Origin of the sequence: Ollibium composti (assembly GCF_004801285.1) — a bacterium.
GTDB classification, from domain to species: domain Bacteria; phylum Pseudomonadota; class Alphaproteobacteria; order Rhizobiales; family Rhizobiaceae; genus Mesorhizobium; species Mesorhizobium composti.
Genome location: NZ_SSNY01000010.1, coordinates 54973 through 110559 on the forward strand (window position 1 = coordinate 54973; position 55587 = coordinate 110559).

Consider the following 55587-nt stretch of genomic DNA (forward strand, 5'->3'; position numbering starts at 1 on the left):
GGCGTCGCGCCGTGCCACAGGCCGCGCCGCTCGGTGAGGTACGGCCCGATCTCGGCCTGATCGGTCAATGCATAGCGATCGCCGACGATGGCCGCGAAGCGGGCGACAAGAGCGGGATCGATGGCGCGGGCAACAGTTTCCATGACGCGGAAACTATGTCGGTGGCAGCGGCTTGTCACGCGGCGCGGCGGCACGGGCGAGACGGTCGTTGATTGCCTCCCCCAGTCCTTCCCATGGGATCGGCTCGACGGCGATGACAGGGGAGCCGCTTCGATCCAGTTCGGCCATAAAGCCGAACAGGTTCGCCGCCGCCTCGCGCAGGTCGCCGGCCGGCGACAGGTTCTTCACCGCCACCGCGTTCCCGGCATCCCGCGCCCACGCCGGCCCGAAAGCCAGCAGCGCCTCGCCCGGCCGCACCGCATCGGCATCCAGGCGCATGGCGGCATTCGGCGCGTAGTGCGACGCCAGCATTCCGGGCGATTGAACGCCCTTTGCGCCGCGTTCCAACCTGGCGCCGGCGACGGCTTCGATCTCATCTGCGGCGATGCCACCCGGCCTCAACAGCAGCAGACGACCGCCATCGACCTTGACGATGGTCGATTCCAGTCCGACTGGGGTTTTTCCTCCGTTGACCACCAGCGGAATCCGGTTGCCGAGATCCGCTTCGACCGCGGCGGCGCAGGTGGCGCTGATCCTGCCGGAGGAATTGGCGCTTGGGGCGGCCAGTGGCCGGCCAAGCCCCGCGATCAGGCCATGCGCGAAGCCGCGCGGCATGCGCAGCGCGACGGTGTCCAGCCCGGCCGTGACCAATGGATGGATGCCGGCGCCGGCCCGCAGCGGCAGGACCAGCGTCAGCGGCCCCGGCCAGAAATGCGCGGCCAGCCGGCGCGAAAGCGGGTCGAACACGCCGATGCGTTCGGCCATGGCGAGATCCGCGACATGGGCGATCAGCGGATTGAAGCGCGGCCGCCCCTTGGCCTCGAAGATGCGCGCCACCGCCGCGCCATTGGTGGCGTCGCCGGCCAACCCGTAGACCGTTTCGGTCGGAATGGCGACCACCTCGCCGGCATCGAGCAGCGTCGTTGCCCGGTCGAGTGCGGCGCCGGCTAAAATCACCTCAGCCATGTGAACCTCTTTGCGCGAGGTGCCTATACCCGCGCTTGCCGGCCAGCAAGACCGGTGCGGCCAAATCGGCGATCTTTAAAATGCGAAGTTCTCGTACAAGCCGCCATCAATCCGTGCCTGCTATGGTGACGGCCATGGTTCGGGCAACGGGGTCCATCATGCACGGTACAATCTTGGTGCTTTCTTTCGCGGCGACGTGCTTCGGCGCGCAGGCTTCCTCCATCGTCACGCTCGGCGGCACGCCGGAAGCCACGCCGTCCATCATTTCGCTCGGCGAGCCTGCCGTGGCCGTCAGCGACGACAAGGTCGCCGCCATACCGGCACCGCAGGTGCCTGAATCTTCCGAGCCGGTGCTTGCGCCCATGGTGATGCGTGGTGGTATCACCGGCGGCGCGTCCGCCAATCCGATTCCGGTTCGTTCGGAACCGGCAGGAGCCAGCGCGAAGCCGGGCGTCCAGACGGACAACCGCTCCGCTCCTTCGGTCGGCCAAAGCTCGCAGGCCGAAATCCCGGAACCGGTCAGCAACGGGCCGCGCCGCAAACCGATCTGACGGCAGCAGTCGGCACACCAATCCGCCGCAATTTCGTCATCGAGCCTCAGCAAGAATGCCCGGCATTCACGCCCAAAGGGCATTCAGGGGGCAATCATGAAAAGACTTGCAGCGGCAACCGCCGTCGGGCTTCTCGTCGCCGGTTTCGCGGCCACGGCCAAGGCCGACGAATTCCTGGGCAGCTACGTCGCCCGCATCTCCGACGAGGACCATTTCGCCAGCGACGGCTACCGGCTGGAGAGCGCCGCGCAGATGGTACGGCAGGACCGCGCCAACTATCACAAGTTCCACCGCCGCGACCGCGACGACGAGCGCGACCGCTGGTTCCGCGGCAACGACGACAGGGCACGGCTGGAACGGATGCTGCAAAGGCCCGGCGCCATGAGCGGCAGCACCAGGAACGCCATCGTCAGGGGCGAGCCGCTGATCCAGGTGGACGTCTATACGCGCTCCGTGCGGGTGACCGTGCTGGAGCGCTGAGGTCCCGCCTCATCGAGGCGTTCGCCACGCAGAAAGCCGGGCGCCTGGCTTCTCGTCCGTTGTTATCCGGCGATCTTGGAGAAATCGGCGACCTGACCGGTCGCCGCCCGGATGCGTTCGAGCAGCGCCAGGCGGTTGGCGCGCACGGCCTGATCCTCGTCGTTCACGAGAACTTTCTCGAAGAATGAATCGACGGGTTCGCGCAACACGCTAAGCGCCAGCATGGCGGCGGAAAAGTCTTCCTTTTGAATCACTTCGCCGGCTTGGCTCTCAGCCTGATTCACCGCCGCAAAAAGCTTCTTCTCGGCATCCTCGCGCAGAAGCGACGGGTCGACGGCCACCGCAACGGCCGTGCCCTTCTTCTCCTCGGCGGCGAGGATGTTGGCGGCGCGCTTGGTGCCGGCGAGCAGGTTGCTGCCGTCCTCGGTGTCGAGGAATTTTCCGAGCGCCTCGACGCGGCGCACGATGGTGAGCAGGTCGTCCGATTGCGGCGTGATGACGGCATCGATCAGGTCGTGCCGCGCGCCCTGGTCGCGGAGATAGACCTTCAGGCGATCATGGAAGAAGGAGAGGAGGTCGCCGGTCAACGGCTTCGCCTTGTCGGTCGCTTCCGCGCGGACACGCTGTTCGTATCCGCCCACGGCATTGTCCAGATCCTCCTCGCCGTCGACATCGCCGGACTTCTGCGCGTCGAGCTTCTTCTGGAAAGCGTCGAGCTGTTTCTCGATGCGCGGCTCGTCGTGCCAGGCCAGAGCCGAGGTGAAAAGCTTCGTCAATTCGAGCTTGTTGCTGCCGGCAAGCGCAAGGCGAATGACGCCCAACGCCGCCCTGCGCAAAGCATACGGGTCCTTGCTGCCCGTCGGTTTCTCGTCGATGGCCCAGAAGCCGGCCAGCGTGTCCAGCTTGTCGGCCAACGCCACGGCGATCGACACCGGATCGCTCGGCACGCGGTCGGACGGGCCTTGCGGCTTGTAGTGTTCTTCAAGTGCCGCCGCCACGGACGGATTTTCGCCTTGCAGCAAAGCGTATTTGCGACCCATGGCGCCTTGCAACTCGGGAAATTCGCCCACCACTTCGGTCTGCAAGTCGGCCTTGGCCAAGGTCGCGGCGCGGTCGGCAAGGTCCGGGTCGGCGCCGACGACGGGCGCCAGTTCGCGCGCCAACCGGCGGATACGCTCCACCCGTTCACCCTGCGTGCCCAGCTTGGCATGGAAGGTGACGTTCAAATGATCGAGGCGTGCCATGCGCTGATCGAGCGGCTTGCCCAAATCCAGATCGAACTTTTCGGCCGACGCCTTCAGCGCGCCGAGGTCCGGCAGGTCCGACTGGTCGGTCTTCCAGAAATACAGAGCGTCCGACAGGCGCGCGCGCACCACCTTGCCGTTGCCGCGCGCGATCTCGGCGCCGCCGTCGCTCGCCTCGATGTTGGCCGTGACGAGGAAACGATTGGAAAGGTTTTCGGCCTCGCCCTGCGGACGGGTGACGAAGCATTTCTGGTTGGCGCGGATGGTCAGCCGGATGACCTCTGCCGGAATGCCAAGGAAATCCTTCTCGAATTCGCCCATCAGCACGACCGGCCATTCGACCAGTCCGGAAACCTCCTCCAGCAGCCCCTCGTCCTCGACGAGGTCGAGGCCGTTGGCGAAAGCAAGATTCTTCGCGTCCGCCAAAATGCTCTGTTTGCGTCGCTCGGCGTCGACGACGACCTTTGCCGCCTCCAGCTTGGCCGCGTAATCGTCGAAGCGCTTGACCGTGATGGCCCCCGGCGCATGGAAACGATGGCCGAAGGTGACGTTGCCGGAGCGGATGCCGTCGATCTCGAAATCGACCACGACAGGCTCCTCCGTCTCCGGCCCGAAGGTACAGACGATGGATTGCAGTGGCCTGACCCAGCGCAGCGCTTCGCCGCCGCGCCCCTCGACACCGCCGTAGGAACGGCCCTTCGGCCCCGAGGCGGCACCCCAGCGCATCGACTTCGGCCAGGGGAAGGCGCGGATGACCGCGCGCACCAACTCGGCAATGATTTCTTCGGCCGCACGGCCCTCCTTGACGATGTGGGCGACATAGAAATCACCCTTCTTCGGGTCGGACTGGATCTCGGCCTCCGCCACCGAAGCCAACCCGGCCTTGCGCAGAAAACCCTGGATAGCCTGCTCGGGCGCCTTCGTCGACGGGCCCTTGATCTCGTCGCGCACATCCTTCGAGCGCGCGGTCAGGCCGCGAACGTCCAGCACCAGCCGGCGCGGCGTCCAATATTCGCGGGCGGCCTCATAGGTCAGGCCGGCATCGACCAGACCGTCGGTGATCATCTTCTTCAGATCGCCGGCAGCCTTCCTCTGCATGCGCGCGGGGATTTCCTCGGAGCGGAGTTCAAGAAGAAGGTCGGGCATGGTGGGCTCTTGGCGAAGGACTGTCGCGGCGCGGCATAGCAACTCAGCTTGCCGCTGTCACCCTTGCGGGTCGGAACGACAAAAATTTCGCAGGCCTGTCGGCTCCGGTCCGGCCCGCGCGTCCTAGGGGCACAACGCACATCGACAGGAACGACGCACTGAAGCGGCGACGCTCAGGCAGGAAACTATTGGGCAAGACGACCATGAAGACCGCCTCGTCAATTCTCCAGACCATCGCCCTCGGCGCCCTGCTCGCAGCCCAGGTGCATGGCGCCATCACCATGCCGGGCGTGCGCCAGGCACTGCGCATCATCGGCAACCAGACGTCGCCCGTCTTCTGCAATTCCGGCAATCAGGTCATGACGGCCGGCTATTCCGGCACAAACGCGGAGTTGCTCGAACCCTGCCCGTGAACCCTTTGAAATTACGCTGCGAAATCGCCCGCCTCGGTCAGCAGGAACGCCTCGCCGCAGGCCTTGGCAAGGTTGCGCACGCGCAGGATATAGCTCTGCCGCTCGGTCACCGAGATGACGCCGCGCGCATCGAGCAGGTTGAAGCAGTGCGAGGCCTTGATGCACTGGTCGTAGGCAGGCAGCACCATGCGGTGCGCACCGCCGTCCTTCGGCGCGCCGGCAGCCAGCAGCGCCAGGCATTCCTTTTCGGCGTCCTCGAAATGGCGGAATAGCCGCGCCGTGTCGGCATACTCGAAGTTATGACGCGAATATTCCTGCTCGGCCTGCAGGAAGACGTCGCCGTAGGTGACCTTGTCGGCGCCCTCGCGGCCGTTGAAGTTCAGGTCATAGACATTGTCGACGCCCTGCACGTACATGGCGAGGCGCTCCAGCCCGTAGGTCAGTTCGCCCGCAACCGGGGCGCATTCGATGCCGCAGACCTGCTGAAAATAGGTGAACTGCGACACTTCCATGCCGTCGCACCAGCATTCCCAGCCGAGCCCCCAGGCGCCCAGCGTCGGGCTTTCCCAGTCGTCCTCGACGAAGCGGATATCGTGCAGGAGCGGGTCGATGCCGATCGCCTCCAGCGAACCGAGATAGAGTTCCTGCAGGTTCGGCGGGTTCGGCTTCAGGATCACCTGATACTGATAATAGTGCTGCAGGCGGTTGGGGTTCTCGCCGTAGCGCCCGTCCTTCGGCCGGCGCGACGGCTGTACGTAGGCGGCGTTCCACGCCTTCGGCCCAAGCGCCCTCAGCGTCGTGGCCGGATGGAAGGTGCCGGCGCCGACTTCCATGTCGTAGGGCTGGAGCACGACGCAACCGTAGTTCGCCCAGTAGTCGTGCAGCGTCAGGATCAGCCCCTGGAACGAGCGGCTGGGATGCATATGGACAGGTACGGCGGTCACGGAAACGGCCTCAAGGCAATGGCTGGGTGCGCCATTCCCTAGAGGGCACGCCGGGAAGCGTCAAGCGAACGTGTCCAAGGCGAAATCTTTGCTGCCGGTTGGCTCATTGCCGCCACTCGAATCGACGGCTAGGGCCAGGACGGTTCTCAACTGGGAAACGCCCGATGTCCGACCGTCTCGTCGTCCGCCCGGTCTCGCAGACCGATTTCGACGATTGGCTGCCGCTTTGGGACGGCTATAACGCCTTCTACGGCCGCGCCGGCGACACCCGGCTGCCGGACGAGATCACGCGAACGACCTGGACGCGCTTCTTCGACGCCTACGAGCCGGTCCATGCGCTGGTGGCGGAAAAGGACGGCAGGCTGGTCGGCCTCGTGCACTACCTCTTCCATCGCAGCACCATATCGATCGCGCCCAACTGCTATCTGCAGGACCTGTTCACCGACGAGACGACACGCGGCCAAGGCGTAGGGCGAGCCCTGATCGAAGCCGTCTACGAACGGGCCTCAGCCGCCGGTGCGCCGCGCGTTTACTGGCTCACGCACGAAACCAATCACACGGCGCAGGCGCTCTACAACAAAGTCGCCGAGCACTCCGGCTTCGTGGTCTATCGGAAGATGTTCTGAGCTGAAGGGCCGTTGGGGCCGTGTCGGGGACAGGTGCCAGCGGAGCCGGTTGGATGTAAGCGCCGGCGCTTGCAGGTTGCCGCCCTACGCGGAGCGGCGCCCGGCCCGGGTCCCGCTGCCTCCGGCAACTCCCGGGCGTTCGTGGCCTTCCATCGTGCCACCGGCACGATGAATTCGCTTCGCGAACCGGCCACTCACCCCTTCGGCGCGGGCGTCGGGGCCGGCTTCGGCTTCTGCATTTCCTGCGCGGTGTTCTTTTCCACCGCCGGCAGGCCCTCGCGCAGCTTCCGTTCGATCGTAGCGAGCACGTCCGGGTCCGGCTTCAGGTCGCGCGCGGTGCGCCACTGATAGGTCGCCTCCAGCTTGCGGCCGACGCGCCAGTAGACGTCGCCCAGATGATCGTTCAGCACCGGGTCCTCCGGCTTCAGCGAAACGGCGCGCTCCATCTCGCGCACGGCGTCGTCGTAGCGGCCGAGCTGATAGTAGGCCCAGCCGAGCGAATCGACGATGTAACCGTCGCTCGGCCTCAGATCGACGGCCTTCTGGATCATCTCAAGGGCTTCCTTAAGGTTGGTGCCCTGATCGACCCAGGAATAGCCGAGATAGTTCAGCACCTGCGGCTGGTCGGGATAGAGCTCCAGCGCCTTGCGGAAGTTCGGCTCGGCCTTCGGCCATTCCTTCAGCCGCTCATAAGCGATGCCGCGCTGATAGAAGATGTTCCAGTTCGCCTTGGTCGGCGTCTTCAGGCGCTCGACCGCCTTGTCATAGAGATTGGCGGCGGAGCGGTAGTCCTCCTTCACCGAATAGACGCCGCCGAGCGCCAGGTAGCCGCGCATGTCGTCGGGATGGGCATCGACGAGCGCCTTGAGATGCGCGACGGCCTCGTCCTTCTGGCCGATATCGGCAAGGTTGAGGCCGAGCTGGAGGTCGGCGACCTCCTTGAGCGGCGAGGTCGCGGGAATGCGGCGGTACAGTTCGATGGCGCGCTTGCCGTCCTTCAACTGCTCGGCAACGGCTGCAAGCTGCATCAGTGCGGCGTCGCTGTCCGGCTTCAGGGCGAGCGCATATTCGAGATAGAGGCGCACGAAGGGCTCGCCGCCGCCGCGGTTGAGCGCGGTGGCAAGGTCGAGCAGGATTTCGGACGCGCCTTCGGCCGGCGAAGCCACCAGCGGCTCAGGCTTGCCGCCCTTGGTGATCTCCTCGCGCAGGGCCACGATCTCGGGCTTGCCGGTAGCGAACCCTTCGGCCTGATCCAGCACGGCGAGTGCCTTGTCCTTGTCGCCCTGGCGCGCCAGGAACGAGACGTAAGCCTCGGCGCAACGCATCCAGGTTTCGGGCGCGGCGCTGCCGGCCGCTGTGTCCTTGATCGTCTCGGCGTAGATTTCGCCCGCCTTGTCCGTCAGGCCGGCGGCGTCAGCGATCAGCGCGCGATGGTAGGATTTAAACAGGTCGAACCATTCCGGCCCGTCGAGCTTTTCGACGAAGGCCATGGCGTCGGCGCCCTGGCCGGCTCCTTCCTTGGCCCAGCCGGTCATGATGCCGGTAATGAGCTTGTCGATATCGGCGGCCACCGACAGCTTCAGCCAGTACTGCGCCTTGTCGTAATCCTTCTTCTTGAACGAATCGACGGCCAGCACCAGCCGCGAGAAGCGCTCGACGTCCGGCACTTCCTTGAGCTTGTCGGCATAGGGCAGCGCCTCTTCGAAACGGCCCTGCGCGACCAGCGTCAGCATCAGGCTCTGCTGCAGCGCCGTATCGTCGGGCGCGAAGGCCAGCGCCTGCTTGTAATAATCGACGGCGCTGTCGAGGTCGTTGTCGGCTTCGGCGACGCGGGCGGCCAGGAATGCGCCCGAAAAGGACGTGATCTGGATCGGCGGGGCCGGCTTGTCCTCGGCCCGGCCCGGCTGGCCGGAGGCCATCAGCACCGCGAGGACTGCAAGGCCCGAGAGCCAGCGAGCGCGTCTATGCCGCATTGTCTTCCTTTCCGACAGGGCGCGGCCCCTGCCATGGCAAGGGCTATTCCAGCGAGCGTTTTTCGGGGCGAAGCATGGCCATTTTGCGGTCACGCCTCGATCACGCCCGATTTTTACAATCCGGACGCCCGATTAACAAAGCGCAAACCACGATGCCGCCGCATCGCTCACGAAACCCGGCTGATGCAGAAATCGATGACGTCGATCAGCGCCGATTTCTGCGGCGTCGCCTCCAGCGGCGCCAGCGCGTCGCGGGCGATCTCGCCGAAATGGCGCGCCCGCCCGATGGTGTCGGCTATCGCCGCGTGCCGCTTCATGAGCCCGATGGCCTGCTCCAGGCCGGTATCGTCGGCCGAATTCTGCTCGATCGCCTTCTTCCAGAAGACACGCTCGCTCGCCGTGCCGCGCCGGTAGGCCAGAATCACCGGCAGCGTCACCTTGCCTTCGCGGAAATCGTCGCCGACGTTCTTACCGAGGTCCTTCGAGGAACCGCCGTAGTCCAGCGCATCGTCGATCAGCTGGAAGGCGAGACCGAGGTTCATGCCGTAGGAGCGCAGCGCCGCGCGATCCGTGCGCGTGGCGCCCGCGATCACTGGCCCGACCTCCGCCGCCGCCGAGAAAAGGGCCGCGGTCTTGGCCTTGATGACGGCGAAATGCTCGTCCTCGGTGGTCTCCAGGTTCTTGGCGGCGGCCAACTGCATGACCTCGCCCTCGGCGATCACCGAAGCGGCGCTCGACAGGATGTCCAGCGCGTCGAGCGAGCCGACGTCGACCATGACGCGGAAGGCCTGACCGAGCAGATAGTCGCCGACCAGCACGCTGGCCTGGTTGCCCCAGATCATGCGGGCCGTCTTCTTGCCACGGCGCATACCGCTTTCGTCCACGACGTCGTCGTGCAGGAGCGTGGCGGTGTGCATGAACTCGACCGCCATGGCGAGCTTGACATGGCCGTCGCCGGAATAGCCGAACATCTGCGCGGCGGCGAGCGTCACCATCGGGCGCAGGCGCTTGCCGCCCGAGGAAATCAGGTGGTTGGCGACCTGCGGGATCATCTCGACGTCCGAACCGGCCTTCGACAGGATCAGTTCGTTGACGCGCGCCATGTCGGCCGCCGTCAGGTCGATCAGGTGCTTGATGGAGGCGGCTTCCCGCTTTCCGTCCTCGAGGTTGACTACGACACCCACTAAAAACTCCGCGTCCCGCTGTTCGCCCGCGTTCTTTCGAACCGCAAGGAGTCTAGGCGGCGCCCGCATGCCCGGCAAGGGGCGAATTGGCGCGGATCACAGGCTGCGACGGCGCCCTTGCCCGAAGCGCCGGCATGGCTACTGTGGCGAGGATCGCAACGTCCGTCCGACCCCGGAGCGATCAGGAAAGGTGCCGATGACGAGAGACTGGATCGAGCGGTTCTGGCGGACCCTGTCGCTGGCCGGGCTGCTTGCCGGCACGCTGTTCTTCGCCGCTTCGCTGACGCCGTCGCTGATCCCGCGCGACTTCACGGTCCAGGGCGTCCTTTCCGGCATCGCCTTCAGCGCCGGCTATGGCATCGGCGTGTTCGGCCAATGGTTGTGGACCTGGCTGGAACTGCCGCTGCCGCAAGCGCGCGGCGCGCGCATCGCCAAGCAGGTTGCGGCCGCCGCCTGCGCCGCCATCGCGCTGGCCTTCCTGTGGCAGGCCTCCGCCTGGCAGAATTCCATCCGCAGCCTGATGGGCATGGAGCCGGTGGACAGCGTGCGCCCGTTCCAGGTCGGCCTCATCGCGCTTGTCGTCTTCGTGGTGCTGCTTGGCCTGGCGCGCCTGTTCCGGCTGACCGGGCGCATGACGTCGCGAAGGCTTCGCCCGTTCGTGCCGCGCCGCATCGCCGCTGTCGTCGGCAGCGCGGTTGCGGCGATCCTCTTCGTCGGCGTCGCGAACGGCGTCTTGCTGCGCTACGCGCTGCACGTCGCCGATTCGTCCTATCGCGCCATGGACGAGTTGATCGAGGACGGGACCAACCCTCCCACCGACCCACAGAAGACCGGCAGTGCGGCTTCGCTGCTCACATGGGAGGGGCTCGGCCGCGCCGGCCGCGATTTCATCTCCAGCAGGCCGTCGGCGCAGGATATCAGCGGCTTCCTCGGCCGCGACGCCCAAGAGCCGATCCGCGTCTATGTCGGGCTGGGGTCCGCCGAAACGCCCGCCGAGCGCGCAAGGCTGGCGCTGGAGGAATTGAAGCGTGTCGGTGCTTTCGAGAAATCCACGCTGGTCATCATCACGCCGACCGGCACAGGCTGGGTCGATCCGGCTGCCGCCGACACGCTCGACTATCTGGAAGGCGGCGACGTCGCCAGCGTCGCCATCCAGTATTCCTACCTGGCAAGCTGGCTGTCGCTGCTGGTCGAGCCCGGTTACGGCAGCGACGCCTCCCGCGCGCTTTTCCACGAAGTCTACGACTACTGGACCACGCTGCCGAAGGATCATCGGCCCAGGCTCTATCTCTACGGCCTCAGCCTCGGGGCGATGAATTCCGAACTGTCGAACGAGCTGTTCGAGGTGCTGGGCGATCCCTATCAGGGCGCGCTGTGGGCCGGCCCGCCCTTCGCCAGCCGCATCTGGCGCTCGATCACCGAGCGCCGCAACGCCGGCACGCCGTTCTGGCTGCCGCGCTTCCGCGACGGCTCCTATGTGCGCTTCACCAGCCAGAAGAACGTGCTCGACATTCCGGGCGCGCAATGGGGGCCGCTGCGCGTCGTCTACCTGCAATATGCCAGCGATTCGGTCACCTTCTTCGATCCCTATTCCTTCTACCGGGCGCCCGAATGGATGACCCGGCCGCGCGGCCCAGACGTGTCGGACCAGTTGCGCTGGTATCCGATCGTCTCCTTCCTGCAATCGCTGGTCGATCTCGCCTTCGCCACCACCACGCCGATGGGGCACGGCCACGTCTATGCGCCCGAGCACTATATCGACGCCTGGGTCGCGGTGATGGGACTGCAATGGACGCCGCAAGACATAGCGAGGCTGAAGGCGCATTTCGCCGGGAAGTGAGGCCGATGCGACCGTCATTTACATCGCCGTCCCAAGCTGCGAATTTCGCGCCATGATCGAACTTGTCCGCACCAACGACGTCGTCATCATCTCCTTCGTCGAAGCGCTGATGCGCGACGCCGGCATCGGCTTCCTGGTGGCCGACCAGAACATGAGCGTGCTTGACGGTTCGATCGGCGTCCTGCCACGCCGCATCCTGGTCGAAAAGGACCGGGCGGACGAGGCGCGCCGCATCCTCACCGACGCCGGCATCGCCCACGAGATGCGCGTTCCGTGAGTCCTCGGCCATGAACGCACTCCCCGCCGGGACGGCGCAGACAGTCGACGCCTTCCATCGCGGACGCTTCTTCCTTGTCCAGCCTGCCGCAAGCGGCCACCGCGCCGGCATGGACGCCATGATGCTGGCCGCAAGCGTGCCTTCTGCCTTTGCCGGACGGCTGGCCGATTTCGGCGCCGGCGCCGGAGCCGCCGGCCTGGCCGTGCTGTCGCGCTGCGCGGCGGCCGAGGCGGTGCTGGTCGAGCGCTCGCCCGAGATGGCCGCCTTCGCCGAGGCGACGCTGGCGCATCCCGGCAACGCCGCCTTGCAGGGCCGCGCCTCGGTCCTGCAAGCCGACGTGACTCTAACCGGGCGGGCGCGGGGGGCAGCAGGCCTCGCCGACAACGGCTTCGATTTCGTCGTCATGAACCCGCCCTTCAACGCCGGCGCCGACCGCGCCACGCCGGACGCGCTGAAGCGGGCCGCGCATGTCATGGAAGACGCCCTGTTCGAGCGCTGGGTGCGCAGCGCCGCCGCTGTCGTGAAACCGCGCGGCGGCCTTGCCGTCATCGCCCGGCCCGAACAGCTGGCGGAGTTGGTTGCCGCCGTCTCGGGCCGCTTCGGCGGCGCCGAGATCCTCGCCATCCATCCGCGTGCCGACGCCGCCGCTATCCGCATCGTCTTGCGCGCCTGGCGCGGCTCGCGGGCAAAACTGTCGCTCAAACCGCCGCTGGTGCTGCATGAGTCCGGTTCCGACCGCTTCTCGGCCCGCGCCGACGCCATCAACAACGGACTTGCCTCGCTTTTCGGCGATTGACGCCTCTTTGATATTGGATATTGCCGCCGCGCGGCAAATGCCTACATGCTTTCAGCCATTGCCGGAGAACACCTTGCGCCGTCTCATCAACCGTCTGCTGCCGAAATCCTGGCGTTCCGACGCCGTCACCATCCCCGTCATCCGCCTGCAGGGCGCGATCATGGCCGGCGGCAGCCAGTTTCGGCCGGGCCTGTCGCTCGCCACCACGGCCGGACTGATCGAAAAGGCCTTCGCCTTCGAGGCACCGGCGGTGGCGATTGCCATCAATTCGCCCGGCGGTTCGCCGGTACAGTCGCGGCTGATCTACAAGCGCATCCGCGACCTGGCGACGGAAAAGAACAAGCGTGTGCTGGTCTTCGTCGAGGACGTAGCGGCCTCCGGCGGCTACATGATCGCGCTCGCCGGCGACGAGATCATCGCCGATCCCTCCTCCATCGTCGGCTCGATCGGCGTGGTGTCGGCGTCCTTCGGTTTCCCCGAACTGTTGAAGAAGATCGGCGTCGAGCGGCGCGTCCACACCGCCGGGCAGAACAAATCCGTGCTCGATCCGTTCAGGCCGGAGAAGAAGGAAGATGTCGAGCGGCTGAAGGCGCTGCAACTGGAGGTGCATGAAACCTTCATCGACATGGTCAAGGAACGGCGCGGGCCGAAGCTGAAGGACGATCCGGACCTGTTCACCGGCCTGTTCTGGACCGGCAAGCGCGGCCTCGACCTCGGGCTGGTCGACACGCTGGGCGACATGCGTGGCGTGCTGAAGCAGTGCTATGGCGCCAAGACCCGCCTCAAGCTGATCAGCCAGCCGCGCGGCCTGTTTTCCCGCTTCGGCCTGTTCGGCTCGAAGGCGGAACCAGCCGACATCGCGGCGGCAGCTGCCGGCGGCCTGGCGGATGCGGCGGAGCAGCGCGCCCTGTGGAGCCGTTACGGCCTTTGAAAAGCCGCATGAAAGGTCTAGCATGGGCGAAAATCGCATTGCTGGCCGCGTAACCGCCCCTGAGGCAGGAGCATCGACATGCCGCAACTCATCCTGTTCACCATCGTCGGCATCGCCGCCTATGTCGGCTACCGGTCGTTCGTGCGCGAGGCCCAACGGGTGACCGCCAAGGTCCGCCGCGCCGAGAAGCAGCAAGCCAACGGCGCTATGGGCACGCTGGTGCAGGACCCCAAGACGGGCGAATACCGGCTGGCCAAGGACTGAGCCTTCGGCCGACCGCACACCGTGGACATCGCGCTTCCTCCCACCGATCCGGCCGTCACCGAGCTGGCGCCGGCAAAGCTCAATCTCGCGCTGCATGTGACCGGCCGGCGCGCCGACGGTTTTCACCTGCTCGAAAGCCTCGTTGTCTTCACCCGCTTCGGCGACCGGCTGCATGTCGAGCCGGCGGCAGAGGACGGCTTTGCCATCGACGGCCCGTTCGCCGACCAGCTTGACGCCGGCGCCGATAATCTCGTCCTCCGCGCCCGTGAAGCGTTGCGGCAGGCCCTGCCGGAACCGGCGCGACAGGCGCTTGCCCCCGTCACCATCCGGCTTGAAAAGAACCTGCCCGTCGCTTCCGGCATCGGCGGAGGATCGAGCGACGCGGCCGCCGCGCTGCGCTCGCTGAACCGGCTGTGGGGCAGCAAGCTGGACGACCGCGCCCTTGCCGACATTGGCGCCGGTCTCGGCGCGGACGTGCCGATGTGCCTGACCGCCCGGCCACTGGTCGCCAAAGGCATCGGCGAGATCGTCGAGCCGGTGGCGGATTTCCCGACGCTCGCGCTGGTGCTGGTCAATCCGGACGTTGCCGTGGCGACGCCCGAGGTGTTCGCCCGGCTGACCCGGCGCGACGGCGAAAGCCTGCCTCCCCTGCCCGGCGCGATCGATTTCCATTCGCTGCGGAACTGGCTGGAAACCACGCGCAACGACCTCGAACCCGCCGCGCGCGAAATCCAGCCGGCTATCGGCCACGCGATCGCGGCACTGGACAAGGCCGGCTCCGGCTTCTCGCGCATGTCCGGTTCCGGCGCCACATGCTTCGGCCTGTTCGAGACGGGCAACGTCGCCAAGCGCGCAGCCCTGGCCATCAGGGCCAAGCACCCCGGCTGGTTCGTGGCGGCGACGCGCGGCATGCCCTCGCCGGGTCGAAGCGAAGAGGCGTGAACCGTGTCCGACCGACCCTTCATCCCCGTCCGCATCGCCGTGCTCACCGTTTCCGACACGCGCACGCTGGCCGACGACAAGTCCGGGCAGACGATTGTAGACCGCATCGCTGAAGCCGGGCACCTGCTTGCCGACCGCGCCATCGTCACCGACGATCGCGAAAAGATCCGCGCCAAGGTTCTGGCCTGGTCGAAGGACGAGGGCGTGGATGTCGTCATCACCACCGGCGGCACCGGCTTCACCGGCCGCGACGTGACGCCGGAAGCACTGGAACCGATCTTCGAGAAGCGCATGGACGGCTTCTCGGAAGTCTTCCACCGCATCTCCTTCGACAAGATCGGCACCTCGACGATCCAGTCGCGCGCCACCGGCGGCGTCGTCAACGCCACCTTCGTCTTCGTGCTGCCCGGCTCGCCCGGCGCCTGCCGCGACGCCTGGGACGGCATCCTGAAGGCGCAGCTCGACTACCGCCATATGCCATGCAACTTCGTCGAGATCATGCCGAGGCTGGACGAGCACCTGCGGCGCGGCGGGAGCTGAATATCGGCGCACTTCATCGTCGCCACGCCCTGCTCTCGCAGTCTGGCCATTGTCAAAGAACGGACCTTGCGAACAAGGTCGGGAAGCGGGCGCGGGGGCCGTGTCTGCTAAGTTAAATAATGGCGCGGCATCCCGCGCCCGCCGGTGTCTTGCCTCCCCGAGGGTCGCTGCCGCCTTTCGGGCGGCCCGCTGGCTCGGTCGAGGCCCGGACTTGGGGGTTCATCGCCCAGCCGCCTACCGTAGACGACCAGCCCGGCACCGTCTCCTGCCACAAGCGCCCGGTTCGCGACCCGCGTTCCCGCACAGGAGATGGCGGGCAGTATGGAGCGGGTGGAAAGGACGGGGATAGATTTCGGGAAGTTTTTTGCGGAAAGAGACGCGGCGAAGGCGCTCCTTTCTCCGCGACGGAGGAGTTGTCGCATGTGGTGCAGTACCCCCACCCCTAACCCCTCCCCGCAAGGGGGAGGGGGACGCTGACGCCGCCGTTTCAGCCGAAATCGGCAAGATTGGCGCGCTATAGCGGTGCCGCAAAGTCCCCCTCCCCCTTGCGGGGAGGGGTTAGGGGTGGGGGTCTGCGCCATATGCAGCAGCCGTACCATCTGCGGGGAGAGGAGAACTTCGCCACTGCGCTCCGCTCAGCTTCCGGAACTACAAGCGCACAGCGTTCGCACCGCTTTAGCCTGCCCGCCGGCAGACAGGTGCCAGCTCTTACGGTCGCCGGAACCCCGTCGGGCCGCCGTAGAGGTAGCCGATGCGCTGAACCGCTTCGCGCAGGCCCTCGCGCGAGACCTGCATGGTGTGGCCGTTGGCGTGGATCATGATGTCGGCGTCAAGCATGACGGCGACGTGGCCCTTCCAGAAGACGAGGTCGCCGCGCCGCAGGCCGGAATAGTCGGCGCCGGGATCGAGCGGTTCGCCCAGCCCGTTCGCCTGCATGTCGGAATCGCGCAGCACGTCGCGCCCTGTCATGCGCATGGCAAGCTGGACGAGACCTGAGCAGTCGATGCCGAAACCGGAGACGCCGCCCCATAGATAGGGCGTATTCTCGAACTGCTCGGCCACCGTGACATAATCGGCCGCATTCTCGCCGATGCGCGCGAGATGGCCGACGATCACCGCCTCACCGGACGGCAGCAGCGCATAGGTCGTGCCGCGCGTCTCGGCCGTGCCGGTCACCGTCAGCGCCGAACCCATGGAGAGGGCCTCCCCGCGCGGGAAACGCAGGTCCGGACCGGGATAAAGGAAGGTGCGCGGCACCGAGACCAGATGCGTCGGCGCATGATCGCGGCCGGCGAGCGCCGAGGCCGCGACATAGCCGACATAGCCGTCGCGCGCGCCCTGCACCCAGGCGAAGTCGGCGGCCTCGTCGAACACCGTCACGTCGTCGCCGAACAGGAACTGGGTGTCGATGCCGCTATCGGGGCGCGGCTCGCGGCGCACGTCGGCGACGGGCACCGCAATGCGCGCCGGTCGCCCGGTGACGAAGCGTGCGGCTTCCACCTCGCCCTCAAGGCGCTTGTCGGCGAGATCGGAGCGGAAGGCGTGCAGGCGGCGGTCGCGAACGGTCAAGATTCAATCCAGTATCAGGGCCAGTAACAGGGCCAACCATCAGATCGGCAGGTCGAGTGCCTTGGCAACGATAGCATCGCCGAGCCGCTCGACATAGAGCGCACCTTCCACCGTGCGTTTGACCAGCACATTGCGGCGGTCAAGCTCGTCGCGGTGGCGCGACACCAGCTTCAGCGTTCCCATCGTATCGAGCGCGCGGGTGATGACCGGCTTGGTGACGCCAAGCCGCGCCGCCAGCGCGCGAATCGTGTGCGGCGGCGGGTCGAGGTAGATGGTGAGCAGGATCGCCATCTGGCGCTGCGTCAGGTCGGGCGCGTCGTCGCGCACCTCGGCCAGCAGAACCTGCTGCCAGAGCCGCATCGCCTGGGACGGTCGCATGGTGATCGCCATGCCGGCATTGTGGCGGCAAATCGTTTCGGATGCGTTTCAGATGGAGATCAGCCGAACCGGCTCGAAATCACCTTCTCCAGCGCGCGGATCGCCTGCGCCTCGCCGCCGGCAAGGCCATGTGGCCGGTCGGCGGGGTTCCATGCGAAGATGTCGAAATGCGCCCAGCTTCTGGCCTTCGCCACGAAGCGGCCGAGGAAGAGCGCCGCCGTCACCGAGCCGGCGAAGGCGTCGGCCGTGACGTTGTTCATGTCGGCCACCTTGGAGGACAGCTTCGCCTCGTAGGGCCTCCACAGCGGCATGCGCCAGAGTGGGTCCTCGACCGCGTGCGACGCGGCCGCCAGATCGCCGGCAAGCGTATCGTCGTGGGTGTAGAAGGGCACGAGATCCGGTCCGAGCGCGACGCGCGCGGCGCCGGTGAGCGTCGCCATGTCGATCAGAAGGTCGGGCGTTTCCTCGTCGGCCAGCGCCAGCGCGTCGGCGAGCACCAGACGGCCCTCGGCGTCGGTGTTGCCGATTTCCACGGTCACTCCCTTGCGGCTCGTCAGCACGTCGCCGGGGCGGAAGGCGTTGGCCGAGATGGAGTTTTCCACCGCCGGGATCAACACGCGCAGCCGCACCTTCAGGCCCGAGGCCATGATCATCGAGGCGAGCCCCAGCACGTTGGCCGCGCCGCCCATGTCCTTCTTCATCAAGAGCATGCCGGATGCCGGCTTGATGTCGAGGCCGCCGGTGTCGAAGCACACGCCCTTGCCGACCAGCGTCACCTTCGGCGCGCCTTTCGGCCCCCAGGCGAGGTCGATCAGGCGCGGCGCCTCGGCCGAAGCGCGGCCGACGGCGTGGATCATCGGGAAGTTCTTCTTCAACAGGTCGTCGCCCTTGACGACGGAAACCGTCGCCTTGTGGGCGCGGGCGAGGCCGCGCACGGCCTTTTCCAGCGCCTCCGGCCCCATGTCGCTGGTCGGCGTGTTGACGAGGTCGCGCGCCAGCATGGTGCCGGCGGCGAGCCGCTCCACCCGGGCGGCGTCGGCGCCTTCCGGCAAGGCGAAGCGCAGCTCCCTGCCCGGCTTCTTGCCGTAGCGGGTGAAGACGTAGCCGCCGAGTTGCAAGGCCAGCGCGGCAAGGTCCGGGTCGGCCGGCTGTGCTGCGAAATGCCAGTCGCCTTCCGGCAGGGTACGCGCCAGCGCGCCGAGCGCCAGCATGCCGTCTCCGTGCCCGAACAGGGCGCCGGCCAATGCGCCGTTTTCGCCCGGCACCAGCAATGCGCGGCCCGCGTCGCCGGAAAAGCCCGCGGCCTTCGCCCAGGCGGTCGCGGACGGCGGCAAGCCGGCCGCTTCCAGCTCTCCGGGCCGCACCAGATAGACCGGCAAGGACTTTTTCGATTTGCGGGAGACGATCTCGACGGGCATGGGCACTCCAGTGCCGAGCCGGACGGACGCCGACTCGCGCTTCTTAACCAAGCGTTAGGGTTAACAGAATATTTCTCGGCTGGGGAAGGCACCTTTCGACGGGAGCCTTTGTGCAACGGAGGCCTGATTCCATGTCGAGACATGCCGGCACGAGGGGCAAGGCCCGCTTCGCAGCGACGGCGCTGGCGCTGGTCATGGCGGCCGGACTGGCGGGCTGCGGCACCGACCGGATGAGTACGGGTTCGATCGGCCCCTCGCGCGGCAAGGCGGTGGAAACGATGTCGGCCGGCGAACTGCAAAGCGCCTCGGTAGCGCTCGGCCGGTCCTATGCGAGCAATCCCAACGACAAGGGACTGGCGATCAAATACGCTACCGTATTGCAGATGAACGGCGACGCCGACCAGTCGCTGGCCGTCATGCGCAAGCTCGCCATCGCCTATCCCAAGGATCGCGACGTGCTGGCGGCCTACGGCAAAGCGCTCGCCGCCAACGGCCAGCTCCAGCCGGCGCTGGACGCCGTGCGCCGGGCGCAGACGCCCGAATACCCGGACTGGAAGCTGGTTTCGGCCGAAGGCGCCATCCTCGACCAGCTCGGCCAGAAGGACCAGGCGCGCGAACGCTACCGCAAGGCGCTCGAACTCAAGCCGAACGAACCGTCGGTGCTGTCCAATCTCGGCATGTCCTATCTGCTCGGCGGCGACCTGCGCATGGCCGAAACCTATCTGCGCTCGGCCGCCCAGCAGCCCAGCGCCGACAGCCGCGTGCGCCAGAACCTGGCGCTGGTGGTCGGCCTGCAGGGCCGCTTCGACGAGGCCGAGAAGATCGCCTCGCAGGAACTGCCGCCGGATCAGGCCGCCGCCAACGTCGCCTACCTGCGCAAGATGCTGTCGCAGCAGAACGCCTGGAACCAGCTCAAGAAAGAAGACAAGGGCGGCGGCGCCGAAACCAACACCAACTGACCGATCCGCCGGCCCGCCGGCGGCCACCCGGCACGATCGACGAATGGAAAACCCGGCCGAACAGCCGGGTTTTTGTTTGGTCGCCGTCTGCGCCTTGCCCGGAAGGGCACGGCCACCCCTGCCCTATTTCGAGCTGTCCTGCGTCGACGCGTGCGCGGGGCCAAAAAGGCCGCCCTGCTCGCTGATCTGGATGCCGGCCGGGCCGAGGATGACGGCGAACAGCACCGGCAGGAAGAACAGGATCATCGGCACGGTGAGCTTCGGCGGCAGGGCGGCAGCCTTCTTCTCCGCCTCGTTCATGCGCATGTCGCGGCTCTCGGAAGCCAGCACGCGCAGCGCGTGGGCGACGGGCGTACCGTAGCGCTCCGCCTGGATAAGAGCCTGGCTGACGGACTTGACCGTTTCCAGCCCGGTGCGCGCGGCGAGGTTCTCGTAGGCCTGGCGGCGCTCCTGCAGGTAGGACAGTTCGGCATTGGTCAGCACGAACTCCTCGGCCAGCGCCACCGACTGGGAGCCGATCTCGTCGGCCACCTTGCGCAGGGCCGCCTCCGTCGACATGCCCGATTCCACGCAGATCAGCATCAGGTCGAGCGCATCGGGCCAGGCGCGCTGGATCGACTGCTTGCGCTTGGTCACCAGATTGGAGACATAAAACACCGGCGCGTAGAAACCCGCATAGGCGGCCAGAACGCAGATGAAGATCTTCACGAAGGTCGACTGCTCGGGCAGGCCGTCCAGCACGAAAACATAGACCACCGCCAAGGCAAGGCCGACGAACGGCAGGACCAGGCGGAAGAACAGGAACTTCGTCAGCGGATTCTGACCGCGGAAGCCGGCCATCTTCAGCTTCTGCATGGTCCCTTCGTCGGCCAGCGCGCGCTTCAGGTCCAGCCGCTCAACGATGGTGCGCATGCCCAGCGACTGTTCCTCGCGCAGGCCCTTGCGGCGGCGGTCGGCCTCGGCCGCCAGACGGGCCCGCTGCTTGGCGCGCAGTTCCTCGCGCTCCAGCGCGACCGACTTCATGCGGGATTTGAGCGGGTTGCCGCCGAAGGCCGGAACCAGCGTGAAGACGGTGGCGAAGACGGCGATGCCGACCAGCAGCGCGATGAGGAAGGAAGGATCGGTAAGGGTTTTGACGACGCCCATCGCTGCACCTACACGTCGAAATTGATCATCTTGCGCATCACGAAGATGCCGATCCCCATCCAGATGCCGGAGAGGCCGAGGATGAGATGGCCGGTATCGGTGGTGAACAGCGGCATGATGTATTTGGGGCTGGTGATGAAGGTCATGACCGCGACGACGAAAGGCAGCGCACCGATGATGGCGGCGGAAGCCTTGGCTTCCATTGAAAGGGCCTGCACCCTGGCCTTCATCTTCTTGCGGTCGCGCAGCACGCGCGAGAGATTGCCCAGCGCCTCGGAAAGATTGCCGCCGGCCTGGCTCTGGATCTGGATGACGATGCCGAAGAAACCCGCCTCGGGACACGGCATCGTCTCGGGCATGCGCATGGCCGCATCGGGGATCGACAGGCCGAGTTGCTGGGCGTCGACGATGCGGCGGAACTCGGTCTTGACGGGCTCCTGCGCCTCGTTGGCGATCAGGCGCACCCCGTCGTTGAGCGGCAGGCCGGATTTCACGGCACGTACGATGACGTCCAGCGCGTTGGGAAACTCGTCGAGGAACTTCTTGACGCGGCGCTTGCGGCGGAACGAGACGAGCCAGCGCGGCAAGCCGAGCCCGCCGACCAGCAGGATCGCCAGCGCGACGAACAGCGGCGCCCCGACCAGAAAGAAGAGCAAGGCCATCACCAGGCCGAAAATGCCCGAATAAAGATAGAAACGCTCGATCGTCACGGTCATGCCGGCCTGCCGCAACTGCACCTTGAGCGGCGGCTTCTTGACGTTGACGTCCTTGCGCTTCTGCTTTTCTTCCAGGTCCTTCAGCGAATCCTGCACGGACTTGCGGCGCTTGGCCACTTCGGCAACGCGGTCGCGCGAGGCCTTGGCCGCGGCACGGTCGCTGTCGGCCGCCTTGACGGTTTGCAGGCGCCGTCCGACCTGCTTTTCCCGACTGATGTCGTTGAACAGGAAGGCATAGGCGACCGCACCGGCGGCAAAGCCGGCCAGCGCCACGAAAGCCAGGGTCGTGGGATCAATTCCAAACATGATGCAAAGCCCCTGCCTTTCCCACGGCGGCGTCAGTCGGCCCGTTTCTCCATCGCCTCGAGCGCGGTCGCCAGGCGCAGTTCCTCGCCGAAATAGCGCGCGCGTTCCCAGAAATGCGGCCGGCCGATGCCGGTGGAGACATGCTCGCCCAGCAGGCGGCCGTTCTGGTCTTCGCCCTTGATGTTGTAGACGACGATATCCTGGGTGATGACGACATCGCCTTCCATGCCGACCACTTCGGTGACGTGGGTGATGCGACGCGAGCCGTCGCGCAGGCGCGCGGCCTGGATGATGACGTCGACCGAACCGACGATGATCTCGCGCACGGTTTTCTGCGGCAACGAATAGCCGCCCATGGCGATCATCGATTCCATGCGGTTGAGGCATTCGCGCGGGCTGTTGGAGTGGATGGTGCCCATCGAGCCGTCGTGGCCGGTGTTCATGGCCTGAAGCAGGTCGAACACCTCGGGGCCGCGCACCTCGCCGACGATGATGCGTTCGGGCCGCATGCGCAGGCAGTTCTTGACCAGGTCGCGCATGGTCACCTCGCCCTCGCCCTCGAGGTTCTTGGGGCGGGTTTCCAGGCGCACGACGTGGGGCTGCTGCAGTTGCAGTTCGGCCGAATCCTCGCAGGTTATGATGCGCTCGTCGCGGTCGATATAGTTGGTCAGGCAGTTGAGCAGCGTCGTCTTGCCGGAGCCCGTGCCGCCCGAGATGATGACGTTGCAGCGCACGCGGCCGATGATCTTGAGCACCTCCGCGCCTTCGGGCGAGATGGCGCCGAAGCGGACGAGCTGGTCGAGGGTGAGCTTGTCCTTCTTGAACTTGCGGATGGTGAGCGCCGTGCCGTCGATGGCCAGCGGCGGCGCGATGACGTTGACGCGCGAGCCGTCGGGCAGGCGCGCGTCGCAGATCGGCGAAGATTCGTCGACGCGGCGGCCGACCTGGCTGACGATGCGCTGGCAGATGTTGAGGAGCTGCTGGTTGTCGCGGAAGCGGATGCCGGTCGTCTCGACCTTGCCGTTGACTTCGATGTAGACGTTCTTGGAGCCGTTCACCATGATGTCGGCGATGTCGTCGCGCGCCAGCAGCGGTTCCAGCGGGCCGTAGCCCAGAACGTCGTTGCAGATGTCGTCGAGCAGTTCTTCCTGCTCGGCGATCGACATGGCGAAGTTCTTGATCGCGATGATGTCGTTGACGATATCGCGGATTTCCTCGCGCGCGCTCTCGGGATCGAGCTTGGCGAGCTGCGACAGGTCGATGGTGTCGATCAGCGCCGAAAAGACCTGGCTCTTGGTGTCGTAATAGGCCTCGGAGCGTTCCCGCGGGCCGCGCCGCGGCTCGGCGGCGAGCGGCGGAGCCTCGACGTTGCGGCGCGTGACCGGCGGCGGCGCCGGCGGAGCCAAGGGGGCGCTGGGAGGCGTTGCGGCGGGACGTGCGGGCGCCTCCGCCACGGCGGCGCGCGGGACAGCCTCGGCCGGCGGCGCCGCCGGCGCGGTCGGGCGGAACTCGGGAACACCCCGGTTGCCGTCGTCGTTGCCTCTTTTGCCAAACATGATCGCTACCGATTCCGCCGAACTGCCATCACTTCTTGCCGCGCTTCAGCTTTTCGAGGATGCCGCCGAGGGCGGCCTTCTTCCTGGTCTTGAGTTCGCTGCGGCCGGTCAGCACATGGGCGACCTCGTTGACGATGGCCACGATCGGGCTCTTGGCGTCCATTTCGCCCAGCATGCGGCCGTTGTTGGCGGCGTTGCCGAACAGCAGCGGCTCGAAGGGAATGACCGCCATCGGCGTGATGCCGAGCGGTTCGGCAAAATCCTGCGGGCTGATCTCGGGGCGCTTGGGCACACCGGCCTGGTTGAGGACCAGCTTCGGCGGCGGATCGTTCGGCCTGAGCTTCTTCAGCATGTCCACCAGGTTCTTGGTGTTGCGCAGGTTGGCCAGTTCGGGCGTCGCGGTGATGACCACGTCGTCGGCCCTGGCCAGCGTGTTCTTCGACCAGCCGCTCCAGACATGCGGCACGTCGAGCACCAGGAGCGGCGCGCTGCGCTGGGCGGTATCGATGATGTGGGCGAAGGCGTCGGCGTCGAAATCGCAGACGCGGTCGAGCGTCGAGGGCGCTGCCAGCAGCGACAAGTGCTCGGCGCATTGCGCCAGAAGGCGATCCAGATAGACCTCGTCGATGCGCTCGGGCGAAAAGACCGCCTCGGCGATGCCTTGCGCCGGGTCCTGGTCGAAATTGATGTTGGCGGTGCCGAAGGCGAGGTCGAGGTCGGCCACCATCACCTCGGACTTGAACAGCGACGACATCGCCCAGGCAACGTTGTGGGCGATGGTGGAGGATCCGACGCCGCCCTTGGCGCCGACGAAGGCGATGGCGCGGCCGATCGGCTCGGCCTCCGGATCGACGAAGATCGAGGAGATGACGCTGACGATGTCGGCCATCGAGATCGGCGCGATGACGTATTCGGAAATGCCGGAGCGGATCAGCTCGCGATAAAGGCCGACGTCGTTGTAGTGGCCGACCACCACCACCTTGGAGCTGGGGTCGCAATGCTCGGCGAGCTGGCCGAGCTGCGCCATCAGTTCCTTCGGCTCGGCGCGCGATTCCAGCAGGATCAGGTTGGGCGTCGGCGCCGACTGGTAGAACTCGATCGCGGTCGGGATGCCGCCCATATGCACCTTGAGGTGCGCCTTGGCCATGCGGCGGTCGCTGCCGGCGCGCTCGATCGGCCCGGCCACCCCTTCCGTCTCGCAGAAAGCCTGGATGGAGATGCGCGGGATCGGCCGCAGGGTCTGCATGGCGGCGACGTCGCGGGCGTCGTCGCTGCCTTCGATATCGGTGTCGTAGGCGAGATTGCTCATCGTCCTGCCCCCGCGGCCTAGTAGGTCACTTCGGAATTGCCGAGGAACTCTTCGGAGATGCCTCGCGCCCGATAGACGTCGATCACCTTGCCGCGATTCTCCGCGTCGATTGTGGTCTGCTTGCGCGGCCCGATCAGGTCCGCCGGATTGGCGATCTGCGCGGCGAGGTTGTTCTGGTAGGAGCAGCCGAAATTGGCGTAGTGCTTGTTTTCGGCATTGTTCAAGAGGTCGTCCGGCCAGCGGCCGCAACGGTCGGTATGCGCCTTGACGGCGGTATAGGAGACGCGGATCGGCGCCGAGACGTCGGAGCCGCCCGCCTGGTAGGACAGGGTCGAGATGCGCCTGCGGCTGATGCCGCTGGCCGCCGCCAGCCGGGCGAAATCGCGGGCGGCCGCGCGGGCGGCGATCTCGTTGGCCGAACCCGACGGCACCGCGATGGTGAGCAGGGGTGCCGCACTCCTGTCGTAGCCGTCGAGGAAACCGAGCAGAGTCTGGCGCTGCGCCCTGGTCATACCGCGGTCGCCGGCGCCGACCGGCAGGTCGATCTTGAGATCCTGCTGGGAAATGACGATCGGATGGTTGGTGCGGTAATCGTCCGGCACCGAACCGACGGTGATGGAATCGCGGTTGGCGCAGCCGGCCAGCAGTGCCGCGGCGGCAACCGCCACGAGCGGAAGGGAGGTGCCTAAACGGAACCGGCGAACGGAATGCGGCGCTGTCGCCATGACCCCTGCTCCAAAGTTTGAACCAGACATGTCCGTTCCCCGCTTATTTGTAGATGAAGCCGACGACGCCGTGATACCGGCCGGCTGGCCTGTCCGTCTGCATGGTGCCGTAGACGCGGTTGACGCGGCCAAGGAACATGCCGGCGCCATCGCTGGCGGCGTTGAAATTGTCATCCGGCTTGGCAAGCTCGTTGCGCGCCACCGGCCGCGACAGATAGGGCGTCACAATGATGACAAGCTCGGTCTCGTTGCGGACGAAATCGCGCGAGCGGAACAGCGTGCCGAGTACTGGGATCTTGGAGAGGCCGGGCATGCCCGTAAGCGCCTGGCGCACGTCGTCGCGAACGAGGCCGGCGATCATCATCGAACCGCCGGAGGGCAGCTCGATGGTTGTATCGGCAAGGCGTTTGCGCAGCGAGATCACGCTGCCGCCGCCGGCGACCACCGACCCCTCGTTGGTCGGCTCGGACACGCTCGTCCGGACCTTCAGGCTGATGCGGCCGGGCGAAAGGACGACAGGCTGGAATTCGAGACCAATGCCGTATTCGATCTTCTCGTGCGAATAAGTCGGATTTCCGTCGCGGTTATCGTTGGATTTGTTTTCCGTGTAACCGGAGGTCATGTTGAATTCACCGCCCACCTTGAAGGTGGCCTTCTCGCCCGAGACGGCGGTGAGCGTCGGTTCGGCCAGCGTCTTCATGACGCCGCCCTGTTCCATGGCATTGAGATAGGCGTTGAGCGTGGAAGTCCCCAGCGACAACGCCGGATTGACCGCGCCCTGCATCGGCATGCCGAGGCCGAACTGCTGGGCGCTGACGGCGCCCCAGCTGATGCCGTTGCTCGAGCCGTTGGCGACCATGTTGACGCCGAGTTGCTTCATGACGTTGCGGCTGACTTCGGCCACCGTCACCTTGAGCGTGACCTGATCGTCGCCGATGATCTGCAAGAGGTTGATAATGGCGCTTTTCTGGCGCTGGGAGTCGGGGTTGTTGATATCGACGCCGCCGGCGGCGTTGCCGCCCGCCGCGGTCTGTGAATACTGGCCCGTCGTCGCCTCGCCGCCGGTGACGAAGGCGGTGGCGAGGTCGGCGGCCCGCTTGGAATCCAGCGGCGTGTCGACGGTGCCGGTCAGCACCACGTTGTCGTTGAGCAGCTCGACCTTGATGTCGGAGCCGGGAATGAAGCGCTTGAGATATTCCTCCAGGCCGGCGACATCGCGCTCGACGTCGAGGTCGAGGCTGACGATCTGCTCGCCGTTGGCGCCGAAGACGAAGATGTTCGTCTCGCCGACCGCCTTGCCGAACAGATAGATGCGCCGCGAGGTGCGGGTGACCGCATCGGCGACCGCCGGGTTGGCGACCAGGATGTCATAGGCATCGCTGGGCAGGTCGAGGACCACCGACTTGTTCAGACCGAGCTTGATGTGCTGGTTTGCCGAACTGGTTCCGACGCGCGCCTTGCCGGCATGCGCCTCGACCGGCATGAAGGAGCCGGCGGCGAACAGGCCGAGCCCGAGCACGGCGGCGAGCGCGATGCGCACTCCAGCATGTGTCCTCATTTCCTAGCTCCCACTTCGGAAACCTCTCCCGACTTGATGAGGCGCACCGTTCCGCGCCGGCCGTTGCCGGAAACGAGATAATCGGCCTCGCCGGTGACCTTCTCGTCGGCGTCGGCGATGGGCCTGAGCGCCAGCGTCAGCCGATCCGCCATCTGCTGGGCGACGGTGATGATCTCGGCCTGCTGCGGCGTCAGCTCCAGCGTCGCCGTCTGGCCGACACGGGTCTTCTTGCCTTCCTCGTCTTCCTGGATCGTCTGGTCGATGGCCAGCACGCGGATGTTCTTCAGGATGGTCTCGGTAAAGAAGCCGTTCGACCCCGGAACGTCCTTGTCGACCCGCCGGGTCATGATGACGTCGACGAAGTCGTTCGGCAGGATGAAGCCGCCGGCGGAGGTGTCGGCGGCGATCGAGGTGGCGACGGCGCGGGTGCCCGACGGCAGGATCGAGGACATGAAGCTCTGCCCCTCGCCGATCAGCTTGGACCGGCGCAGCGGCTCGCCGGTGTACATGGCCATGCGGGCGACCGAGTCCTTCAGCTTTTCCACCGCGTCGGGCTCGTTGGCGCGGGTGATGAAATTGGCGTTGATGCCGTCGGCCGGCCACTTTTCCCACGAGATGTTGTTGGCCAGCGTCCCGCCCATCGGCACGTCGCCGGACAGCACCAGCACGTCCTGGAGCGCGATGGCCGGCTGCTGCGGCGTGTTGACGACGACTTCGGCAGGCGGCTTGACCGCCATGTTCTTGGCGACATAGCCGGCCCCCCCGGCTGCGGCCACCGCGACGCTCAAGATAATCAATCGGGATGCCGGCATATGCCCAACCCTCGCCCTAGCAAACCTCTAGCCAGGCGGGACTTTGCAGCGGCAATCGTCAAATTAGGGTTAATGCAATGCTTACGATCGTGATTAATTTAACGTTTATGCAAATGCGAAGCATCGCCCGCCGCATCGACCGGCGGGCATGAAAAAGGCGGCCGGAGCCGCCTTTGCGAGAAAGCTGCGCCGACAACCCTTCACGAGGCCGTGCGCTCCAGCGCCCACTGCACCAGCGGCGATGCCGGAAAGGCCAGAAGCCCGCCGAGGCCCAGCGCGATGCCGTAGGGAATGCCCATCTTCTCGTCGGCGAAGTGGCGCAGGAACAGGTTGTTGCGCGTCATCGTCGCCAGCACCGAGCCGCGATAGACAAGCAGCGCCATGGTCAGCAGACCGCCGATGACGGAAGCGATCAGAAGATAATCGACGAGGCAGGTACCGAAACCCATCCACACGGAGGTCGCCGCCATCAGCTTGGCATCGCCCCCGCCCATGGCGCCGAGGGCGAACAGGCCGATCGTGCAGGCCAGCACCAGGGCACCGGCGGCCAGATGCAGGCCATACTGCGTCCACTCCATGCCCGTCAGCGGCGCCACGATCATGAAGGCTCCGGCGAGGATGAGCGAGACCCGGTTGGCGATCGTCATCGACAGCATGTCGGAAATCGCCGCGAACAGCATGCAGAAGGGAAAGACGACGAAGATCAGGGCTTCAAGCATCGGGTCCACCATGGTTCCGGGCGGCGAATGCGCCACTACAGGCACCCTAGGCGATTTCCGTTAAGGATCGATGAGCCGGGAACGGCGGATTTGCGCGATTCCCGCCGCTCCGCGATGCCGGAGGCGCCGCCGTTTAACCGTTGGTTCACCAATCCCGTTCATGATCCGTTGAACACATTCGCGCAATCCGCGCTGTCCGGAGATTGAAATGGCCCTGTCGAGATCGCTCCCGATCGCCGCCGCGCTGCTTTCGGCAACGGCCTTCGCCGCGCCGGCGCTGGCGGGCTCGGGCATCGAGGTGACGATGAACCAGGCGCGGATCGTCAAGCTGGCGCGCGCGGCCGACACCATCGTCGTCGGCAACCCGCTGATCGCCGACGCCGCCGTGCAGGACGCCTCCACCATCGTGCTTACCGGCAAGGGCTTCGGCGTCACCAACCTGGTGGTGCTCGACAAGGACGGCAGCCCGATCATCGACGAACAGGTGACCGTGACGCGCCAGAACGCCTCGACGGTGCGCATCTACCGGCGCTCGCAGGTGCAGACGATGTCGTGCACGCCCTATTGCGAGAGCTCCTTCAAGAGCGAGGCCGAGCGCACCTCGGAAATGGAAATGAACGCCGGCAACTGACCGGCGTTCATGCCTGACCGGCCCCATGGCCGGGTTAGCGGCGCGTTAATACAGATCGTGCGAATTTAGGTTTCCGTCAAACCGGACCTCAACAGGTTTCGTCTACGGTGCCCTGCGACAGAGTTTACGGGCCGCACGACATGGACGACACATCTGGCCGACCGAACGACCGCAAGACGCAAGGCAAGGGCCTGCTCGTCCGCTTCGCGCAGGATCGCCGCGGCGTGACAGCCATCGAATTCGGCCTGCTGGGCTCGGCCTTTTTCGCACTGGTCTTCGTCATCCTCGAAAGCTGCGTTTCCTTCGCGTCCCAGGAAGTCATGGTCAACGCCACCGACACCGTGGCGCGCCAGTTGCGCACCGGCCAGGTCAAGAAGGCCGACGCCACCGAGGACTGGGTGAAGCAGCAGATCTGCAACCAGCTCAGCCTGCTGGCCGCAAACAACTGTCTCGGCCGCATCCACGTGGACCTGCGCACTTTCACCACATTTCACGATGCCGCCGAACTTGGCTTCGAGATCGCCAAGAAAAACGGCAGGGACGGGGTCCAGTTGACCAAGCTGGCTGACGGCCAGAAAGTCGATGATGAATTCAAGTTCCTTCCCGGCACGTCGATGACCAAGAACATGCTGCGGGTCTTCTACGAATGGCCGGTAATGACGGACTACATGGCTCTCCAGTTGTCCAACTTGAACGATACCGACACGCTGCATTTCGCTTCGGCGATCTGGCAGAACGAACCCTTCAACGACTAGCGGGCTGGCGCGGGGGCCGGAAGCGACGATCATGGCGAGCGCGGGGGCGCATGGGGCAATGAGGAAACTGGCGGCAGGGATCAGGCGGCTTTGCGCCGACAGGAGCGGCGTGGCGGCGGTCGAATTCGCCTTCATCGCGCCCGTCCTGCTGATACTTTACTTCATCACCATGGAGGCATCGCAAGGGCTCGAGACCAGCAGGAAGGTCGCCCGCCTGGGCTTCACGGTAGCGGACCTCGTCTCGCAGCAGTCCCAGGTCAATACAGAAACGCTTGGGGATATCGTGGCCGTCGCCGCCTCGACGATGCAGCCCTACCACCGCTCCACGCCGACAATCACCATCACCGCCATCACGATAACGTCCGAAGGGCCGACCGTGGAATGGCGGTATAAGACCGGCGAGGCGATCGACAACACCATAAACGTGCCCGCCAAGCTCAACGTCCCGGATTCCTTCCTGCTACAGGTGACCAGCACGCTCGATTACAAGCCGATCATCGCCTGGTCGGGACAAAACGTGGCGGCGACCGGCCTGATATCGAGTTTCGGCGACATTACGATGAGCAACACCTATTATGTCAGGCCGCGCGTGACGTTGACCGTCCCCTGCTCCAACTGCCCTGGTAGCTAAGGCCGGGACTTGCCGGCAACGGCGCGCACCAGCGTCACCGCCGGCTGGTAGTCCTTCGCACTGACGGCGACGAAGCCGCCGGGATGGCCGCGCTCCATGAGGCGGTAGACCTTCGGGTCCCGGTCCTTCAGGCCGGTCAGGAAATCGACGAGGCGCCGCTTGGCGTCGGCGTCCAGGTCGCTGCGCACGGCATGCGGCCCGTAGCGCAGCAGGCTAGACGTCCACACCACCTGCAGCGCCGAGGCTGGGATGCCCGCCGATTTCAGGCGTGCCACGGTGCCGCCGCCCGGCGACCGGTCCCCGCCGCGCGTTGCCGACGCCCGTTCCCAGCCGAATATGGCATCGACGGTGCCGGCCGCGAGCATCGCCTCGGCGGCCGAAGCGGAGGCGGCGCGCTGGAGCAGCGGCTGGCCTTCCAGGTCCGTCACGCCCGCGGCGGCCAGGTCTGCCAGCGGCATCAAGGTGCCGGCGACGCTGTCGGGAGGCCCGATCGCAATGCGGCGCGAGGCCATGTCGGACGGCTTCGATATCCTGGCGTCGCGCGTGACAAGGACCGAGTGGATGCCGGCGGCCCCGTCGGCATCGGTCGGCGCCACCAGCGGCTCGACGCAGCCGCAGCGCAGCGAGACCAGCGCATAGGCGGTGGCCGAATAGACCGCATAGTCGACGCGCCGGTCGATCTGCGCCTCGATCAGCGTGGCATAGTCGCGCGCCACCAGAACCTCGACCTTCATGCCGAGCGCCTTCGAATAGGCGTCCGTCAGCAGGGCGAGGCCGGGAACGGCATTGCCGGCGCCGGGTTCGGCCACAATGCCGATTCGGAAGGTGCCGATATCCTGGCGCCAATCCGCCAGGGCCGGACGCCAGGCGAGCGTCACCATCGCGGCGAGCCCCGCCGCCGCGACACGCGCATGCGTCCTGCGTCCCTTCTTCACGATCTGCCCCACCGGTCCCATGTCCTAAACGGAATTATCGCGGCAAGCGGTTGCCGTTTGGTTTCCGAATTGCCAAGGCGGGCGCCGGCTCCTATGTCTGGGTTGCAACCAGCATGGGCAGCCGATGGCGCGCGCTTTCGTTTTCGTTCTCGATTCCTTCGGCATCGGCGGAGCCGCCGACGCCGGCAAATACGGCGACGCCGGGGCCGATACGCTCGGCCACATCGCCGAAGCGTGCGCGGCGGGCAAGGGCGACCGGGACGGCCTGCGCCATGGGCCGCTGCTTTTGCCCAACATGGTCGCGCTCGGCCTCGGCGAAGCCGCGCGCATCGCAACCGGCTTCGACTTCGGCCGAGGGATCACGCTTGCCCCCTCCTCCTTCCACGGCGCGGCGCAGGAAATCTCCGCCGGCAAGGATACGCCGTCCGGCCACTGGGAGATCGCCGGCCTGCCGGCGCGCTTCGACTGGGGCTATTTTCCCGACACGGTTCCGGCCTTTCCGGCCGCGCTGACCGAGGCGATGATCCGCGAGGGCCGGGTGCCCGGCATCCTCGCCAACCGGCATGCGCCCGGCACCACCGTCATCGAGGATTTCGGCGAGGAGCATATCCGGACCGGCAAGCCGATCTGCTACACATCGGTCGATTCGGTGTTGCAAATCGCCGCGCACGAGGAGCATTTCGGCCTGCAACGGCTCTATGACTTCTGCAAGGTGGTGCGGCGCCTGTGCGACCCGCTGCATGTCGGCCGCGTCATCGCCCGCCCCTTCCTCGGCGAGAGCCGCGACACCTTCAAGCGCACGCCCAACCGCAAGGATTTTTCCGTGCCGCCGCCCGAGCCGACGTTGCTCGACCGCGTCGTCGACCATGGCGGCAAGGTGATCGCGGTGGGCAAGATCGGCGACATCTTCGCTCATCGCGGCATTTCGGAGGTACGCAAAGGCGCCGGCAACATGGCCATGTTCAACGCCGCGCTCGGCACCATGGACGACGCGAAAGGCGGCGACTTCGTCTTCGCCAACTTCGTCGATTTCGACACCGAATTCGGCCATCGCCGCGACGTGCCGGGTTATGCGGCAGCCCTCGAAGCCTTCGATCGGCGCGTGCCGGAGGCGCTGGCCAAGCTCAAGGAAGGCGATCTTTTCCTGCTGACCGCCGACCACGGCAACGACCCGACCTGGCACGGCACCGACCATACGCGCGAGCGCATCCCGATCGCCGGGCTGGCGCCGGGCATGAAGGGCGGCGCCGTCGGGCTGAGGCCGACCTTCTCCGACATCGGGGCTACCGTGGCCGAGCATCTCGGCATCGCCCCCGGCGGCAACGGCACCTCCTTCCTCAAGGCGTTACGCGGCCATGCCTGAACTGCCCGAGGTAGAGACCGTCCGGCGCGGCCTGCAGCCGGTGATGGAAGGCGCGCGCATCGAAAGGGTCGAGGCGCGGCGGCCGGACCTGCGCTTTCCCCTGCCCTCGCCCTTCGGTGCGCGGCTGGAGGGCCGGCGCATAACGGCGCTGGGGCGCCGCGCCAAATACCTGACGATGCATGTCGACGGCGGTCCGGTGCTGATCTGCCATCTCGGCATGTCCGGCTCCTTCCGCATCGAAAAGGACGGAGCGGGCGAGATCCCCGGCGATTTCCACTACGAGCGCTCGAAGAACGCCGCTCATGACCATGTCGTCTTCCACCTCTCGACGGAAAAGGGAGAACCGGCGCGCGTCGTCTACAACGACCCTCGCCGCTTCGGCTTCATGCTGTTCGCCGAAGGGGCGCCGGACGAGCACGCCATGCTCGCCGGGCTCGGCGTCGAGCCGACCGGCAACGCGCTCGACGGGCCGCTGCTTGCGGGCCTGCTCCAGGACAGGAAGGCACCCTTGAAGGCAGCGCTTCTCGACCAGAGCCTGATCGCCGGGCTCGGCAACATCTATGTGTCGGAAGCGCTGTGGCGCGCCGGCCTGTCGCCGCTGCGGCTCGCCGGCACGCTCGGCAAGGCGGGCCCGAAGGCGCGCGCCATGGCCGACCGTCTGGCCGGGTCGATTCGCGCCGTCATCGCCGACGCCATCGCCGCCGGCGGCTCCTCCTTGCGCGACCATCGGCAGGCGGACGGCTCGCTGGGCTATTTCCAGCATAGCTTCGCCGTCTACGACCGCGAGGGCATACCCTGCCCGACGCCCGGCTGCAGCGGCACGGTGCGGCGCATCGTGCAAAGCGGCCGCTCGACCTTTTACTGTCCCACCTGTCAGAAGTAGCATCGCGGCCCTGCACCAGCCGAACGGGAGAAGACCATGGCCTATGAAACGATCATCGCCGAAACGCGCGGCAAGGTGGGGCTGATCACGCTCAACCGTCCCAAGGCGCTCAACGCGCTGAACTCACAGGTTCTGGCCGACATCGTGGCGGCGGCGAAAGCCTTCGACGCCGACGACGGCGTCGGCGCCATGGTCGTCACCGGTTCGGAAAAAGCCTTCGCCGCCGGCGCCGATATCAAGGAGATGCAGGCGAAGTCCTATGTCGAGGCCTATCTGGAGGACTTCTTCGTCGGCTGGGAGGAGTTCACCCGCGCGCGCAAGCCGGTGATCGCGGCGGTGGCCGGCTATGCGCTGGGCGGCGGCTGCGAGCTCGCCATGATGTGCGACTTCATCATTGCCGCCGACAGCGCAAAATTCGGCCAGCCGGAAATCACGCTCGGCGTCATGCCCGGCATGGGCGGCTCGCAGCGGCTGACCCGATTCGTCGGCAAGTCGAAGGCGATGGATATGGTGCTGACCGGCCGCATGATGGACGCCACTGAGGCCGAGCGTTCGGGACTGGTGTCGCGGGTCGTGCCGGCGGCCGACCTCGTCGAGGAAGCGATGAAGGCTGCCGAGAAGATCGCCGACTTCTCGCTGCCCGCCGTGATCATGGCCAAGGAAGCCGTCAACCGCTCCTATGACCTGACGCTGGCCGAGGGGCTGCGATTCGAGCGGCGCGTCTTCCATTCCATGTTCGCGCTGGACGACCAGAAGGAAGGCATGGCCGCCTTCGCCGAGAAGCGCAAGCCGGCGTTCAGGAACCGGTGAGCGACATACGGCAAATTGCTGTAGCTTCTCCGTTGACGCGCCCGGAAAGCTGAACTATAAGCCGCACCAACCGAGGCGGCCGCGTGGCTGCCCGTTTGTTTTTTGCGCCTTGCGGCTTGCCGTGGCGCCGACCCGTTGAGATCAGAAGAGAGGCACCATGGCCAACACCTCCTCGGCCAAGAAGGCAACGCGCAAGATCGCCCGCCGCACGGCGATCAACAAGAACCGCCGTTCGCGCGTCCGCAACTACGTGCGTAAGGTCGAGGAAGCCCTGGCCGCCGGTGACAAGGCCGCCGCCGAGGCCGCCCTGCAGATCGCCCAGCCCGAGTTGATGCGCGCCGCCGGCAAGGGCGTGCTGCATGTCAACACCGCCTCGCGCAAGGTCTCCAGGCTGACGCGTCGGGTCAAGACCCTGACCGCCTGATCGCCCTCAAAGGCAGGCCCGTTCCAATCGACCCGGCGCATCGCGCCGGGTTTTTTCGTTTGTCGGCAAGGGCTTGGAAAACGGCCGTGCCGATTGCCGCTGCGGCAGGCCGGCAGACCTCGTTTTCGTTTGCCGGCGGGAGGGCCTGTCCGGTCCATTAGAGAGCGCGCAAAAGCCTCCGGCGGCGATTGCTCCGGGCAGACATTTCCGTTTTATTCCAGACACTTACGGAAGGTCATCCACAAGCCGTCCACACTATGCCCAGGGCGGCGGCGAACAAGCCTGTGTCAAGGGAAATAATAAAAAATATTTCGCGCCAGCTACCCTTTTTCACACGGCTTGGAAAAGGGTTTGAATCACAACGGCTTTGCGGTTTCGACCCGGTGCGACACCGCGCCGGAAGGCGCCCACGCTAACCAGATTCGTTAAAAATCCGTTAGAGGCGGCCTTGCCCTTTCCACAGCGATTTCGTTAGTGTCTGCCCATCGAAAGGGACGGGCCCCAGGCCCTCGACCTAGCTGAAATCGGCAGCGTCCACAACGCGGATCGTCTCCGCGAACGGGCGAGGTTTGCCCTCTCGATGCGTAGGGGACTGAGTCATTGTGCATGGCAGTCGCAGGCCCACCGGCTTTAGCCGGGCGGCGTTGCTTTGCCTGATCGGTTCCCGAGGCCCATGCCGGCAACGCTGGCGGGCAAACGGCGGCAACGGTCAGCGGCGACCGGTGCGGCCGGCAAGGAGCATCGTCGGGATCAAGGTGCAGGAGGCGCACCCCCGGCGCAACGAAGGTACGAAGACAGGAACCATAAGAATGCAGAGCGGCACCGAAAGGGAGATGAGCGGCGACATCCCGTTTGCGGGTAATCCCGGCGGGAGCGACACCGTGGGAAACAGCGCGGCAGACCAGCGCTTCGAGAGCATCAAGGCACAGTTGAAGGCCCGGCTCGGCAGCGAGGTCTATTCGAGCTGGTTCGGCCGCATGAAGCTGGCCGAAGCCTCCAAGGGCATCGTTCGCCTTTCCGTGCCGACGGCATTCCTGCGCTCCTGGATCAACGGCCACTATCTCGATCTCATCACCGAATTGTGGAAGCAGCAGGACGACGACGTCCTCAAGGTCGAAATCATCGTGCGCAGCGCCGTGCGGCCTGTGCGCCACACGGAGGCCGAGGCGGCGCCGGCACGCAAGACCGTACGCCAGACCCAGACGGCGCTTTCCTCCGGCACGCTGGCGCCGGGCAAGCCGGAGCGCATTCCCGCACCGCGCAGCGCCGCAAGCGCAGGCGGCGGCATGGACGGCGAGCAGCGCCAGAGCGTGCTCGGCTCGCCGCTCGACCCGCGCTACACCTTCGCTTCCTTCGTCGAGGGGCCGTCCAACCGGGTGGCGTTCGCGGCGGCCAGGGCGGTGGCCGAGTCGGCTTCCAGCGCCGTGCGCTTCAACCCGCTGTTCCTGCATGCCACCGTCGGCCTCGGCAAGACGCACCTGTTGCAGGCGATCGCGGCGGAAGCGCTGAAGCACAACCCGAAATCGCGTGTCGTCTACCTGACGGCCGAATATTTCATGTGGCGCTTCGCCACCGCCATCCGCGACAACGACGCACTGACGCTGAAGGAACGACTGCGCGACATCGACCTGCTCATCATCGACGACATGCAGTTCCTGCAAGGCAAGTCGATCCAGCACGAGTTCTGCCACCTCATCAACATGCTGCTCGACAGCGCCAGGCAGGTGGTGGTGGCGGCCGACCGGCCGCCAGCGGAGCTGGAATCGCTGGAGCCGCGCGTGCGCTCGCGCCTCAACGGCGGCGTGGCGCTGGAAATGGCGGCGCCCGACTATGCGATGCGGCTTTCGATGCTCAAGCAGCGGCTGGCGGCCGCTCAGGCCGAGGATCCTTCGCTCGCCATTGCCGACGACATCATCGCCCACGTGGCGCGCACCGTCACCGGCTCGGGCCGCGAACTGGAGGGCGCCTTCAACCAGTTGCTGTTCCGCCAGTCGTTCGAGCCGATCACCATCGAGCGCATCGACGACATCCTCGGCCATATCTACCGCTCGGGCGAACCGAAGCGGGTGCGCATCGAGGACATCCAGCGCATCGTGGCGCGCCACTACAACGTTTCGAAGACGGAACTGCTGTCCAACCGGCGCACACGCACCATCGTCAAGCCGCGGCAGGTGGCGATGTACCTTTCCAAGGTTATGACGCCGCGCTCCCTGCCCGAGATCGGCCGGCGCTTCGGCGGCCGCGACCACACCACCGTGCTGCATGCCGTGCGCAAGATCGAGGACCTGTCCGGTTCCGACAACACGCTGGCGCAGGAACTGGAGCTGCTGCGGCGGCTGATCAACGACCAGGCCTGAAAACGTTCATGAAACCCCTGCATGGCCGGCCGCCTTCGCGGACCGGCCATGCGGTTTTCCGGACGATTTGCCGATGACGGGCGACACTTGCGGGACCAGATGAAGTTTATCCCCGACAAAGCCTGCGGCGCCTCATCGCACGAGCCTGCCGGGCTTGCTTTTCAAGGGGTTTTCCTGTCAGTTTGACCAGATTCCAAACGAGTTTGGAGCAAGTTGCGGGTCGGCATACCAGAGACCCGCTTTGCCAGTCGGAGCGAGTCTTTTCGTCATGCGCGTGATCCTGGAACGGTCGAACCTGCTCAAGTCCCTCAACCACGTCCACCGCGTGGTCGAGCGGCGCAACACGATCCCCATCCTGTCCAACGTGCTTCTGTCGGCCGAGGGCGGCTCGCTCGAAATGAAGGCGACGGACCTGGACCTCGAGATCAACGAGGCGACGCCGGCCAAGGTGGAACAGGCTGGCGCCACCACAGTGCCGGCGCATCTGCTCTACGACATCGTGCGCAAGCTCTCCGAGGGTGCGGAGGTGATGCTGAAGACCGACGAGGACGGCAACGCCATGTCGGTTATTTCCGGCCGCTCGTCCTTCCGCCTGCAATGCCTGCCGCAGTCCGACTTCCCCGAGCTTTCGGCCGGCTCCTTCCCGCATATTTTCCGGCTCGACGCCACGGCACTGAAGACGCTGATCGACAGGACGCAGTTCGCCATCTCCACCGAGGAGACGCGCTATTACCTCAACGGCATCTACCTGCACGCGATGGATGTCGGCGGCAAGCTCAAGCTGCGCTCGGTGGCGACCGACGGCCACCGGCTGGCGCGCGCCGAATTCGACGCGCCGGCGGGCTCGGAGGGAATGCCGGGCATCATCATCCCGCGCAAGACGGTCAGCGAGTTGCAAAAGCTGGTCGACGATCCGGATGTCGCCGTCACGGTCGAGCTTTCCGACACCAAGATCCGCTTCACCATCGGCTCGGTGGTGCTGACCTCGAAGCTGATCGACGGCACCTTCCCCGACTACCAGCGCGTCATCCCGACCGGCAACGACAAGAAGCTCGTCATCGACCGGCAGACCTTCGCCGCCGCCGTCGACCGCGTGTCGACCATCTCCTCGGAGCGTGGCCGGGCCGTGAAGCTGGCGATCGCCGACGGCCAGCTGACGCTGACAGTCAACAACCCCGATTCGGGCAGCGCGACCGAGGAACTGGCGGCCGACTATTCTTCCGATCCGCTGGAGATCGGCTTCAACGCCCGCTACCTGCTTGACGTCGCCGCCCAGCTCACCGGCAGCGAGGCGCGCTTCATGCTGGCCGACGCCGGCTCGCCGACGCTCATCCACGACACCAGCGACGAGAACACGCTCTACGTGCTGATGCCGATGCGGGTGTAAAGCCGCGGTCCCTGTGCCCTCCCCGCACATTACGCGGCTGACGCTCACCAACTTCCGCAACTATGCGGCGCTGGCGGTCGATCTTCGTCCGGGCGCGGTGGTGCTGACGGGCGACAACGGCGCCGGCAAGACCAACCTGCTGGAAGCCGTGTCGCTGCTGGCGCCGGGGCGCGGCCTGCGCCGCGCCGCCTATGGCGAGGTGGCGCGCGAGGGCGGCGACGGCGGCTTCGCCCTGCACGCCCGGCTGGACGGCCCCGGCGGCGAGGCCGAGATCGGCACCGGCACATCCGGCAACGACAATCCCGGCGAAGGCGGGCGCAAGGTGCGCATCAACGGTGCGGCGGCGCGCTCGGCGGAAGCCATGCTGGAATGGCTGCGCGTGGTGTGGCTGACGCCTTCGATGGATTCGCTGTTCACCGGGCCGGCCGGCGACCGCCGGCGTTTCCTCGATAGGCTGGTGCTGGCGATCGACGCCGGCCATGGCCAGCGCGCGCTGGATTACGAAAAGGCGATGCGCGGCCGCAACCGGCTGCTGGCCGAAGGCTCGCGCGACGGCGCCTGGTTCGAGGCCATCGAGACGCAGATGGCCGAGACGGGCACGGCGATCGCCGCCGCCCGCGCCGAGATGGTGCGACTGCTGGCCGCCATGATCGAGCGCCTGCCCGGCGACGGGCCGTTCCCGCAGGCCGACATCGGATTGGCGGGCGAACTGGAGGCGGCGGTGGCGACGATGCCGGCCGTCGAGGCCGAGGAGCGGTTCCGCCGCGCGCTGGCCGAGGGGCGCGAGCGCGACCGCGCCGCCGGCCGCACGCTGGAAGGACCGCACCGCGCCGACCTGACCGTGCGGCACCGGCCGAAGGCCATGGCGGCGGAATACTGCTCCACCGGCGAACAGAAGGCGCTGCTGGTCGGCATCGTGCTGTCGCATGCAAGGCTGACCGGCGAGATGGCCGGCATGGCGCCGATCCTGCTGCTCGACGAGATCGCCGCGCATCTCGACGCCGGCCGGCGCGCGGCGCTGTTCTCGATCCTCGAGGAACTCGGCGGCCAGACCTTCATGACCGGCACGGATGCAGCACTTTTTTCCAGCCTGAAAGGCCGGGCGCAGTTTTTGACCGTTGACCATGGCACGGTGACGGCGACGGAAGGGTTTTGACACACCACCGTCGTCATCCCGGAATTCGCTTTCGAGCGAAGCGAGAAAGGAATATCCGGGATCCATTCCGTAACCTAGCCGACGTTCCGGCATGGATCCCGGCTTTCGCCTCACGGCTTCGCCGTTCGGCAGCGGCCGGGATGACGAGGAGATATTCGCGCTCTATGGTTCGACCATGACGACCGCCCTGCCCCTGTCCGACGAGGAACTTGAGCGCTATGCGCGCCATATCGTGCTGCCGGAGGTGGGCGGGCCTGGGCAGCAGAAACTGAAACGGGCGCGGGTGCTGGTCATCGGCGCCGGCGGGCTTGGCGCGCCGGTGCTGGAATATCTGGCGGCCGCCGGCGTCGGTACGCTCGGCATCGTCGACGACGACACCGTCTCGCTGTCCAACCTGCAGCGGCAAGTCATCCACGGTACCGAATCGCTCGGCCGCCCGAAAGGCGAAAGCGCGCGCGAAACCATCCTGCGCATCAACCCGCATATCACGGTCGAGTTGCATGCGCTTCGGCTGACGGCGGACAACGCCCCTGCCCTCGTCGCCGGCTACGACCTCACCGTCGACGGTTCCGACAATTTCGACACGCGCTATGCGGTGGCGGACGCTTGCGAGGAAGAGAAAAAGCCGCTGGTCCATGCCGCCGTCGGCCGTTTCGACGGTTCCGTGACGGTGCTGAAACCGTTCGAGATGGGTACGGACGGCAAGCAGAATCCCTCCTATCGCGACCTGTTCCCCGAGCCGCCGCCCGCAGGCGTCGTGCCCTCCTGCGCCGAGGCCGGTATTCTGGGCGCGCTGACCGGCGTCATGGGTACGTTGCAGGCGATGGAGGCGATCAAGCTCATCACCGGCATCGGCGAGCCGCTGGTCGGCCGGTTGCTGCTCTACGACGCGCTGGCGGCGCGCTTCGAGACGATCCGCTACAAGAGGCGCTGACGTGGCTCTCACCCTGACCGCCGAGGAACAGGCAGTCGCCGGCGGCCGCGACGGCACCGCAATCGCCATGCGCATGGTCGCCGAGAGCGCCCGTCTGCTTGGCGCGCCGCGCCTGATCCCCATCGCTTCGGCCCATATCGACGGCGCGCTCTACCACGGCGATTCCGGCACGCTGTTCGCCGAAAGGCTGGTCGAGGGCGGCGCCAGGGCCGCCGTGCGGTCAACCCTCAATGTCGGCGCGCTCGACCTCATGGGCTGCTCGAAAGTGCGGCTCGAAGGCCATGAGCGCGCCATGGCGCGGCGCATGATGGACGCCTACCGCACACTCGGCTGCGAGCCGAGCTGGACCTGCGCGCCCTATCAGGCCGGGCATCGGCCGGCCTTCGGCACGGACGTCGCCTGGGGCGAATCGAACGCCGTCGTCTTCTGCAACTCGGTGCTCGGCGCGCGCACCAACCGCTACGGCGATTTCCTCGACATCGCCTGCGCCATCGCCGGCCGCGCGCCGGATTACGGCCTGCACCGGCCAGAGAACCGGCTGGCAGAGGTGGTGTTCGACGTTTCCGCCCTGCCCCGCGCCTTCCTCGGCTTGGAAATCGCCTGGCCGGTGCTGGGCAGCCTTTTCGGCCGGGAGGTCGGCACGGCAATCGGCGTCGTCGCCGGCGTCGAGGGCCATCCGGGCGAGGACGCGCTGAAGGCCTTCGGCGCGGCCGCCGCATCCTCGGGCGCGGTCGGGCTGTTCCATATCGCCGGCGTGACGCCGGAAGCGACGGATGTGGCAACCGCGCTCGGCGGCCTGCCGCCGCGGGCGGTCATCCGGGTCACGCCGGACATGGTCGCGGCGGCACGCGCGGCCCTGTCGACGGCAAAGGCCGCTGACCGCATCGATGCAGTGGCCATCGGCAGCCCGCACCTGTCGCCCGCCGAGTTCGCGGCACTGGAGAGGCTGATCGGCGGCCGGCGGCTGAAAGTGCCGCTCTATGCCTGCACCGGGCGCCACGCGCTGGCCGAACTGGAAAACGACGGACGGCGCAAGGCACTTGAGGCGGCGGGCGTCACCATCGTCGCCGACACGTGCGTTGTCGTGACCCCGATCCTGCCCGACCTTGCCGGGGCCGTTTTGATGACCAATTCCGGCAAGTTCGCACACTATGCTCCGGGCAACACCGGGTATGGGGTGCTCTATGGCTCACTGGCCGACTGCGTCGAGAGCGCGGTGGCCGGACGGCCGGTGTTTTCGGATTTGATGGCGGGTGAAGTGAGCGAGGCAGGTACCCCCACTCCGTCTTGCTTCGCAAGCCACCTCTCCCCCTTAAAAGGGGAGAGGAAGGGTGCCAAGCTCGCGGCCGGCATTTCCTCTCCCCCGTCGAACGGGGGAGAGGTGGCTTGCGAAGCAAGACGGAGTGGGGGTCGAATACCGGCGGACGAAACCACGGCGGAAATCCTCGTCCCCGGCCCTCCCGGCACCGGCGAATCCCTCATCCTCACCGCACCCATCAGCTTCTGGGGCGGCGTCGATGCGAAGACTGGCCGGATCGCCGACGTGCGCCATCCGCAGCATGGCGAATCCATAGCGGGCAAGGTGCTGTTCCTGCCGGGCACCATCGGCTCGTCGTCGGCCTCGGCGGTGCTGCTGGAACTCGTTCACAACGGCCATGCGCCGGCCGCGCTCGTTCTTCACGAACCCGACGCGATCCTGCTGCTCGGCCTGATCGTAGCACGGGAAATGGGCTGGAAGACGCCACCGGCGGTGAAACTGGACCGGGATTGGTTCGGGCGCTTTCGCGGCAAGCGAGTGACCGTCAACGCGCAAGGAGCCCTCGCCTTTGCCGATTGAGACCGCATAGCTGTTCCCGCATCCCGGCTCATGTTAGCTTTGCTGCAGATAACTGGCGATCTCGGGGGGATGAGATGATCTCGGTTATGCCTGCCCGTAGCGCCCGGGATTTCGATGTCGCCGCCGACCTTTGCCGCAGGCTCGGGCAGTGGGATGCCGAGGCGGTTGCGCCGCACGGCGTCTCGGCTGCGGACGTAACGGCGATCTTTCATCCCGACCGGAGCGGCAGCGACCTCGTCGCGAAATATAACCATCCGGACGCCATGATGTTTCTCGCGCGGGTCGAGGACGTGCCGGCCGGATGCGTCGCGTTCGAAGCGTTCGACGAACAGGCCTCGGAGATCGAAAAATTCTTCGTCGACAGGCAATTCCGAGGCAAGGGCATCGGCAGGTCGCTGATGGCCGCCGCGATGGCGGAACTCGACAAGGGACGGCGGCGAACCGTTCTCCTCCACACGACGTTCTACATGACAAACGCGATCGCCGTGTACGAGGCCTTCGGCTTCACGCGGTGTCCGCGTTTCCGCCAGACGCCGGAATTCATCAGACATACCGACGTTTTCATGGCGCGCACGCTGTCGCCGCACTAACCCGGAACGCGGACGTCAGGTCCTGAGCGGCAGCACGCGGTCGGGCGGACGATGGCCGTCGAAGAAGGCGCGGATGTTGATGATGACCTTCTCGCCCATGTCGATGCGGCCTTCCAGCGTGGCCGAACTCATATGCGGCAGCAGCACGACCTTGCCGCGGGCGGCGAGCTTCAACAGCTTCGTGTTGAGGGCTGGCTCGTTCTCGTAGACGTCCAGCCCCGCGCCCGCGATCTTGCCGTCCTGGATGAGCTTGACCAACGCATCCTCGTCGATGATGTCGCCGCGCGCGGTGTTGACGATGTAGGAAGTGGGCTGCATCAGCGCCAGCCGCCGCGCCGACAGGAGATGGAACGTGGCCGGCGTCGAGGGGCAGTTGACCGAGATGATGTCCATCCGCGCCAGCATCTGGTCGAGGCTTTCCCAGTAGGTCGCCTCCAGTTCGTCCTCCACCGCCTGCAGGACGCGGTGGCGGTTGTGATAGTGGATGGACAGGCCGAACGCCTTGGCGCGGCGCGCGACCGCCGTGCCGATGCGGCCCATGCCGACGATGCCGAGGCGCTTGCCGCCGATGCGGCGGCCGAGCATCCAGGTCGGCGACCAGCCTGGCCATTTCTTATCGCCGGGAAGCACGTTGGCGCCTTCGGCCAGCCGGCGCGGCACGGCGAGCATCAGCGCCATGGTCATGTCGGCGGTATCTTCGGTCAGAACGTTCGGCGTATTGGTGACGGCGATGCCGCGCTTTGCCGCGGCGGCGATGTCGATCTTGTCGACGCCGTTGCCGAAATTGGCGATCAGCTTCAGGTTCTCCCCGGCCTCGCCGATCAGTGCGGCGTCGATCGTGTCGGTGATGGTCGGCACCAGCACGTCGGCTTCCCTGACGGCGGCGACCAGCTCGTCATGGCTCATCGGCCGGTCCTCGACGTTCAGCCGGGCGTCGAACAGCTCGCGCATGCGCGTCTCGACCGGATCCGGCAGCTTGCGCGTGATGACGACGAGAGGCTTCTTCTTGGCCGCCATTCCTTCCCTCGATCCCGGATTCGTTGAGAGCTCTTTAACCAAGACGGGCGAAACTGCAAACCGGTGGCAGCGCCCTTTGCTTCATGTATCAAGCGCTGCCGCCGATGACAAAGAAAAAGGGTGTCGCGCGGGCCTGCGGGCAAGCGGCGCGGTCAAGTGAACGGCAACATCTGGGGAATGAAAGTGTTTGGTTTCGCGTCGCTCCGCATGATCGTCAGCGCAGCCTTGCTGGGCGCAGCCTTCCACCCCTTGCCGTCCGCCGCGCAAGGCGCTGCCCAGAGCGTGACGCTCGGCCCGAGCGGCCTGCCGCTGCCGCGATTCGTCAGCTTGAAGTCCGGCCGGGTCAACTCGCGCATCGGGCCGGGCGTGAACTATTCCGTCAACTGGATGTACCTGAAAGCCGGCCTGCCGATGGAGATCGTGCAGGAGTATGACACATGGCGTAAGGTGCGCGATGCCGAAGGCTCCGAAGGCTGGATCAACCAATCGCTGCTGTCGGGCAAGCGCACGGCGATGGTGGCGCCGTGGCAGCGCGGCAAGGACGCCGAGATCAAGCTGCTGGGCGATCCCGACAAGGGCGCCGGCGTCGTCGCGCTGGTCGATCCCGGCGTGATCGGCACGATCAAGTCCTGCACCGGGGACTGGTGCGAGATGACGCTGGGCGGACACACCGGTTGGATCAATCAGTCGCTGCTGTGGGGCGCCTATCCCGGCGAGAAGATCAAGGACTGACGGCGAAGACGCGATTGGCGTGCGTCCTTCGAGGCTCGCCAGTCTGTGCTTCATCCAACTCTTGATATGCCGTGCGGGCTCGCACCTCAGGATGAGGGCGGTTGGTGTGCTTCACATCCAAACTATCTCGAGCGGAGAATAACAGGCACCAACAGTCCTCATCCTGAGGTGCGAGCCCGCATTGCCGTGACGATTACCGCCTTCTTCGGCGGGCGAGCCTCGAAGGACACACGGCGCCGCTTCAGCAACCGCGCTTGGCGCGCAGCCTCACCACCACGTCGACATTGGCGATTTCCATGCCGTCCGGCGGTTCCGGCAGGTTGCCGACCGTGACCGGGCCATGCTCGATGTCGAAAACCCGGTTCTCGCCCTCGACGAAGAAATGATGGTGGTCGGACGTGTTGGTGTCGAAGTAGGTGCGGGCGCCTTCGACCGCGAGAATGCGCAGCAGGCCGGCCTGCGTGAACTGGTGCAGCGCATTGTAGACGGTGGCCAGCGACACCGGCACGCCGGCGACCTGCGCCTCCTCGTGCAGTTCCTCGGCCGACAGATGGCGATCGCCCTTGGCGAACAGCAATTCGGCCAAGGCGACGCGCTGGCGCGTCGGCCTCAGCCCGGCCTCACGCACCCGCCGATCAACCGTGGTCGTTTTCGCCTGCCCGTTGTCGTCCATCACCCAGCAGCAATCCGTCTCCGCACGATCGCGAAAGGAAAAACGGCGCTTTCCTCGAACCCATGCGTTCCCCGACATATATTCTGTCGGCTCAACACGATCAATAGCGCGCATTGACCCGCGCAGTGGGGCAGGTTAGAGCCTCTGGACCGATCGGACAGCCGGTTTTCCGGCGCAAACGGGTTATGCTACGAACGTCGCGACAGACGTCGAAACAGCGCGGCACAGCCCGCAGGAACGGGGACGAGTTCAATGGCGGATCGAAAGTCGAGCTACGACTATGAGGATCTCCTGGCCTGCGCGAAGGGCGAATTGTTCGGCCCCGGCAATGCGCAGTTGCCCTATCCGCCGATGCTGATGTTCGACCGCATCACCGAAATCAGCGAGACCGGCGGCGCCTTCGACAAGGGTTTCATCCGCGCGGATTTCGCCATCAACCGCGACAAATGGTTCTTCCCCTGCCATTTCATCGACAATCCGATCATGCCGGGCTGCCTGGGGTTGGACGCCATGTGGCAGCTCACCGGCTTTTTCCTCGGCTGGCTCGGCGAGCCCGGCAAGGGCATGGCGCTGTCCACCGGCGAGGTGAAGTTCAAGGGAATGGTCACGCCGTCGGTCAAGCTGGTGGAATACGGCATCGACTTCAAGCGCGTGATGCGCGGCCGGCTGGTGCTCGGCATCGCCGACGGCTGGCTGAAGGCGGACGGCGAGCCTATCTATTCCGCAACCGACCTGAAGGTCGGCCTGTCGAAGCAATCGGCAGCCTGAACCAGAACAGCTTTCCCGCGAGGAGCTTGCGCATGAGACGAGTCGTAGTCACAGGCCTGGGCATCGTGTCGTCCATCGGCAACAACGCTGACGAAGTGAGCGCCTCGCTGCACGACGCCAAATCGGGCATCAGCTTTTCCGAATCCTTCGCCGAGCACGGCTTCCGCTGCCAGGTCTGGGGCGCGCCGAACCTGGACACGACCGACCTCGTCGACCGGCGTGCCGCCCGCTTCCTGTCGCAGGGCGGCATGTGGAACCACGTGGCGATGAAGCAGGCCATCGCCGACAGCGGCCTTGAGGAAAGCGACATCTCGGACAACCCCCGAACCGGCATCATCATGGGCTCGGGCGGTCCCTCGACGCGCACCATCGTCGAAGCTGCCGAAACCACGCTGAAGAACGGCAGCCCGAAGCGAATCGGCCCGTTCGCCGTGCCGAAGGCGATGTCGTCGACGGCGTCGGCCACGCTCGCCACCTGGTTCAAGATCCACGGCGTCAACTATTCGATCTCCTCGGCCTGCTCGACCTCGGCGCACTGCATCGGCAATGCCGCAGAGATGATCCAGTGGGGCAAGCAGGACGTGATGTTCGCCGGCGGCCACGAAGACCTCGACTGGACCATGTCGAACCTGTTCGACGCCATGGGCGCGATGTCGTCCAAGTTCAACGACCGGGCATCCGTGGCCTCGCGCGCCTACGACGTGAACCGCGACGGCTTCGTCATCGCCGGCGGCGCCGGCGTGCTGGTGCTGGAGGAACTCGAGCGCGCCAAGGCGCGCGGCGCCAAGATCTATGCCGAGATCGTCGGCTACGGCGCGACCTCGGACGGCTACGACATGGTAGCGCCATCCGGCGAAGGCGCGATCCGCTGCATGCGGCAGGCGCTTTCCACGGTGAAGGGACCGGTCGACTACATCAACACGCACGGCACCTCGACGCCAGTCGGCGATTCCAAGGAAATGGGCGCCATCCGCGAGGTGTTCGGCGACAAGATGCCGAACATTACCTCGACCAAGTCGCTCACCGGCCACTCGCTGGGCGCGGCGGGCGTGCAGGAATCGATCTATTCGCTTTTGATGATGCAGGGCGGATTCATCGGCGAGAGCGCCCACATCGAGAATCTCGACCCGGAATTCGAGGGCATGCCGATCGTGCGCAAGCGCATCGACAATGCCAAGATCGACACGGCGCTGTCGAACTCCTTCGGCTTCGGCGGCACCAACGCCACCCTGGTCTTCCAGCGCTACAACGGCTGAGGAAATCCTGCCATGGAAGGTCTGATGAAAGGCAAGCGCGGCCTCGTCATGGGCGTCGCCAACGACCACTCGATCGCCTGGGGCATCGCGAAGAAACTCTCCGAGCACGGCGCGGAACTCGCCTTCACCTATCAGGGCGAGGCCTTCGGCCGCCGCGTCAAGCCGTTGGCCGACCAGGCAGGCGCGAAACTGGTCGTGCCGTGCGACGTCGAGGACAGCGCTTCGGTCGCCGCCACCTTCGACACGCTGAAGCAGGAATGGGGCGGGCTGGACTTCGTCGTCCACGCCATCGGCTTCTCCGACAAGAACGAGTTGAAGGGTCTCTACGCCGACACCAGCCGCGAGAATTTCGTCCGCACCATGGTGATCTCCTGCTATTCCTTCACCGAGATCGCCCGCCACGCGGCAGGGCTGATGACGGACGGCGGCGCCATGGTGACACTGACCTATGCGGGTTCCGTGCGCGTCATGCCGAACTACAACGTCATGGGCGTCGCCAAGGCCGGGCTGGAGGCGAGCGTGCGCTACCTCGCCAACGACTACGGACCGCGCGGCATCCGCGTGAACGGCATCTCGGCGGGGCCGGTGCGCACGCTGGCGGGCGCCGGCATTTCCGACGCGCGCTATATGTATTCCTACCAGCAGCGCAACTCGCCGCTTCGGCGCACCGTCAACATCGACGAGGTCGGCGGCTCGGCGCTCTACCTGCTGTCAGACCTGTCGTCGGGCGTAACCGGCGAAATCCACTACGTCGATTCGGGCTATCACATCGTGTCGATGCCGACGCTCGACGAGCTGAAGCATACCGACAGCGGGCACGAATAAACGAGCGTCGCCGGCGGCGCCTCAGCGGCGTGCCGAAAGCACCTTGAAGGCGGCATCGCGGGCGATTTCCGTCTGGCTGGAGAAGGCTTCCGCCAGCACGGGCTCGTAGGGCAATTGCCGGTTCGCCACCATGAGCAACCTGCCGCCAGGCTTCAAGGCCTTGGCGGCGGCACGGATCATGCCGGCACCGATGTCCGGCTCGGCCGCGCGCCCCTTGTGGAACGGCGGGTTCATCACGACCGCGTCGTAGCGACGCTCGACCGGCTCTGCCAAAAGATCGTGCCAGAAGAACGCCGTTTTCGGCGCAATCCCTTGCAGATTGCCCTTTGCCGCCTCAAGTGCCTCGAAATCGGCCTCATAGAGGTCGAGCGCCGATACCGCCGGGCACTGCCGCGCGATTTCGGCGGCCAGATAGCCCCAGCCGGCGCAGAAATCGCCGACCGCCCCGGCTAGGTCGCCGGGCAGGTTCCGCGCCAACAGGCGCGAACCGGCATCGATCCGATCGTACGAGAACATGCCGGGCGCCGCGAGGAAACGGTTTTCCACCCGGACGGCCGGATTGGCGTCGCGCAAGGCCGAGGCCACGCCATCTTCGGCAGGCCGCCGGAACCAGAAGGCGAGGCCGTGATACTTCGGCAGCGACCCCTCGATTTCGACGAGGCTGCCCAGCCGCTTGCGCAGGCTGGCGATGCCGTCGTCCCTGGCGCCGGCGACAGCGATTAACGCGCCTGCCCTCGTCCGCTCGATCGCCTCGGCAACGTTCAGTTCGTTCCGGCCGCGATGGCGGCCAGACAGCACCAGGGCGAGATCGTAGCCTTCGCCTTCGGCGCGCGGCGTCACTGTAAGGTCACTGCGCTCCAGCGCACGGAAATCCGGCCTGAAACCCTGCACGATGTGGATCGGCGCGGCCCAGCCCTCCGGCAGGCGGAACCCCGGCTCGGCGCCGAGGAACAGGACACGCACATTCCGGTCGGGCAGGTCGAGGTCGCCGGCCGCAAAGGGATGGAACAGGGTTTTCAATGAATCGGTCGCCATGGCCCCCGATAGCACGATCGCCCGCCGCGATCAGCCTGCAACGGCTGGCCTGACGGGCGCGGCGAACGGCAGCAACTCGGCGAGCGTGACCACCGTGTCCGGTGCCACGACAACGGCGGTGTGCCAATTGCCGGGGTCCACCTGCCGGATCAATTCGCGGCAGCGGCCGCACGGCGGCATCACCGCGCCGTCGGCGTTCATCGCCACGATGGCGACGATGCGGGTCTGCCGGCTCTTGAGCATATCGGCGATGGCGGCGTGTTCGGCGCAGAAGCCGAGGCTGCAAGCCGTGTCTATGCAGATGCCGGTGTGGACGCTGCCGGATGCCGTCACCAGCGCAGACGCCACGCCGCCGGCGGACAGGTCTTCCGAACAGACGAAATCGCCGGCGACCTTTAGCGCCGTCGCCTGCAACGCCCTGTGATCGAAGTTTGCCATCGTCGTCTCCCTGTCTCGTTCACGTCCCGCCGGCGCGGGCGCCTATAGCACGGATCGAGGCCGGCGAGACAGGCGGGGCCCAAGCAAAACGGGCGCGGCTTGCGCCGCGCCCGTCCGCATTTCCGTTGAAGGCAGAAATCAGGCCGCGTCTTCGGCGTCCGCCTTCTTTTCCCTGACGATCTCCTTGCCGGTCGCCTGGTCGACGACCTTCATGGAGAGGCGTACCTTGCCGCGCTCGTCGAAGCCCATCAGCTTGACCCAGACCTTGTCGCCTTCCTTGACGACGTCGGTGGTCTTGGCGACGCGCTCGTTAGAGAGCTGCGAGATGTGGACCAGACCGTCCTTCGGGCCGAAGAAATTGACGAAGGCGCCGAAATCGGCGGTCTTGACGACCGTGCCTTCATAGATCTCGCCGACTTCCGGCTCAGCCACGATGGTGTGGATCCACTTCTTGGCCGCCTCGATCTCCTTGGCGTTCGACGAAGCGATCTTGACCGTGCCGTCGTCCTCGATGTTGATCTTGGCACCGGTCTTTTCCACGATCTCTCGGATGACCTTGCCGCCGGAGCCGATGACGTCGCGGATCTTGTCGGTCGGGATGTGCATGACCTCGATGCGCGGGGCGAACTCGCCGAGTTCCTTGCGGCCCTCGGAAAGCGCCTTGGCCATCTCGCCGAGGATATGCAGGCGACCGTCCTTGGCCTGGCCGAGAGCGACCTTCATGATCTCCTCGGTAATGCCGTCGATCTTGATGTCCATCTGCAGCGAGGTGATGCCGCCGGCGGTGCCGGCCACCTTGAAGTCCATGTCGCCGAGGTGGTCCTCGTCGCCCAGGATGTCGGAAAGCACCGCGAAGCGCTCGCCTTCCTTGATGAGACCCATGGCGATGCCGGCGACGGGCTTTGCCAGCGGCACGCCGGCATCCATCAGCGCCAGCGAGGTGCCGCAGACGGTGGCCATCGAGGACGAGCCGTTGGACTCGGTGATCTCGGAGACGACGCGCAGCGTGTAGGGGAACTGCTCGGCAACGGGCAGCATCGGGTGGACGGCGCGCCAGGCGAGCTTGCCGTGGCCGATCTCGCGGCGGCCCGGCGAACCCATGCGGCCGGTCTCGCCGACCGAGTAGGGCGGGAAGTTGTAGTGCAGCAGGAAGGTTTCCTTGCGCGTGCCGGTCAGTTCGTCGATGTACTGCTCGTCCTCGCCGGTGCCGAGCGTGGCGACGACCAGCGCCTGCGTCTCGCCGCGGGTGAACAGCGCCGAACCGTGGGTGCGCGGCAGCACGCCGACTTCGGCGACGATCGGGCGGACCGTCTTGAGGTCACGGCCGTCGATGCGGGACGAAGTGTCGAGGATGTTCCAGCGCACGACCTTGGCCTGGAGCTCCTTGAACACGGTGCCGATCTGCTCGGACGTGTACTTCGCCTCTTCGCCCTCGGCCGGCGCGAAGGCCGTCTTCACCTTCGCCTTGACGGCGTCGACGGCGGCATAGCGGTGCTGCTTGTCGGTGATCTTGTAGGCGTCGCGCAGTTCGTCGCCGACGACCTTGAGCATTTCGCCTTCGAGCTCGGAATAATCCGGCGAGGTGAAATCGCGCGGGTCCTTGGCGGCGACTTCGGCCAGCTTGATGATCGCCTCGATCACCGGCTGGAAGCCCTTGTGGCCGAACGTGACCGCGCCGAGCATCACGTCCTCGGACAGCTCCTTCGCCTCGGACTCGACCATCATGACCGCGTCGGACGTGCCGGCGACGACGAGGTCGAGCTTCGATTCCGGCATCTCGTCGAGATGCGGGTTGAGCACGTATTCGCCGTTGATGTAGCCGACGCGGGCGCCGCCGATCGGGCCCATGAAGGGCACGCCGGAGAGCGTCAGCGCAGCCGAGGCCGCGACCATGGCGACGATGTCGGGGTTGTTCTCCAGGTCATGCTGGACGACGGTGACGATGACCTGCGTGTCGTTCTTGTAGCCGTCGGCGAAGAGCGGGCGGATCGGCCGGTCGATCAGGCGCGACACCAGCGTCTCGTTCTCGGACGGACGGCCCTCGCGCTTGAAGTAGCCGCCGGGGATCTTGCCGGCCGCGAAGGTCTTTTCCTGGTAGTTGACGGTCAGCGGGAAGAAATCGAAGCCCGGCTTCGGCTCCTTGGCCGAAACGACGGTGGCGAGAACGACGGTCTCGCCGTAGGTCGCCAGCACCGCGCCGTCAGCCTGGCGCGCGATCTTGCCGGTTTCGAGGATGAGCGGACGGCCGCCCCATTCGATTTCCACCTTGTGGTGATTGAACATATCTTGTCCTTCGTGTGCGAAAGGGGCCGCGACACCTTTGTGCGCGACTGCCCCCTTCCCTGGCTTCGTTCAGGGCAGCCACGGGCAAGACAACGGGAAGCTCGATCAATTGCCGCCGGCGGTCGGCGCGAGCGTCCTGCAATCCTGCCCCATGACCGTCCATGGGCGGCTTCAGGCTGCCCTCTGCAGCGAAAAGCCGTTCGGACCGACGCTCTATGCGCGGCCCGGATGCGCGACCGGCGGACCCTCTTGAAGAGAGCCCGCCGGCCGAATGGTCAGCGACGCAGTTCGAGTTTCTCGATCAGCGTCTGGTAACGCGCCTCATCCTTGCGCTTGAGGTAGTCAAGCAGGCTGCGGCGCTGGGAAACGAGAGCGAGCAGGCCACGGCGGGAATGGTTGTCCTTCTTGTGGCCCTTGAAGTGCTCGGTCAGATTCTTGATGCGCTCCGAAAGGATGGCGACCTGCACCTCCGGCGAACCGGTGTCGCCCTTGACGGTGGCGAACTGAGCCATCAATTCCTTCTTGCGTTCGGCAGTAACCGACATCGTGCTTTTCCTTGTCTGTTGGAGGAAACGGGACGCCTTGAGCCGGGATGTCGTCCAGCAAAGGCCAGTACAAACGGCTCGGACCAGCTTCCTGCCGGCCAAGCTGGCGCGCATATAGGCGATTTTGCCGCGTCTGGCTAGTCCCGTCCCGAGAAAGGCTGGTCCGGCGTTTTTGCAACCCCGGCTCTGGTCATGTCAGTTTGACTGACCTAAAAGTGGAATGGCCAACCCGGCCGGGAGGACAAATGCAGGCTGAGACTGGCCAGACCCCGCAGGACGCCGTCCATCTGGACGGGGTGGCAATTTCATTCGATCTCGCGCAGGGCCGCCGTTTCGACGCCGTCGCGCCGACCGACCTCGCCGTCGGCGCCCATCAGTTCGTCGCCATCGTCGGTCCCACCGGATGCGGCAAGTCCACCCTGCTCAACGCGACGGCCGGGCTGCTGAAGCCGGCGCAAGGAGCGGTCAGTATCTTCGGCCAGCCGCTCACCGGCATGAACAAGTCGGCCGGCTACCTCTTCCAGCAGGATGCGCTGATGCCGTGGAAGACGGTCATCGAGAACGTCGCCATCGGGCTGGAGATCGCGGGCGTCGCCCGTGCCGAGGCCCGGCGCGAGGCGCAAGGCTGGCTGGAGCGCGTCGGCTTAAGCGCCTTCGCCGACCGCTATCCGCAAATGCTGTCCGGCGGCCAGCGCAAGCGCGTCGGCCTGGCCCAGGTGCTGATCCGCAATCCAAAGCTGCTCCTGATGGACGAGCCCTTCGGCCCGCTCGACGCGCAGACGCGGCTCATCATGGGCGACCTGCTGCTCAACCTGTGGTCGGAAGACCGCAAGGCGGTGCTGTTCGTCACCCATGACCTCGACGAGGCCATCGCGCTGTCCGACCGTGTCATCATCATGTCAGCGGGGCCGCGCTCGCGCATCATCGGCGACTATACGATCCCGCTGGCCCGTCCGCGCGAGATCGGCGAAATCCGCCACGATCCACTGTTCAACGACCTCCACCGCACCATCTGGAACGCACTTCGCGACGAGGTGATCGCCGCCTATCGCCAGACCGGCGCCGTGTCCGATACCAAGGCATCGGTCGCCTCATGATGAACCGCGCCGCCCTGATTTCCCTGCAAATCCTCGTGGCCGTCGCCATCGTCGTTCTATGGCACCTCGCCTCGACGACGACGCTGTTCGGCAACCCCAAGACCGTCGCTTTCTTCTTCGGCGATCCGGTGAGCGTCATGCGCCGCGTCGGTGAGTGGGTGTTCGAAGGCTCGATCTGGTATCACCTGTGGATCACGCTGTCGGAATCGATCCTCGCCTTCCTCATCGGCGCTGCCGGCGGCGTGCTGTTCGGCTTCTGGTTCGCGCGCAAACCGCTGGTCGCCGCCGTCTTCGATCCCTACGTCAAGGCCGCCAACGCCCTGCCGCGCGTCGTGCTGGCGCCGATCTTCGCGCTGTGGTTCGGCCTCGGCATCTGGTCGAAGGTTGCGCTCGGCATCACGCTGGTCTTCTTCATCGTCTTCTTCAACGTCTACCAGGGCGTCAAGGAAGTCAGCCCGACGGTGCTCTCCAACGCGCGCATGCTGGGCATGAACGAGCGGCAGTTGCTCCGGCATGTTTATCTGCCGTCGGCATTGTCGTGGATGTTCTCCAGCCTGCACACCTCCGTCGGCTTCGCCGTGGTCGGTGCCGTCGTCGGCGAATATCTCGGCTCCGCCGCCGGCCTCGGCTATCTCATCCAGCAGGCGGAAGGCGTCTTCGACGTCACCGGCGTGTTCGCCGGCATGTTCGTGCTGATGGCCTTCGTTCTCTTGGTCGACTGGCTGGTCGGGCTGGTCGAGAAGCGGCTTCTGGCGTGGCGCGGCCGCTGAGCCTATCCGAAACATGAAGGAGGAAAGACCATGAAACGCAGAGATTTCCTGATCGGAACCGCGGGCATCGGCCTCGCTGCGCCGCTCTTTAGCATGCTGCCGGCGACGGCCGAGGACGCCGCGCCGGAAAAGCCGGATCTCACGCTCGGCGTCGGCGGCAAGCCGCTGCTCTACTACCTCCCGCTGACGATCGCCGAACGGAAGGGCTTCTTCAAGGAGGAAGGGCTGAACGTCACGATCAACGACTTCGCCGGCGGTTCGAAATCGCTGCAGGCGCTGATCGGCGGTTCGGTCGACGTCGTTACCGGCGCCTACGAGCATACCATCCGCATGCAGGACAAGGGTCAGGACATCACCGCCGTCTGCGACCTCGGCCGCTTCCCGGGCATCGTGATTGCGGTGCGCAAGGACCTTGCCGGAGAGATCAAGTCGGTTGCCGACCTCAAGGGCAGGAAGATGGGCGTCACCGCGCCGGGCTCCTCGACAGCGCTGATGCTGCAATACGCGTTGCAGAAGAACGGCCTGAAGGCCGACGACGTCGCCATGATCGGCATCGGCGGCGGCGCCAGCGCGGTCGCGGCGATCAAGAAAGGCGAGATCGACGGCCTGTCGCATCTCGACCCGGTGATCGCGCAACTGCAATTCGAGGGCGATATCGCCGTGCTGCTCGACACACGCACGGAAGCGGGCACGCGCGCCCTGTTCGGCGGGCCGAACCCGGCGGCGACGGTCTATGTCCAGCGCGCCTTCGCCGAGGCCAATCCCGTTACCATGCAGCGCACGGTCAACGCCTTCATGAAGGCACTGAAGTGGATCAGCGAGGCCAAGCCCGAAGACGTCGCCGCCACGGTGCCGGAGGAATACCTGCTCGGCAACAAGGACCTCTATATGCAGGCTTTCCAGAATTCCAAGGAGATGTATTCGCCGGACGGCATGGTGACCAAGGAAGGCTACGATTCGATGATGGGAGTGCTGAAGAAGCTCGACCCGGAACTCGCCAACGCCGAC

General features: G+C 66.1%; 56 protein-coding genes and 1 pseudogene (2 of these 57 cut by a window edge). 33 read left to right on the forward strand and 24 right to left on the reverse strand.

The annotated features are described in order from the left end of the window. Positions 1-143, reverse strand: partial view of an FAD-binding oxidoreductase gene (locus tag E6C48_RS16630; protein ID WP_136359250.1) — the start only. It extends 1288 nt beyond the left edge of the window; the window shows 143 of its 1431 coding nt (coding positions 1-143); its start codon is at positions 141-143; the stop codon falls past the left edge of the window. 10 nt (positions 144-153) lie between these two features. Next, a complete protein-coding gene (locus E6C48_RS16635; RefSeq protein WP_136359252.1) occupies positions 154-1125 on the reverse strand; it encodes an L-threonylcarbamoyladenylate synthase in 972 nt (323 codons plus the stop codon). A gap of 35 nt (positions 1126-1160) precedes the next feature. On the opposite strand from E6C48_RS16635, the gene E6C48_RS16640 reads away from it, so the two are divergent. After that, a complete protein-coding gene (locus E6C48_RS16640; RefSeq protein ID WP_168734561.1) occupies positions 1161-1676 on the forward strand; it encodes a hypothetical protein in 516 nt (171 codons plus the stop codon). Positions 1677-1772: 96 nt separating this feature from the next. Then, positions 1773-2156, forward strand: a complete 384-nt coding sequence (locus tag E6C48_RS16645) for a hypothetical protein (protein ID WP_136359256.1) — start codon at positions 1773-1775, stop codon at positions 2154-2156. A 62-nt stretch (positions 2157-2218) separates the two neighbouring features. Here E6C48_RS16645 and glyS read toward each other — a convergent pair whose 3' ends face one another. Beyond that, positions 2219-4546, reverse strand: coding sequence for a glycine--tRNA ligase subunit beta (gene glyS / locus E6C48_RS16650; protein ID WP_136359257.1), 2328 nt, complete (start codon positions 4544-4546; stop codon positions 2219-2221). 188 nt (positions 4547-4734) lie between these two features. Here glyS and E6C48_RS16655 point away from each other — a divergent pair, with 188 nt between their 5' ends. After that, positions 4735-4959 carry a hypothetical protein gene (locus tag E6C48_RS16655; RefSeq protein ID WP_136359259.1) on the forward strand — a complete coding sequence of 75 codons (225 nt, stop codon included), beginning with the start codon at positions 4735-4737 and terminating at the stop codon, positions 4957-4959. An 11-nt stretch (positions 4960-4970) separates the two neighbouring features. On the opposite strand, the gene E6C48_RS16660 is transcribed toward E6C48_RS16655, so the two are convergent. Continuing rightward, positions 4971-5882, reverse strand: a complete 912-nt coding sequence (locus E6C48_RS16660; RefSeq protein ID WP_136359428.1) for a glycine--tRNA ligase subunit alpha — start codon at positions 5880-5882, stop codon at positions 4971-4973. Between the two features lie 185 nt (positions 5883-6067). Here E6C48_RS16660 and E6C48_RS16665 point away from each other — a divergent pair, with 185 nt between their 5' ends. Then, positions 6068-6529: a GNAT family N-acetyltransferase gene (locus tag E6C48_RS16665; RefSeq protein WP_136359261.1), complete on the forward strand. Its 462-nt coding sequence runs from the start codon at positions 6068-6070 to the stop codon at positions 6527-6529. Positions 6530-6723: 194 nt separating this feature from the next. Here the strand turns inward: E6C48_RS16665 and E6C48_RS16670 are convergent, their stop codons facing one another. Beyond that, the gene (locus E6C48_RS16670; protein ID WP_136359263.1) at positions 6724-8502 is read right to left on the reverse strand and encodes a tetratricopeptide repeat protein; all 1779 of its coding nucleotides are present in this window, start codon (positions 8500-8502) and stop codon (positions 6724-6726) included. A gap of 167 nt (positions 8503-8669) precedes the next feature. Beyond that, positions 8670-9686 carry a polyprenyl synthetase family protein gene (locus E6C48_RS16675; RefSeq protein WP_136359266.1) on the reverse strand — a complete coding sequence of 339 codons (1017 nt, stop codon included), beginning with the start codon at positions 9684-9686 and terminating at the stop codon, positions 8670-8672. A 196-nt stretch (positions 9687-9882) separates the two neighbouring features. Here E6C48_RS16675 and E6C48_RS16680 point away from each other — a divergent pair, with 196 nt between their 5' ends. The 7 genes from E6C48_RS16680 to moaB all read left to right on the forward strand — a co-directional run bounded on the left by E6C48_RS16680 (position 9883) and on the right by moaB (position 15276). Then, on the forward strand, positions 9883-11526 hold the full coding sequence (locus E6C48_RS16680) for an alpha/beta hydrolase (protein WP_136359268.1): 1644 nt from the start codon (positions 9883-9885) through the stop codon (positions 11524-11526). Between the two features lie 52 nt (positions 11527-11578). Then, positions 11579-11803 carry a putative signal transducing protein gene (locus E6C48_RS16685; protein WP_136359270.1) on the forward strand — a complete coding sequence of 75 codons (225 nt, stop codon included), beginning with the start codon at positions 11579-11581 and terminating at the stop codon, positions 11801-11803. A gap of 10 nt (positions 11804-11813) precedes the next feature. Further along, the gene (locus E6C48_RS16690; protein ID WP_136359272.1) at positions 11814-12599 is read left to right on the forward strand and encodes a tRNA1(Val) (adenine(37)-N6)-methyltransferase; all 786 of its coding nucleotides are present in this window, start codon (positions 11814-11816) and stop codon (positions 12597-12599) included. Between the two features lie 73 nt (positions 12600-12672). After that, positions 12673-13530: a S49 family peptidase gene (locus E6C48_RS16695; protein WP_136359273.1), complete on the forward strand. Its 858-nt coding sequence runs from the start codon at positions 12673-12675 to the stop codon at positions 13528-13530. A gap of 78 nt (positions 13531-13608) precedes the next feature. Further along, positions 13609-13794, forward strand: coding sequence for a hypothetical protein (locus E6C48_RS16700; protein ID WP_136359275.1), 186 nt, complete (start codon positions 13609-13611; stop codon positions 13792-13794). Between the two features lie 21 nt (positions 13795-13815). Further along, positions 13816-14736 (forward strand): 4-(cytidine 5'-diphospho)-2-C-methyl-D-erythritol kinase, encoded by a 921-nt coding sequence (locus tag E6C48_RS16705; RefSeq protein ID WP_230978812.1) that lies wholly within the window; start codon positions 13816-13818, stop codon positions 14734-14736. A 3-nt stretch (positions 14737-14739) separates the two neighbouring features. Further along, the gene (gene moaB, locus E6C48_RS16710) at positions 14740-15276 is read left to right on the forward strand and encodes a molybdenum cofactor biosynthesis protein B (protein WP_136359277.1); all 537 of its coding nucleotides are present in this window, start codon (positions 14740-14742) and stop codon (positions 15274-15276) included. A 708-nt stretch (positions 15277-15984) separates the two neighbouring features. On the opposite strand, the gene E6C48_RS16715 is transcribed toward moaB, so the two are convergent. Genes E6C48_RS16715 through E6C48_RS16725 form a run of 3 tightly spaced genes read right to left on the reverse strand, consistent with a single transcriptional unit; the run spans position 15985 to position 18641 of the window. Further along, positions 15985-16845 carry a C40 family peptidase gene (locus tag E6C48_RS16715; protein WP_136359279.1) on the reverse strand — a complete coding sequence of 287 codons (861 nt, stop codon included), beginning with the start codon at positions 16843-16845 and terminating at the stop codon, positions 15985-15987. Positions 16846-16884: 39 nt separating this feature from the next. Further along, positions 16885-17235 (reverse strand): MarR family winged helix-turn-helix transcriptional regulator, encoded by a 351-nt coding sequence (locus E6C48_RS16720; RefSeq protein ID WP_136359281.1) that lies wholly within the window; start codon positions 17233-17235, stop codon positions 16885-16887. Positions 17236-17282: 47 nt separating this feature from the next. Beyond that, positions 17283-18641, reverse strand: coding sequence for a leucyl aminopeptidase family protein (locus E6C48_RS16725; protein WP_136359283.1), 1359 nt, complete (start codon positions 18639-18641; stop codon positions 17283-17285). Between the two features lie 131 nt (positions 18642-18772). Here E6C48_RS16725 and E6C48_RS16730 point away from each other — a divergent pair, with 131 nt between their 5' ends. Continuing rightward, entirely contained in the window at positions 18773-19600 is an 828-nt protein-coding gene (locus E6C48_RS16730; protein WP_136359285.1) for a tetratricopeptide repeat protein, read from the forward strand. A 123-nt stretch (positions 19601-19723) separates the two neighbouring features. Here E6C48_RS16730 and E6C48_RS16735 read toward each other — a convergent pair whose 3' ends face one another. The 8 genes from E6C48_RS16735 to E6C48_RS16770 form a co-directional block, all read right to left on the reverse strand. Further along, positions 19724-20746, reverse strand: coding sequence for a type II secretion system F family protein (locus E6C48_RS16735; protein WP_136359287.1), 1023 nt, complete (start codon positions 20744-20746; stop codon positions 19724-19726). An 8-nt stretch (positions 20747-20754) separates the two neighbouring features. Continuing rightward, positions 20755-21768 carry a type II secretion system F family protein gene (locus E6C48_RS16740; RefSeq protein WP_136359289.1) on the reverse strand — a complete coding sequence of 338 codons (1014 nt, stop codon included), beginning with the start codon at positions 21766-21768 and terminating at the stop codon, positions 20755-20757. Positions 21769-21800: 32 nt separating this feature from the next. Next, on the reverse strand, positions 21801-23324 hold the full coding sequence (locus E6C48_RS16745; RefSeq protein WP_136359291.1) for a CpaF family protein: 1524 nt from the start codon (positions 23322-23324) through the stop codon (positions 21801-21803). Between the two features lie 28 nt (positions 23325-23352). After that, positions 23353-24633, reverse strand: a complete 1281-nt coding sequence (locus E6C48_RS16750) for an AAA family ATPase (RefSeq protein WP_136359293.1) — start codon at positions 24631-24633, stop codon at positions 23353-23355. A 17-nt stretch (positions 24634-24650) separates the two neighbouring features. Continuing rightward, positions 24651-25358 carry a CpaD family pilus assembly protein gene (locus tag E6C48_RS16755; RefSeq protein WP_230978813.1) on the reverse strand — a complete coding sequence of 236 codons (708 nt, stop codon included), beginning with the start codon at positions 25356-25358 and terminating at the stop codon, positions 24651-24653. Positions 25359-25401: 43 nt separating this feature from the next. Beyond that, on the reverse strand, positions 25402-26916 hold the full coding sequence (locus E6C48_RS16760; protein ID WP_168734562.1) for a type II and III secretion system protein family protein: 1515 nt from the start codon (positions 26914-26916) through the stop codon (positions 25402-25404). After that, positions 26913-27728 carry a Flp pilus assembly protein CpaB gene (gene cpaB / locus E6C48_RS16765; RefSeq protein WP_136359297.1) on the reverse strand — a complete coding sequence of 272 codons (816 nt, stop codon included), beginning with the start codon at positions 27726-27728 and terminating at the stop codon, positions 26913-26915. The genes E6C48_RS16760 and cpaB overlap by 4 nt, the downstream gene beginning before the upstream one ends. 200 nt (positions 27729-27928) lie before the next feature. After that, positions 27929-28447 carry an A24 family peptidase gene (locus E6C48_RS16770; protein ID WP_136359299.1) on the reverse strand — a complete coding sequence of 173 codons (519 nt, stop codon included), beginning with the start codon at positions 28445-28447 and terminating at the stop codon, positions 27929-27931. A gap of 208 nt (positions 28448-28655) precedes the next feature. On the opposite strand from E6C48_RS16770, the gene E6C48_RS16775 reads away from it, so the two are divergent. The 3 genes from E6C48_RS16775 (at position 28656) to E6C48_RS16785 (ending at position 30464) form a co-directional block, all read left to right on the forward strand. Further along, a complete protein-coding gene (locus tag E6C48_RS16775; RefSeq protein WP_136359301.1) occupies positions 28656-29078 on the forward strand; it encodes a pilus assembly protein N-terminal domain-containing protein in 423 nt (140 codons plus the stop codon). 140 nt (positions 29079-29218) lie between these two features. Further along, complete coding sequence (locus tag E6C48_RS16780) at positions 29219-29833, forward strand: TadE/TadG family type IV pilus assembly protein (protein WP_136359303.1); 615 nt, start codon at positions 29219-29221, stop codon at positions 29831-29833. A 109-nt stretch (positions 29834-29942) separates the two neighbouring features. Continuing rightward, the gene (locus E6C48_RS16785; protein WP_230978814.1) at positions 29943-30464 is read left to right on the forward strand and encodes a TadE/TadG family type IV pilus assembly protein; all 522 of its coding nucleotides are present in this window, start codon (positions 29943-29945) and stop codon (positions 30462-30464) included. Here the strand turns inward: E6C48_RS16785 and E6C48_RS16790 are convergent. Continuing rightward, positions 30461-31345 (reverse strand): phosphate/phosphite/phosphonate ABC transporter substrate-binding protein, encoded by an 885-nt coding sequence (locus tag E6C48_RS16790; RefSeq protein ID WP_136359431.1) that lies wholly within the window; start codon positions 31343-31345, stop codon positions 30461-30463. The genes E6C48_RS16785 and E6C48_RS16790 overlap by 4 nt on opposite strands. 178 nt (positions 31346-31523) lie before the next feature. Here E6C48_RS16790 and E6C48_RS16795 point away from each other — a divergent pair, with 178 nt between their 5' ends. The 11 genes and pseudogenes from E6C48_RS16795 to E6C48_RS16840 all read left to right on the forward strand — a co-directional run bounded on the left by E6C48_RS16795 (position 31524) and on the right by E6C48_RS16840 (position 43140). Beyond that, the gene (locus tag E6C48_RS16795; RefSeq protein WP_136359307.1) at positions 31524-32762 is read left to right on the forward strand and encodes a phosphopentomutase; all 1239 of its coding nucleotides are present in this window, start codon (positions 31524-31526) and stop codon (positions 32760-32762) included. Beyond that, positions 32755-33645, forward strand: a complete 891-nt coding sequence (gene mutM, locus E6C48_RS16800) for a bifunctional DNA-formamidopyrimidine glycosylase/DNA-(apurinic or apyrimidinic site) lyase (RefSeq protein ID WP_136359309.1) — start codon at positions 32755-32757, stop codon at positions 33643-33645. The genes E6C48_RS16795 and mutM overlap by 8 nt, the downstream gene beginning before the upstream one ends. Positions 33646-33681: 36 nt before the next feature. Next, positions 33682-34455: an enoyl-CoA hydratase gene (locus tag E6C48_RS16805; protein ID WP_136359311.1), complete on the forward strand. Its 774-nt coding sequence runs from the start codon at positions 33682-33684 to the stop codon at positions 34453-34455. 157 nt (positions 34456-34612) lie between these two features. Further along, entirely contained in the window at positions 34613-34879 is a 267-nt protein-coding gene (rpsT, locus tag E6C48_RS16810; RefSeq protein WP_136359313.1) for a 30S ribosomal protein S20, read from the forward strand. A gap of 755 nt (positions 34880-35634) precedes the next feature. Further along, positions 35635-37236, forward strand: coding sequence for a chromosomal replication initiator protein DnaA (gene dnaA / locus E6C48_RS16815; RefSeq protein ID WP_407941006.1), 1602 nt, complete (start codon positions 35635-35637; stop codon positions 37234-37236). Positions 37237-37504: 268 nt separating this feature from the next. After that, positions 37505-38623 carry a DNA polymerase III subunit beta gene (gene dnaN / locus E6C48_RS16820; RefSeq protein WP_136359317.1) on the forward strand — a complete coding sequence of 373 codons (1119 nt, stop codon included), beginning with the start codon at positions 37505-37507 and terminating at the stop codon, positions 38621-38623. A 13-nt stretch (positions 38624-38636) separates the two neighbouring features. After that, complete coding sequence (gene recF, locus E6C48_RS16825; protein WP_136359319.1) at positions 38637-39779, forward strand: DNA replication/repair protein RecF; 1143 nt, start codon at positions 38637-38639, stop codon at positions 39777-39779. 175 nt (positions 39780-39954) lie between these two features. Beyond that, positions 39955-40713 (forward strand): molybdopterin-synthase adenylyltransferase MoeB, encoded by a 759-nt coding sequence (locus E6C48_RS16830; protein WP_136359432.1) that lies wholly within the window; start codon positions 39955-39957, stop codon positions 40711-40713. A gap of 1 nt (position 40714) precedes the next feature. Continuing rightward, a pseudogene (locus tag E6C48_RS16835) lies at positions 40715-41911 on the forward strand (aconitase X); the annotation flags it as partial. Positions 41912-42127: 216 nt separating this feature from the next. Then, positions 42128-42550, forward strand: a complete 423-nt coding sequence (locus tag E6C48_RS23130; RefSeq protein WP_206086521.1) for an aconitase X swivel domain-containing protein — start codon at positions 42128-42130, stop codon at positions 42548-42550. After that, entirely contained in the window at positions 42547-43140 is a 594-nt protein-coding gene (locus E6C48_RS16840; RefSeq protein ID WP_230978815.1) for a GNAT family N-acetyltransferase, read from the forward strand. Before E6C48_RS23130 ends, E6C48_RS16840 begins: the two co-directional genes overlap by 4 nt. A gap of 15 nt (positions 43141-43155) precedes the next feature. Here the strand turns inward: E6C48_RS16840 and E6C48_RS16845 are convergent, their stop codons facing one another. Further along, the gene (locus E6C48_RS16845; RefSeq protein WP_136359323.1) at positions 43156-44157 is read right to left on the reverse strand and encodes a 2-hydroxyacid dehydrogenase; all 1002 of its coding nucleotides are present in this window, start codon (positions 44155-44157) and stop codon (positions 43156-43158) included. 183 nt (positions 44158-44340) lie between these two features. Here E6C48_RS16845 and E6C48_RS16850 point away from each other — a divergent pair, with 183 nt between their 5' ends. Next, on the forward strand, positions 44341-44889 hold the full coding sequence (locus tag E6C48_RS16850) for an SH3 domain-containing protein (RefSeq protein ID WP_136359325.1): 549 nt from the start codon (positions 44341-44343) through the stop codon (positions 44887-44889). Positions 44890-45130: 241 nt separating this feature from the next. On the opposite strand, the gene irrA is transcribed toward E6C48_RS16850, so the two are convergent. Then, on the reverse strand, positions 45131-45562 hold the full coding sequence (gene irrA, locus E6C48_RS16855) for an iron response transcriptional regulator IrrA (RefSeq protein ID WP_136359434.1): 432 nt from the start codon (positions 45560-45562) through the stop codon (positions 45131-45133). A 252-nt stretch (positions 45563-45814) separates the two neighbouring features. Between irrA and fabA the strand changes: the two genes are divergently transcribed. From fabA to fabI, 3 genes are read left to right on the forward strand one after another with little or no spacing between them, the layout of a single operon-like run. After that, on the forward strand, positions 45815-46330 hold the full coding sequence (gene fabA / locus E6C48_RS16860) for a 3-hydroxyacyl-[acyl-carrier-protein] dehydratase FabA (protein ID WP_136359327.1): 516 nt from the start codon (positions 45815-45817) through the stop codon (positions 46328-46330). A 32-nt stretch (positions 46331-46362) separates the two neighbouring features. Then, positions 46363-47586 carry a beta-ketoacyl-ACP synthase I gene (gene fabB, locus E6C48_RS16865; RefSeq protein WP_136359329.1) on the forward strand — a complete coding sequence of 408 codons (1224 nt, stop codon included), beginning with the start codon at positions 46363-46365 and terminating at the stop codon, positions 47584-47586. 12 nt (positions 47587-47598) lie between these two features. Further along, positions 47599-48411, forward strand: coding sequence for an enoyl-ACP reductase FabI (gene fabI / locus E6C48_RS16870; protein ID WP_136359331.1), 813 nt, complete (start codon positions 47599-47601; stop codon positions 48409-48411). Between the two features lie 21 nt (positions 48412-48432). Here fabI and E6C48_RS16875 read toward each other — a convergent pair whose 3' ends face one another. The 4 genes from E6C48_RS16875 to rpsO all read right to left on the reverse strand — a co-directional run bounded on the left by E6C48_RS16875 (position 48433) and on the right by rpsO (position 52712). Further along, complete coding sequence (locus tag E6C48_RS16875) at positions 48433-49446, reverse strand: class I SAM-dependent methyltransferase (RefSeq protein WP_136359333.1); 1014 nt, start codon at positions 49444-49446, stop codon at positions 48433-48435. 30 nt (positions 49447-49476) lie between these two features. Beyond that, positions 49477-49884 carry a cytidine deaminase family protein gene (locus tag E6C48_RS16880; RefSeq protein WP_136359335.1) on the reverse strand — a complete coding sequence of 136 codons (408 nt, stop codon included), beginning with the start codon at positions 49882-49884 and terminating at the stop codon, positions 49477-49479. A 138-nt stretch (positions 49885-50022) separates the two neighbouring features. Then, positions 50023-52167 carry a polyribonucleotide nucleotidyltransferase gene (pnp, locus tag E6C48_RS16885; RefSeq protein WP_136359337.1) on the reverse strand — a complete coding sequence of 715 codons (2145 nt, stop codon included), beginning with the start codon at positions 52165-52167 and terminating at the stop codon, positions 50023-50025. A 275-nt stretch (positions 52168-52442) separates the two neighbouring features. Then, positions 52443-52712, reverse strand: coding sequence for a 30S ribosomal protein S15 (gene rpsO, locus E6C48_RS16890; RefSeq protein ID WP_136359339.1), 270 nt, complete (start codon positions 52710-52712; stop codon positions 52443-52445). Between the two features lie 245 nt (positions 52713-52957). Between rpsO and E6C48_RS16895 the strand changes: the two genes are divergently transcribed. The 3 genes in view from E6C48_RS16895 to E6C48_RS16905 are tightly spaced (at most 30 nt apart) and all read left to right on the forward strand, a layout consistent with a single transcriptional unit that may run on beyond the window. Further along, complete coding sequence (locus E6C48_RS16895; RefSeq protein ID WP_136359341.1) at positions 52958-53809, forward strand: ABC transporter ATP-binding protein; 852 nt, start codon at positions 52958-52960, stop codon at positions 53807-53809. Then, on the forward strand, positions 53809-54579 hold the full coding sequence (locus tag E6C48_RS16900) for an ABC transporter permease (RefSeq protein ID WP_136359435.1): 771 nt from the start codon (positions 53809-53811) through the stop codon (positions 54577-54579). The genes E6C48_RS16895 and E6C48_RS16900 overlap by 1 nt, the downstream gene beginning before the upstream one ends. A 30-nt stretch (positions 54580-54609) precedes the next feature. Beyond that, a protein-coding gene (locus E6C48_RS16905) for an ABC transporter substrate-binding protein (protein WP_136359343.1) crosses the window boundary here: on the forward strand, positions 54610-55587 show its 5' portion. 54 nt of this gene lie beyond the right edge of the window; the window shows 978 of its 1032 coding nt (coding positions 1-978); the start codon lies at positions 54610-54612; the stop codon falls past the right edge of the window.

Excerpts from the sequence above, each read along its gene's own strand:
- E6C48_RS16635 (WP_136359252.1), bottom strand. The coding sequence starts at position 1,125 with ATGGCTGAGGTGATTTTAGCCGGCGCCGCACTCGACCGGGCAACGACG.
- E6C48_RS16645 (WP_136359256.1), top strand. The coding sequence starts at position 1,773 with ATGAAAAGACTTGCAGCGGCAACCGCCGTCGGGCTTCTCGTCGCCGGT.
- glyS (WP_136359257.1), bottom strand. The coding sequence starts at position 4,546 with ATGCCCGACCTTCTTCTTGAACTCCGCTCCGAGGAAATCCCCGCGCGC.
- E6C48_RS16660 (WP_136359428.1), bottom strand. The coding sequence starts at position 5,882 with ATGCATCCCAGCCGCTCGTTCCAGGGGCTGATCCTGACGCTGCACGAC.
- E6C48_RS16665 (WP_136359261.1), top strand. The coding sequence starts at position 6,068 with ATGTCCGACCGTCTCGTCGTCCGCCCGGTCTCGCAGACCGATTTCGAC.
- E6C48_RS16670 (WP_136359263.1), bottom strand. The coding sequence starts at position 8,502 with ATGCGGCATAGACGCGCTCGCTGGCTCTCGGGCCTTGCAGTCCTCGCG.
- E6C48_RS16680 (WP_136359268.1), top strand. The coding sequence starts at position 9,883 with ATGACGAGAGACTGGATCGAGCGGTTCTGGCGGACCCTGTCGCTGGCC.
- E6C48_RS16685 (WP_136359270.1), top strand. The coding sequence starts at position 11,579 with ATGATCGAACTTGTCCGCACCAACGACGTCGTCATCATCTCCTTCGTC.
- E6C48_RS16690 (WP_136359272.1), top strand. The coding sequence starts at position 11,814 with ATGAACGCACTCCCCGCCGGGACGGCGCAGACAGTCGACGCCTTCCAT.
- E6C48_RS16700 (WP_136359275.1), top strand. The coding sequence starts at position 13,609 with ATGCCGCAACTCATCCTGTTCACCATCGTCGGCATCGCCGCCTATGTC.
- E6C48_RS16720 (WP_136359281.1), bottom strand. The coding sequence starts at position 17,235 with ATGGCGATCACCATGCGACCGTCCCAGGCGATGCGGCTCTGGCAGCAG.
- E6C48_RS16725 (WP_136359283.1), bottom strand. The coding sequence starts at position 18,641 with ATGCCCGTCGAGATCGTCTCCCGCAAATCGAAAAAGTCCTTGCCGGTC.
- E6C48_RS16730 (WP_136359285.1), top strand. The coding sequence starts at position 18,773 with ATGTCGAGACATGCCGGCACGAGGGGCAAGGCCCGCTTCGCAGCGACG.
- E6C48_RS16735 (WP_136359287.1), bottom strand. The coding sequence starts at position 20,746 with ATGGGCGTCGTCAAAACCCTTACCGATCCTTCCTTCCTCATCGCGCTG.
- E6C48_RS16740 (WP_136359289.1), bottom strand. The coding sequence starts at position 21,768 with ATGTTTGGAATTGATCCCACGACCCTGGCTTTCGTGGCGCTGGCCGGC.
- E6C48_RS16745 (WP_136359291.1), bottom strand. The coding sequence starts at position 23,324 with ATGTTTGGCAAAAGAGGCAACGACGACGGCAACCGGGGTGTTCCCGAG.
- E6C48_RS16750 (WP_136359293.1), bottom strand. The coding sequence starts at position 24,633 with ATGAGCAATCTCGCCTACGACACCGATATCGAAGGCAGCGACGACGCC.
- E6C48_RS16755 (WP_230978813.1), bottom strand. The coding sequence starts at position 25,358 with ATGGCGACAGCGCCGCATTCCGTTCGCCGGTTCCGTTTAGGCACCTCC.
- E6C48_RS16760 (WP_168734562.1), bottom strand. The coding sequence starts at position 26,916 with ATGAGGACACATGCTGGAGTGCGCATCGCGCTCGCCGCCGTGCTCGGG.
- cpaB (WP_136359297.1), bottom strand. The coding sequence starts at position 27,728 with ATGCCGGCATCCCGATTGATTATCTTGAGCGTCGCGGTGGCCGCAGCC.
- E6C48_RS16770 (WP_136359299.1), bottom strand. The coding sequence starts at position 28,447 with ATGCTTGAAGCCCTGATCTTCGTCGTCTTTCCCTTCTGCATGCTGTTC.
- E6C48_RS16775 (WP_136359301.1), top strand. The coding sequence starts at position 28,656 with ATGGCCCTGTCGAGATCGCTCCCGATCGCCGCCGCGCTGCTTTCGGCA.
- E6C48_RS16780 (WP_136359303.1), top strand. The coding sequence starts at position 29,219 with ATGGACGACACATCTGGCCGACCGAACGACCGCAAGACGCAAGGCAAG.
- E6C48_RS16790 (WP_136359431.1), bottom strand. The coding sequence starts at position 31,345 with ATGGTGACGCTCGCCTGGCGTCCGGCCCTGGCGGATTGGCGCCAGGAT.
- E6C48_RS16795 (WP_136359307.1), top strand. The coding sequence starts at position 31,524 with ATGGCGCGCGCTTTCGTTTTCGTTCTCGATTCCTTCGGCATCGGCGGA.
- mutM (WP_136359309.1), top strand. The coding sequence starts at position 32,755 with ATGCCTGAACTGCCCGAGGTAGAGACCGTCCGGCGCGGCCTGCAGCCG.
- E6C48_RS16805 (WP_136359311.1), top strand. The coding sequence starts at position 33,682 with ATGGCCTATGAAACGATCATCGCCGAAACGCGCGGCAAGGTGGGGCTG.
- rpsT (WP_136359313.1), top strand. The coding sequence starts at position 34,613 with ATGGCCAACACCTCCTCGGCCAAGAAGGCAACGCGCAAGATCGCCCGC.
- dnaN (WP_136359317.1), top strand. The coding sequence starts at position 37,505 with ATGCGCGTGATCCTGGAACGGTCGAACCTGCTCAAGTCCCTCAACCAC.
- E6C48_RS16830 (WP_136359432.1), top strand. The coding sequence starts at position 39,955 with ATGACGACCGCCCTGCCCCTGTCCGACGAGGAACTTGAGCGCTATGCG.
- E6C48_RS16845 (WP_136359323.1), bottom strand. The coding sequence starts at position 44,157 with ATGGCGGCCAAGAAGAAGCCTCTCGTCGTCATCACGCGCAAGCTGCCG.
- irrA (WP_136359434.1), bottom strand. The coding sequence starts at position 45,562 with ATGGACGACAACGGGCAGGCGAAAACGACCACGGTTGATCGGCGGGTG.
- fabA (WP_136359327.1), top strand. The coding sequence starts at position 45,815 with ATGGCGGATCGAAAGTCGAGCTACGACTATGAGGATCTCCTGGCCTGC.
- fabB (WP_136359329.1), top strand. The coding sequence starts at position 46,363 with ATGAGACGAGTCGTAGTCACAGGCCTGGGCATCGTGTCGTCCATCGGC.
- fabI (WP_136359331.1), top strand. The coding sequence starts at position 47,599 with ATGGAAGGTCTGATGAAAGGCAAGCGCGGCCTCGTCATGGGCGTCGCC.
- E6C48_RS16875 (WP_136359333.1), bottom strand. The coding sequence starts at position 49,446 with ATGGCGACCGATTCATTGAAAACCCTGTTCCATCCCTTTGCGGCCGGC.
- E6C48_RS16880 (WP_136359335.1), bottom strand. The coding sequence starts at position 49,884 with ATGGCAAACTTCGATCACAGGGCGTTGCAGGCGACGGCGCTAAAGGTC.
- pnp (WP_136359337.1), bottom strand. The coding sequence starts at position 52,167 with ATGTTCAATCACCACAAGGTGGAAATCGAATGGGGCGGCCGTCCGCTC.
- rpsO (WP_136359339.1), bottom strand. The coding sequence starts at position 52,712 with ATGTCGGTTACTGCCGAACGCAAGAAGGAATTGATGGCTCAGTTCGCC.
- E6C48_RS16895 (WP_136359341.1), top strand. The coding sequence starts at position 52,958 with ATGCAGGCTGAGACTGGCCAGACCCCGCAGGACGCCGTCCATCTGGAC.
- E6C48_RS16900 (WP_136359435.1), top strand. The coding sequence starts at position 53,809 with ATGAACCGCGCCGCCCTGATTTCCCTGCAAATCCTCGTGGCCGTCGCC.